General features: G+C 71.2%; 55 protein-coding genes (1 of these 55 only partly in view). 12 read left to right on the top strand and 43 right to left on the bottom strand.

Annotated features, from left to right (window positions below; all coding sequences use genetic code 11):
• Positions 1–6: 6 nt before the first annotated feature.
• The 10 genes from ABZ386_RS04250 to hisI form a co-directional block, all read right to left on the bottom strand.
• Positions 7–783 (bottom strand): thioredoxin domain-containing protein, encoded by a 777-nt coding sequence (locus tag ABZ386_RS04250; RefSeq protein WP_355719624.1) that lies wholly within the window; start codon positions 781–783, stop codon positions 7–9.
• 86 nt (positions 784–869) lie between these two features.
• Complete coding sequence (gene trpA, locus ABZ386_RS04245) at positions 870–1,688, bottom strand: tryptophan synthase subunit alpha (RefSeq protein WP_351331812.1); 819 nt, start codon at positions 1,686–1,688, stop codon at positions 870–872.
• Positions 1,685–2,971 (bottom strand): tryptophan synthase subunit beta, encoded by a 1,287-nt coding sequence (trpB, locus tag ABZ386_RS04240; RefSeq protein ID WP_358963525.1) that lies wholly within the window; start codon positions 2,969–2,971, stop codon positions 1,685–1,687. The genes trpA and trpB overlap by 4 nt, the downstream gene beginning before the upstream one ends.
• A gap of 108 nt (positions 2,972–3,079) precedes the next feature.
• The gene (locus tag ABZ386_RS04235) at positions 3,080–3,244 is read right to left on the bottom strand and encodes a hypothetical protein (RefSeq protein ID WP_020271442.1); all 165 of its coding nucleotides are present in this window, start codon (positions 3,242–3,244) and stop codon (positions 3,080–3,082) included.
• Positions 3,245–3,265: 21 nt separating this feature from the next.
• The gene (trpC, locus tag ABZ386_RS04230; protein WP_351331817.1) at positions 3,266–4,075 is read right to left on the bottom strand and encodes an indole-3-glycerol phosphate synthase TrpC; all 810 of its coding nucleotides are present in this window, start codon (positions 4,073–4,075) and stop codon (positions 3,266–3,268) included.
• A gap of 140 nt (positions 4,076–4,215) precedes the next feature.
• Complete coding sequence (locus ABZ386_RS04225) at positions 4,216–4,650, bottom strand: DUF2752 domain-containing protein (RefSeq protein ID WP_351331819.1); 435 nt, start codon at positions 4,648–4,650, stop codon at positions 4,216–4,218.
• 82 nt (positions 4,651–4,732) lie between these two features.
• On the bottom strand, positions 4,733–4,984 hold the full coding sequence (locus ABZ386_RS04220; protein WP_351331821.1) for an HGxxPAAW family protein: 252 nt from the start codon (positions 4,982–4,984) through the stop codon (positions 4,733–4,735).
• Between the two features lie 119 nt (positions 4,985–5,103).
• Positions 5,104–5,745 carry a TIGR02234 family membrane protein gene (locus ABZ386_RS04215; RefSeq protein ID WP_351331823.1) on the bottom strand — a complete coding sequence of 214 codons (642 nt, stop codon included), beginning with the start codon at positions 5,743–5,745 and terminating at the stop codon, positions 5,104–5,106.
• A gap of 41 nt (positions 5,746–5,786) precedes the next feature.
• Complete coding sequence (locus tag ABZ386_RS04210) at positions 5,787–7,268, bottom strand: anthranilate synthase component I (RefSeq protein WP_358963523.1); 1,482 nt, start codon at positions 7,266–7,268, stop codon at positions 5,787–5,789.
• Positions 7,269–7,279: 11 nt separating this feature from the next.
• Positions 7,280–7,678, bottom strand: coding sequence for a phosphoribosyl-AMP cyclohydrolase (gene hisI / locus ABZ386_RS04205; RefSeq protein ID WP_351331827.1), 399 nt, complete (start codon positions 7,676–7,678; stop codon positions 7,280–7,282).
• A gap of 120 nt (positions 7,679–7,798) precedes the next feature.
• Here hisI and ABZ386_RS04200 point away from each other — a divergent pair, with 120 nt between their 5' ends.
• Positions 7,799–8,434, top strand: coding sequence for a TIGR03085 family metal-binding protein (locus ABZ386_RS04200; RefSeq protein WP_114251512.1), 636 nt, complete (start codon positions 7,799–7,801; stop codon positions 8,432–8,434).
• 55 nt (positions 8,435–8,489) lie between these two features.
• Here ABZ386_RS04200 and hisF read toward each other — a convergent pair whose 3' ends face one another.
• From hisF to hisD, 8 genes are read right to left on the bottom strand one after another with little or no spacing between them, the layout of a single operon-like run.
• A complete protein-coding gene (hisF, locus tag ABZ386_RS04195; RefSeq protein ID WP_351331830.1) occupies positions 8,490–9,245 on the bottom strand; it encodes an imidazole glycerol phosphate synthase subunit HisF in 756 nt (251 codons plus the stop codon).
• The gene (locus tag ABZ386_RS04190) at positions 9,242–9,646 is read right to left on the bottom strand and encodes a RidA family protein (RefSeq protein WP_114251514.1); all 405 of its coding nucleotides are present in this window, start codon (positions 9,644–9,646) and stop codon (positions 9,242–9,244) included. The genes hisF and ABZ386_RS04190 overlap by 4 nt, the downstream gene beginning before the upstream one ends.
• Complete coding sequence (gene priA, locus ABZ386_RS04185) at positions 9,643–10,368, bottom strand: bifunctional 1-(5-phosphoribosyl)-5-((5-phosphoribosylamino)methylideneamino)imidazole-4-carboxamide isomerase/phosphoribosylanthranilate isomerase PriA (RefSeq protein ID WP_358963521.1); 726 nt, start codon at positions 10,366–10,368, stop codon at positions 9,643–9,645. The genes ABZ386_RS04190 and priA overlap by 4 nt, the downstream gene beginning before the upstream one ends.
• Positions 10,365–11,015 (bottom strand): imidazole glycerol phosphate synthase subunit HisH, encoded by a 651-nt coding sequence (gene hisH, locus ABZ386_RS04180; RefSeq protein ID WP_351331835.1) that lies wholly within the window; start codon positions 11,013–11,015, stop codon positions 10,365–10,367. The genes priA and hisH overlap by 4 nt, the downstream gene beginning before the upstream one ends.
• On the bottom strand, positions 11,006–11,170 hold the full coding sequence (locus tag ABZ386_RS04175) for a hypothetical protein (protein ID WP_198678126.1): 165 nt from the start codon (positions 11,168–11,170) through the stop codon (positions 11,006–11,008). The genes hisH and ABZ386_RS04175 overlap by 10 nt, the downstream gene beginning before the upstream one ends.
• Complete coding sequence (gene hisB / locus ABZ386_RS04170; protein ID WP_003989586.1) at positions 11,167–11,760, bottom strand: imidazoleglycerol-phosphate dehydratase HisB; 594 nt, start codon at positions 11,758–11,760, stop codon at positions 11,167–11,169. The genes ABZ386_RS04175 and hisB overlap by 4 nt, the downstream gene beginning before the upstream one ends.
• Positions 11,757–12,869 carry a histidinol-phosphate transaminase gene (locus tag ABZ386_RS04165; RefSeq protein WP_358963518.1) on the bottom strand — a complete coding sequence of 371 codons (1,113 nt, stop codon included), beginning with the start codon at positions 12,867–12,869 and terminating at the stop codon, positions 11,757–11,759. The genes hisB and ABZ386_RS04165 overlap by 4 nt, the downstream gene beginning before the upstream one ends.
• Positions 12,866–14,191 (bottom strand): histidinol dehydrogenase, encoded by a 1,326-nt coding sequence (gene hisD / locus ABZ386_RS04160; protein WP_358963515.1) that lies wholly within the window; start codon positions 14,189–14,191, stop codon positions 12,866–12,868. Before hisD ends, ABZ386_RS04165 begins: the two co-directional genes overlap by 4 nt.
• Positions 14,192–14,369: 178 nt before the next feature.
• Here hisD and ABZ386_RS04155 point away from each other — a divergent pair, with 178 nt between their 5' ends.
• From ABZ386_RS04155 to ybaK, 4 genes are all read left to right on the top strand, one after another.
• On the top strand, positions 14,370–15,947 hold the full coding sequence (locus ABZ386_RS04155) for an oxidoreductase (protein ID WP_351331842.1): 1,578 nt from the start codon (positions 14,370–14,372) through the stop codon (positions 15,945–15,947).
• A gap of 121 nt (positions 15,948–16,068) precedes the next feature.
• Entirely contained in the window at positions 16,069–17,100 is a 1,032-nt protein-coding gene (locus ABZ386_RS04150) for a hypothetical protein (RefSeq protein WP_358963513.1), read from the top strand.
• Positions 17,101–17,111: 11 nt separating this feature from the next.
• The gene (locus ABZ386_RS04145) at positions 17,112–17,852 is read left to right on the top strand and encodes an LON peptidase substrate-binding domain-containing protein (RefSeq protein WP_351331846.1); all 741 of its coding nucleotides are present in this window, start codon (positions 17,112–17,114) and stop codon (positions 17,850–17,852) included.
• Positions 17,853–17,863: 11 nt separating this feature from the next.
• A complete protein-coding gene (gene ybaK / locus ABZ386_RS04140; protein ID WP_356616121.1) occupies positions 17,864–18,364 on the top strand; it encodes a Cys-tRNA(Pro) deacylase in 501 nt (166 codons plus the stop codon).
• Between the two features lie 35 nt (positions 18,365–18,399).
• Here the strand turns inward: ybaK and ABZ386_RS04135 are convergent, their stop codons facing one another.
• The 4 genes from ABZ386_RS04135 to ABZ386_RS04120 all read right to left on the bottom strand — a co-directional run bounded on the left by ABZ386_RS04135 (position 18,400) and on the right by ABZ386_RS04120 (position 22,389).
• A complete protein-coding gene (locus tag ABZ386_RS04135) occupies positions 18,400–19,101 on the bottom strand; it encodes an AAA family ATPase (RefSeq protein ID WP_351331850.1) in 702 nt (233 codons plus the stop codon).
• Positions 19,102–19,157: 56 nt separating this feature from the next.
• Positions 19,158–19,979, bottom strand: a complete 822-nt coding sequence (locus ABZ386_RS04130; protein WP_351331852.1) for an ABC transporter permease — start codon at positions 19,977–19,979, stop codon at positions 19,158–19,160.
• A gap of 100 nt (positions 19,980–20,079) precedes the next feature.
• Complete coding sequence (locus ABZ386_RS04125; RefSeq protein ID WP_351332979.1) at positions 20,080–21,054, bottom strand: ABC transporter ATP-binding protein; 975 nt, start codon at positions 21,052–21,054, stop codon at positions 20,080–20,082.
• 123 nt (positions 21,055–21,177) lie between these two features.
• Positions 21,178–22,389, bottom strand: a complete 1,212-nt coding sequence (locus ABZ386_RS04120) for an NYN domain-containing protein (RefSeq protein WP_351331854.1) — start codon at positions 22,387–22,389, stop codon at positions 21,178–21,180.
• 222 nt (positions 22,390–22,611) lie between these two features.
• Here ABZ386_RS04120 and ABZ386_RS04115 point away from each other — a divergent pair, with 222 nt between their 5' ends.
• On the top strand, positions 22,612–22,776 hold the full coding sequence (locus ABZ386_RS04115; protein WP_232840439.1) for a hypothetical protein: 165 nt from the start codon (positions 22,612–22,614) through the stop codon (positions 22,774–22,776).
• A gap of 87 nt (positions 22,777–22,863) precedes the next feature.
• Here the strand turns inward: ABZ386_RS04115 and dnaE are convergent, their stop codons facing one another.
• Positions 22,864–26,403, bottom strand: a complete 3,540-nt coding sequence (dnaE, locus tag ABZ386_RS04110) for a DNA polymerase III subunit alpha (protein ID WP_351331857.1) — start codon at positions 26,401–26,403, stop codon at positions 22,864–22,866.
• Between the two features lie 218 nt (positions 26,404–26,621).
• Between dnaE and ABZ386_RS04105 the strand changes: the two genes are divergently transcribed.
• The 4 genes from ABZ386_RS04105 to ABZ386_RS04090 all read left to right on the top strand — a co-directional run bounded on the left by ABZ386_RS04105 (position 26,622) and on the right by ABZ386_RS04090 (position 31,411).
• Positions 26,622–27,950, top strand: a complete 1,329-nt coding sequence (locus ABZ386_RS04105; RefSeq protein WP_351331859.1) for a DUF2252 domain-containing protein — start codon at positions 26,622–26,624, stop codon at positions 27,948–27,950.
• A gap of 69 nt (positions 27,951–28,019) precedes the next feature.
• Entirely contained in the window at positions 28,020–28,715 is a 696-nt protein-coding gene (locus ABZ386_RS04100; protein ID WP_358963509.1) for a hypothetical protein, read from the top strand.
• Positions 28,716–28,829: 114 nt separating this feature from the next.
• Positions 28,830–29,648: a thioredoxin domain-containing protein gene (locus ABZ386_RS04095; protein WP_351331863.1), complete on the top strand. Its 819-nt coding sequence runs from the start codon at positions 28,830–28,832 to the stop codon at positions 29,646–29,648.
• A 92-nt stretch (positions 29,649–29,740) separates the two neighbouring features.
• The gene (locus ABZ386_RS04090) at positions 29,741–31,411 is read left to right on the top strand and encodes an alkaline phosphatase D family protein (RefSeq protein WP_358963506.1); all 1,671 of its coding nucleotides are present in this window, start codon (positions 29,741–29,743) and stop codon (positions 31,409–31,411) included.
• A gap of 6 nt (positions 31,412–31,417) precedes the next feature.
• Here the strand turns inward: ABZ386_RS04090 and ABZ386_RS04085 are convergent, their stop codons facing one another.
• Complete coding sequence (locus tag ABZ386_RS04085; protein WP_351331867.1) at positions 31,418–31,987, bottom strand: dienelactone hydrolase family protein; 570 nt, start codon at positions 31,985–31,987, stop codon at positions 31,418–31,420.
• A 107-nt stretch (positions 31,988–32,094) separates the two neighbouring features.
• On the opposite strand from ABZ386_RS04085, the gene ABZ386_RS04080 reads away from it, so the two are divergent.
• Positions 32,095–33,219 carry a mechanosensitive ion channel domain-containing protein gene (locus ABZ386_RS04080; RefSeq protein ID WP_351331869.1) on the top strand — a complete coding sequence of 375 codons (1,125 nt, stop codon included), beginning with the start codon at positions 32,095–32,097 and terminating at the stop codon, positions 33,217–33,219.
• Positions 33,220–33,272: 53 nt separating this feature from the next.
• Here the strand turns inward: ABZ386_RS04080 and ABZ386_RS04075 are convergent, their stop codons facing one another.
• The 6 genes from ABZ386_RS04075 to ABZ386_RS04050 form a co-directional block, all read right to left on the bottom strand.
• Complete coding sequence (locus ABZ386_RS04075) at positions 33,273–34,013, bottom strand: SDR family oxidoreductase (RefSeq protein WP_358963504.1); 741 nt, start codon at positions 34,011–34,013, stop codon at positions 33,273–33,275.
• Positions 34,014–34,060: 47 nt separating this feature from the next.
• Positions 34,061–35,647 carry a Na+/H+ antiporter gene (locus ABZ386_RS04070; RefSeq protein WP_358963502.1) on the bottom strand — a complete coding sequence of 529 codons (1,587 nt, stop codon included), beginning with the start codon at positions 35,645–35,647 and terminating at the stop codon, positions 34,061–34,063.
• 95 nt (positions 35,648–35,742) lie between these two features.
• Positions 35,743–36,213, bottom strand: coding sequence for a GNAT family N-acetyltransferase (locus ABZ386_RS04065; protein ID WP_351331875.1), 471 nt, complete (start codon positions 36,211–36,213; stop codon positions 35,743–35,745).
• Positions 36,210–37,154, bottom strand: a complete 945-nt coding sequence (locus ABZ386_RS04060) for an RluA family pseudouridine synthase (RefSeq protein WP_190048964.1) — start codon at positions 37,152–37,154, stop codon at positions 36,210–36,212. The genes ABZ386_RS04065 and ABZ386_RS04060 overlap by 4 nt, the downstream gene beginning before the upstream one ends.
• 54 nt (positions 37,155–37,208) lie before the next feature.
• Positions 37,209–37,850, bottom strand: a complete 642-nt coding sequence (gene lspA / locus ABZ386_RS04055) for a signal peptidase II (protein ID WP_351331878.1) — start codon at positions 37,848–37,850, stop codon at positions 37,209–37,211.
• 89 nt (positions 37,851–37,939) lie between these two features.
• Positions 37,940–39,184, bottom strand: a complete 1,245-nt coding sequence (locus ABZ386_RS04050) for a TraR/DksA C4-type zinc finger protein (RefSeq protein ID WP_358963500.1) — start codon at positions 39,182–39,184, stop codon at positions 37,940–37,942.
• A 614-nt stretch (positions 39,185–39,798) separates the two neighbouring features.
• Between ABZ386_RS04050 and ileS the strand changes: the two genes are divergently transcribed.
• Entirely contained in the window at positions 39,799–42,942 is a 3,144-nt protein-coding gene (ileS, locus tag ABZ386_RS04045) for an isoleucine--tRNA ligase (protein WP_358963497.1), read from the top strand.
• A 209-nt stretch (positions 42,943–43,151) separates the two neighbouring features.
• On the opposite strand, the gene ABZ386_RS04040 is transcribed toward ileS, so the two are convergent.
• From ABZ386_RS04040 to ABZ386_RS03980, 13 genes are all read right to left on the bottom strand, one after another.
• On the bottom strand, positions 43,152–44,276 hold the full coding sequence (locus tag ABZ386_RS04040; RefSeq protein WP_351331887.1) for a DivIVA domain-containing protein: 1,125 nt from the start codon (positions 44,274–44,276) through the stop codon (positions 43,152–43,154).
• Between the two features lie 55 nt (positions 44,277–44,331).
• On the bottom strand, positions 44,332–44,619 hold the full coding sequence (locus ABZ386_RS04035) for a YggT family protein (RefSeq protein ID WP_114251539.1): 288 nt from the start codon (positions 44,617–44,619) through the stop codon (positions 44,332–44,334).
• A 51-nt stretch (positions 44,620–44,670) separates the two neighbouring features.
• The gene (gene sepF / locus ABZ386_RS04030; protein ID WP_094052512.1) at positions 44,671–45,312 is read right to left on the bottom strand and encodes a cell division protein SepF; all 642 of its coding nucleotides are present in this window, start codon (positions 45,310–45,312) and stop codon (positions 44,671–44,673) included.
• A 129-nt stretch (positions 45,313–45,441) separates the two neighbouring features.
• Entirely contained in the window at positions 45,442–46,161 is a 720-nt protein-coding gene (locus ABZ386_RS04025; protein WP_358963495.1) for a YggS family pyridoxal phosphate-dependent enzyme, read from the bottom strand.
• A gap of 6 nt (positions 46,162–46,167) precedes the next feature.
• Positions 46,168–46,899, bottom strand: a complete 732-nt coding sequence (gene pgeF, locus ABZ386_RS04020; protein WP_358963492.1) for a peptidoglycan editing factor PgeF — start codon at positions 46,897–46,899, stop codon at positions 46,168–46,170.
• A 10-nt stretch (positions 46,900–46,909) separates the two neighbouring features.
• The gene (gene ftsZ / locus ABZ386_RS04015; protein ID WP_020277551.1) at positions 46,910–48,103 is read right to left on the bottom strand and encodes a cell division protein FtsZ; all 1,194 of its coding nucleotides are present in this window, start codon (positions 48,101–48,103) and stop codon (positions 46,910–46,912) included.
• A 289-nt stretch (positions 48,104–48,392) separates the two neighbouring features.
• Positions 48,393–49,187: an FtsQ-type POTRA domain-containing protein gene (locus tag ABZ386_RS04010; protein WP_351331895.1), complete on the bottom strand. Its 795-nt coding sequence runs from the start codon at positions 49,185–49,187 to the stop codon at positions 48,393–48,395.
• A gap of 26 nt (positions 49,188–49,213) precedes the next feature.
• Positions 49,214–50,311 (bottom strand): undecaprenyldiphospho-muramoylpentapeptide beta-N-acetylglucosaminyltransferase, encoded by a 1,098-nt coding sequence (gene murG / locus ABZ386_RS04005; protein WP_010039354.1) that lies wholly within the window; start codon positions 50,309–50,311, stop codon positions 49,214–49,216.
• A 6-nt stretch (positions 50,312–50,317) separates the two neighbouring features.
• Positions 50,318–51,682, bottom strand: a complete 1,365-nt coding sequence (gene ftsW, locus ABZ386_RS04000) for a putative lipid II flippase FtsW (RefSeq protein WP_351331898.1) — start codon at positions 51,680–51,682, stop codon at positions 50,318–50,320.
• A 138-nt stretch (positions 51,683–51,820) separates the two neighbouring features.
• Positions 51,821–53,263, bottom strand: a complete 1,443-nt coding sequence (murD, locus tag ABZ386_RS03995) for a UDP-N-acetylmuramoyl-L-alanine--D-glutamate ligase (protein WP_351331900.1) — start codon at positions 53,261–53,263, stop codon at positions 51,821–51,823.
• On the bottom strand, positions 53,245–54,336 hold the full coding sequence (mraY, locus tag ABZ386_RS03990; protein WP_114257358.1) for a phospho-N-acetylmuramoyl-pentapeptide-transferase: 1,092 nt from the start codon (positions 54,334–54,336) through the stop codon (positions 53,245–53,247). Before mraY ends, murD begins: the two co-directional genes overlap by 19 nt.
• Positions 54,336–55,751 carry a UDP-N-acetylmuramoyl-tripeptide--D-alanyl-D-alanine ligase gene (murF, locus tag ABZ386_RS03985; RefSeq protein ID WP_114251546.1) on the bottom strand — a complete coding sequence of 472 codons (1,416 nt, stop codon included), beginning with the start codon at positions 55,749–55,751 and terminating at the stop codon, positions 54,336–54,338. The genes mraY and murF overlap by 1 nt, the downstream gene beginning before the upstream one ends.
• A 28-nt stretch (positions 55,752–55,779) precedes the next feature.
• On the bottom strand, positions 55,780–56,996 hold the 3' portion of the coding sequence (locus ABZ386_RS03980) for a UDP-N-acetylmuramoyl-L-alanyl-D-glutamate--2,6-diaminopimelate ligase (protein WP_351331903.1). Its footprint extends 304 nt past the window's final position; the window shows 1,217 of its 1,521 coding nt (coding positions 305–1,521); the start codon falls outside the window, past its right edge; its stop codon occupies positions 55,780–55,782.

Genomic DNA, 56,996 nt, shown 5'->3' with positions numbered 1-56,996 from the left:
AACGCCTTACGCCTTGTTCGCCTCTTGCACCATCTGCTTCAGCTTGGCCGGGGTCATCGTCCGGTCCTGGTAGATGTTCTTGCCGTCGAACAGGACGGTCGGCGTGCCCGAGAAGCCGCCCTTGTCGAAGGCCTGGTGGGATTTGGCGACCCAGGCGTTGTGCGTGCCGTCCTCGACGCAGCGGCGGAAGGCCGGGGTGTCGAGGCCGTCGACCTTGCCGGCCAGCTCGATCAGCTTGCGGGTGCTCGCGTAGGCGTCGTCGATCTCGGGTGGCTGGTTGTCGAAGAGCACGTCGTGGTACGCGGGGAACTTCCCGGCGTCCTGGGCGCAGGCCGCGGCGTTGGCCGCGTTGCGGGAGCCGCTGCCGCGCATGTTGCCGTCGATGAGGGTGACCAGGTGGTACTCGACCTTCAGCTGGCCGGCGTCGGTCAGCTCGTGGATCACCGGCCGGTACGCCGTCTCGAAGGACTTGCAGGCCGGGCAGCGGAAGTCCTCCCACACCGTGAGCGTGGACTTGGCGCTGTCCTTGCCGACCGGGATCGCGAGGCCGTCCTTGCCCTGGGCTCCCGAGGGGGCCACGACCGGGCCCGAGGCCTCGCCGCCGTCGTCCTTGCCGGCGTTGGCCGCGACGACGCCGATCACCGCCGCGAGTCCCAGGACGGCGACGACGGCGCCGCCGACGATCAGCGCGCGCCGGCGCTTCTCCGCGGACTTCTGCTTCTCGCGCTCGGCCGCCATCTTCTCCCGGGCGGTGCGCTTTCCCTCACGGTTCTTCTCGCTCACACCCCGGAAACGAACCGGGGAGGCGCACCGCGCCTCCCCGGCCTCAGGTCCACCCGTACGAGGGACCTGTATGACTTCCGGCTTTCTTACGCCTGCCCGCGCACGCCCTTGGCGAGGTCGCCGGCGAGCGCGCGCACGGCCTCGACACCGGCCGCGTCGTCGGGGGCGTCGAGCATCGCCTTGACGAAGGCCGAGCCGACGATCACGCCGTCGGCGAAGCCGGCGACCTCGGCGGCCTGGGTGGCGTTGGAGACGCCGAGCCCGACGCAGACCGGCAGGTCGGTGCCGGTGGCCCGGGTGCGTTCCACCAGGTCCTGGGCCTGGGAGCTGACGGTGGCGCGGGTGCCGGTGACGCCCATGAGGGAGGCGGCGTAGACGAAGCCGCTGCCCGCCGCGGTGATCCGCGCGAGCCGCTCGTCCTTGCTGCTGGGCGCGACGACGAAGACGGTGGCGAGACCGTGCTTCTCGGCGTGCTCCCGCCACAGCACCGACTCCTGCACGGGCAGGTCCGGCAGGATGCAGCCCGCGCCGCCCGCCTCGGCCAGCTCGGCGGTGAACCGCTCGACGCCGTAGCGGTCGATGGGGTTCCAGTACGTCATGACGAGGACGGGCTTGCCGGTGGCCCGGTGGGCCTCGCGGACCGTGCGCATCACGTCGGCGATCTTCACGCCGCCGCGCAGGGCGATGTCGTCGGCGGTCTGGATGACGGGGCCGTCGAGGACGGGGTCGCTGTGCGGCAGGCCCACCTCGACGACGTCGGCGCCGCCGTCCAGGGCGGCCTTGATCGCCTCGATGCCGCCGTCGACGGTCGGGAAGCCGGCCGGGAGGTAGGCGATGAGGGCGGAGCGCCCCTCGGACCTGGCCGCGGCGAGGGTGTCGCTCAACAGCTGGATGTTGCCGCTCACTTGACGTCCCCCTCGATCTCGGCGGTGTCGGTGTCCGCGTCGGCGGCGACCTCGGCGTCGGTGTCGTAGAGGCCGAAGTAGCGGGCGGCGGTGTCCATGTCCTTGTCGCCGCGGCCGGACAGGTTGACCACGATCAGCCCGTCCTTGCCCAGCTCCTTGCCGACCTCCAGGGCGCCGGCCAGGGCGTGGGCGCTCTCGATGGCCGGGATGATGCCCTCGGTGCGGGACAGCAGGCGCAGGGCCTGCATGGCCGCGTCGTCGGTGACCGCGCGGTACTCGCCGCGGCCGGAGTCCTTGAGGTAGGAGTGCTCGGGGCCGATGCCCGGGTAGTCCAGACCGGCCGAGATCGAGTAGGGCTCGGTGATCTGGCCCTCGTCGTCCTGGAGGACGTAGGAGCGGGAGCCGTGCAGGATGCCGGGCTCGCCGGCGGTCAGGGTCGCGGCGTGCTCGCCGGTGTCGACGCCGTGGCCGGCCGGCTCGCAGCCGATGAGGCGGACGGACTCGTCCGGGATGAAGGCGTGGAAGAGGCCGATGGCGTTGGAGCCGCCGCCGACACAGGCGACGGCCGCGTCGGGGAGGCGGCCGGCGCGCTCCAGGAGCTGGCGGCGGGTCTCGACGCCGATGACGCGGTGGAAGTCGCGGACCATGGCCGGGAAGGGGTGCGGTCCGGCGACGGTGCCGAAGAGGTAGTGGGTGTGGTCGACGTTGGCGACCCAGTCGCGGAAGGCCTCGTTGATGGCGTCCTTCAGCGTGCGGCTGCCGGACTTCACGGCGATGACCTCGGCGCCGAGCATGCGCATGCGGGCCACGTTGAGGGCCTGGCGCTGGGTGTCGATCTCGCCCATGTAGATCGTGCAGTCGAGGCCGAAGAGGGCGCAGGCCGTGGCCGTGGCCACGCCGTGCTGGCCGGCGCCGGTCTCGGCGATGACCCGGGTCTTGCCCATGCGCTTGGTGAGCAGCGCCTGGCCGAGGACGTTGTTGATCTTGTGGGAGCCGGTGTGGTTGAGGTCTTCCCGCTTCAGGAAGACGCGGGCGCCGCCGGCGTGCTCGGCGAACCGGGGCACCTCGGTGAGCGCCGAGGGGCGGCCGGTGTAGTTGACCAGGAGGTCGTCGAGTTCCCTGGCGAACTCGGGGTCGTGCTTGGCCTTGTCGTACTCGACGGCCACCTCGTCGACCGCCGCGACGAGGGCCTCGGGGATGAACTTGCCGCCGAAGGCCCCGAAGTAGCCTTCGGGGTTGGGGGTTTGACCCTCGGGGTCGGGGATGAAGAACTGGCTGGGCATGCGTGTACCTCACGGTGAGTGTGTGTGGAATGCACTAGTCGCCGTGGGGGGCAGGGTTCGCTGTTGACCGCGGGCCGTAGGTGGCTGGTCGCGCAGTTCCCCGCGCCCCTAAAAGCCCTGCCATCGCATGCCGTTCACCTGGCCCGGCTCGTCACCGATGACGTAGCGGACGCGGCGGCCGTGGACGCGGCGCGCGGGCGCACGGCAGCCGCGGGGGCGGCAGCCGCGCGCGAGGCGGGCGTACCGGTCCACGGTCGTCATGGTGAGAGTCATCGGGGCAAGCCTAGCGGGTGATCAGCTCCGGCCGTGCCGGAGTGCGGGGTGCTCGCCCGCCGCCACCAGGTCGGAGACCGCCGTCTTGGGGTCCTTGCCGGTGACGAGGGACTCGCCCACCAGGACCGCGTCGGCGCCGGCGTTGGCGTAGGCGATGAGGTCGTGCGGGCCGCGGACGCCGGACTCGGCGATCTTGATGATGTGGCCGGGGATCTCCGGGGCCACCCGCTCGAAGGTGCCGCGGTCGACCTCGAGGGTCTTGAGGTTGCGCGCGTTGACGCCGATCACGCGGGCCCCGGCGTCGACCGCGCGCTCGACCTCGTCCTCGTCGTGGACCTCGACGAGCGGCGTGAGCCCGATGGACTCGGCACGCTCGATGAGGGACTCCAGGGCGGGCTGGTCGAGGGCGGCCACGATCAGCAGCACGACGTCGGCGCCGTAGGCGCGGGCCTCCCACAGCTGGTAGGACGTGACGATGAAGTCCTTGCGCAGGACGGGGATGTCCACGCGGGCGCGGACCGCCTCCAGGTCGGCGAGCGAGCCGCCGAAACGGCGCTGTTCGGTGAGGACGGAGATGACGGCAGCGCCGCCCGCCTCGTAGTCGGCGGCGAGCCCGGCCGGGTCGGCGATCGCGGCCAGCGCGCCCTTGGACGGGCTGGAGCGCTTGACCTCGCAGATGACCTTGACGCCGTCGCCGCGCAGGGCGGCCGCGCCGTCCTTGGCCGCGGGAGCCTTCGCCGCGCGCTCCTTGAGCTCGTCGAGGCTGACGCGCGCCTGCCGCTCCGCGAGGTCGGCACGGACTCCGTCGATGATCTCGTCGAGCACACTCACGCGAGCGGCCCCCTTCCAGACTCTTGACAGTTCCAGCGACCGATCGGCAAACCGATGGTCACTGCGATGGTATCCGCAGCGGGGCGAAGGCTTCGCATCCGGTTGACGCCGGTCCCAGTACCTGGACATCCGCCAGTTGATCAAGGGTGGAGCCAGCCACCGAAGGGCAGGTTCCGGACAACCGTGAAGACCAGCAGCAACGCGCCGAAGCCCCACACCAGCCCCGGGTGGGGGTCGATCCGCAGCGGGCGCCCGCGTACCGCGTGGACCACCCATACGGCCCACAGCGCGAAGAAGGCCAGATAGCCGACGACGGCGAGCGCGTTGGCGTGCAGGGCCGCGGGGAGGTCGCCGTGGACGAAGGCGTGGGCGCTGCGCAGTCCGCCGCAGCCGGGGCAGTACAGGCCGGTGTGGTGCAGCAGCGGGCAGACGGGGTAGTGGCCGGGTTCGTTGGGGTCCACCGCGCCCACGTAGGCGAAGGCGGCGGCGACGGCCGCGAGGATCCCGGCGGGGGCGGCCAGGCGGCCCGGGAGGCTGTGCGTCGCTCTTCGGCTGTCGGCGTTCACGCCAGGCATTGTGCCCCGCACACGCCTGAGGGGCGGTCCCGGCACCCGAATGCCGGCCGCCCCTCGGCGACAACCCGGTGTTCCGCCGGGATCAGCCCTGGGCGCGGACCGGCTCGCGGTCGCCCGTCATCTTGTGCGGCGCGTGCAGTTCCTTGGGCTGGCCCAGGCCCATCATCCGCATGATGCCGCCGACGACACCGCCGAGCAGCACGACGACCATGCCCGCCCAGAAGCCCACCGGCTGGTCCATCACCATGAAGGCGCCCGCGACGCAGAAACCGATGAAGGCGATGATGACACCGGTCCAGGCGGCCGGGGTGTGACCGTGGCTGCTGCCCGCCATTGCTTGCTCCTCGTTGCTGTGTGCGTGTCTGAGCAGGACGCTCGTGCCCATTGTCCCGCACGCGCGCGTGGCCGGTGAGCGGGGGTGCTCCTGGGATGCTCCCCGCTGCTCCGTGTGGCTCAGGCCCCGGTCGGGTCCTCGCCCCGGTCGAGTGCCTTCCACAGGTCCTCGGGCCGGTCGGGGTCGACGGCGGGGGCCTTGCGGCGCTGCTGGGGCGCGCCGCCGCGCTCGTAGCGGCCGGACATCGCGGGCCACAGCCGGCCGTAGCGCAGGGCGAGCAGCCCGGCCAGCAGGATCAGGACGCCGCCGGCGGCCGCGACGTACGGCCAGGCGGTGTGGCTGAGGGCGGCCACGGAGGCGGAGGTGTCGCCGGAGGCCTGGGCGGCCTTCTCGTCGAGCGCGGAGCTGTCGGAGGCGCCGAGCAGGGCGGCGGCGACGGTGCCCGCGCCGGAGAGCGCCAGCAGCACGGCCACGACGACCCGGCCGGCCCGGCGGACGGCGAAGACGGCGACGAGCGCGGCGAGGCCGACTATGGCGAGCGCCGCGGGGACGCCCGTGACGTCGCTGCCGCTGGCGGTCAGCGGGAAGGCGCCGCCGGCCACCGTCGCGGTGCCCTCCGACCACTGCTGCCGGGTGGCGAGGAGCGCCACGGCCGCGCCGAGCGCGCCGCACAGCAGCGCGACGGCGAGGCTCAGGCGGCCGGCCCGGGCGGATCCGGCGGCTTGGGAACGGGGGTGAGGTACAGCAGTCACGTACCCCACTATCGCCTGAACCCCGGGCGAACCGTCACCCGGGGGCCGTCTCAGGCCTTTCCCAGCCGGTTCGCCGTGTGCACGGCCCGCAGGACGGCGGCCGCCTTGTTGCGGCACTCGGTGTCCTCGGCGACCGGGTCGGAGTCGGCGACGATGCCCGCCCCGGCCTGCACGTAGGCGGTGCCGTCGCGCAGCAGGGCGGTGCGGATGGCGATGGCCGTGTCGGAGTCGCCGGCGAAGTCGAGGTAGCCGACGCAGCCGCCGTACAGGCCGCGCCGGGACGGCTCCAGTTCGTCGATGATCTGCATGGCGCGGGGCTTGGGGGCGCCGGAGAGGGTGCCGGCCGGGAAGCAGGCGGTGAGGACGTCGAAGGCCGTGCGCCCGGCGGCCACGCGGCCGGTCACCGTGGAGACGATGTGCATCACGTGCGAGTACCGCTCGACGGACATGAAGTCGACGACCTCGACGGAGCCCGGCTCGCAGACCCGCCCCAGGTCGTTGCGCCCCAGGTCGACGAGCATGAGGTGCTCGGCGCGCTCCTTGGGGTCGGCGAGCAGCTCGTCGGCGAGGGCCTGGTCCTCCTGCGGGGTGGCGCCGCGCCAGCGGGTGCCGGCGATGGGGTGGACCATGGCCCGGCCGTCCTCGACCTTGACCAGGGCCTCCGGGGAGGAGCCGACGACGTCGAAGCCGTCGAAGCGGAACAGGTACATGTACGGCGAGGGGTTGGTGGCCCGCAGCACCCGGTAGACGTCCAGCGCGCTCGCCGTGCACGGCGTCTCGAAGCGCTGGGAGGGGACCACCTGGAAGGCCTCGCCGGCCCGGATGCGCTCCTTGATGTCCTCGACGGCCTCCTGGAAGTCGGGGCCGCCCCACAGCGCGGTGTACTCGGGCAGCTCGGAGGGCGGGAGGACGGCCGGGGGCTGGGCGACCGGGCGGGAGAGGTCGGCCTCCATGGCGTCGAGCCGGGCGACGGCGTCGGCGTGGGCCTCGTCGACGCCGGTCTCCAGGTCGTTGTGGTTGATCGCGTTGGCGATCAGCAGGACCGAGCCCTCCCAGTGGTCCATGACGGCCAGGTCGCTGGTGAGGAGCATGGTCAGCTCGGGCAGCTTCAGGTCGTCGCGGTCGCCGGGGCCGATCTTCTCCAGGCGGCGGACGATGTCGTAGCCGAGGTAGCCGACCATGCCGCCGGTGAAGGGCGGCATGCCCTCCTGGTGCGGGGTGTGCAGCGCCTCGATGGTGGCGCGCAGGGCGGCGAGGGGGTCGCCTTCGGTGGGGACGCCGACGGGCGGGGCGCCGAGCCAGTGGGCCTGCCCGTCGCGCTCGGTGAGCGTGGCGGCGCTGCGGACTCCCACGAACGAGTAGCGGGACCACGAGCGGCCGTTCTCAGCGGACTCCAGCAGGAAGGTGCCGGGGCGCTCGGCGGCGAGCTTGCGGTAGAGCGCCACCGGCGTGTCGCCGTCGGCGAGGAGCTTGCGGGTGACCGGGATGACCCGCCGGTCGGTGGCGAGCTTGCGGAACGTCTCGAGGTCCATGGCGGCTGACCTTACTGATCCGGGGCGGAGACGTCGGAGCCGCCGTCGTCCTTGACGAGGACGTCCTCGTCGAAGCAGGTGCGGGCGCCGGTGTGGCAGGCGGCGCCGACCTGGTCGACCTTGACCAGGACGGTGTCGGCGTCGCAGTCGAGGGCGACGGACTTCACCCACTGGACGTGGCCGGAGGTGTCGCCCTTGACCCAGTACTCCCGGCGGCTGCGCGACCAGTACGTGCACCGGCCGGTGGTGAGCGTGCGGTGCAGGGCCTCGTCGTCCATCCAGCCGAGCATGAGCACCTCTCCGGTGTCGTACTGCTGGGCGATGGCGGGCAGAAGGCCGTCGGCGCTGCGCTTGAGGCGGGCGGCGATCTCGGGGTCGAGACGGCTGGGCCGGGGGGACGAGCTGGTCATGCCGACCATTGTGCCGCGCGCCACTGACAGCGCAGGTGCCGTGTCCACTGGGCGGACCGGCCCGGGCCGGGAACGGCAGGTCCGCTGGGCGGAGTCGGGGGCCGGTCGTAGGCTGGCTCCATGTCGACCCATGCCAAGCGTGAACGACTTCTCCTCGCCGACCTGTTGGAGACCGCGGGCCCGGACGCGCCCACCCTGTGCGAGGGCTGGACGACCCGGGACCTCGCCGCGCACGTGGTGGTGCGCGAGCGCCGCCCGGACGCCGCCGGCGGAATACTGATCAAGCAGCTCGCGCCGCGCCTGGACCGGGTGATGGCGGAGTACACGGACAAGCCGTACGAGGAGCTGATCCAGCTGATCCGTACGGGCCCGCCGCGTTTCTCCCCCTTCTCGCTCAAGCCGGTCGACGAGATGTCGAACATCATCGAGTTCTACGTCCACACGGAGGACGTCCGGCGCGCCCAGCCCGACTGGTCCCCGCGCGAGCTCGACCCGGTCTTCCAGGACGCCCTGTGGTCCCGTCTGGAGAAGACCGCCCGCCTGATGGGCCGCGGCGTCCCGACGGGCCTGGTGCTGCGCCGCCCGGACGGCCAGACGGCGGTCGCCCAGCGCGGTACCCCGGTGGTCACGGTCACCGGCGAGCCGTCGGAGCTGGTCCTGTTCTCCTACGGCCGCCAGAGCGCCGCCAAGGTGGACCTGGACGGCGACGAGAACGCGATCGCGAAGCTGCACGAGACGAAGCAGCTCGGGATCTGAGCACGACGTGCGGCAGCCCCGGCCGCGAGCGCGGCCGGGGCTGCCGGCGGGGGCGTCACCGCACCGGGTGACCCGCTTCCCGCAGGGTGTCCTTCACCTGGCCGATCCGCAGGTCCCCGAAGTGGAACACCGACGCGGCCAGCACCGCGTCCGCGCCCGCCTCGATGGCCGGCGGGAAGTCCGTCAGCCTGCCCGCGCCGCCCGAGGCGATGACCGGGACGGTGACGTGCTTGCGTACGGCCCTGATCATCTCCAGGTCGTAGCCGTCCTTGGTGCCGTCGGCGTCCATCGAGTTGAGCAGGATCTCGCCGGCGCCCAGCTCGGCCGCCCGGTGCGCCCACTCGACGGCGTCGATGCCGGTGCCGCGGCGGCCGCCGTGGGTGGTCACCTCGAAGGAGCCCGACTCCGTGCGGCGGGCGTCGACCGAGAGGACCAGGACCTGGCGGCCGAAGCGCTCGGCGATCTCACGGATCAGGTCGGGGCGGGCGATGGCGGCGGTGTTGACGCCGACCTTGTCCGCGCCGGCCCGCAGCAGCTTGTCGACGTCCTCGGCGGTGCGGACGCCGCCGCCGACGGTGAGCGGGATGAACACCTGCTCGGCCGTGCGGCGCACCACGTCGTAGGTCGTCTCGCGGTTGCCCGACGAGGCGGTGATGTCCAGGAACGTCAGCTCGTCGGCGCCCTCGGTGTCGTACACCTTGGCCATCTCGACGGGGTCGCCCGCGTCGCGCAGGTTCTGGAAGTTGACGCCCTTGACGACCCGGCCGTTGTCCACGTCCAGGCAGGGGATGACTCGGACCGCCAGGGTCATGAATCCACCGTTCCTCTGAATGCCTCTAGTTCCACCGACACCAGGACGCGCGGGTCGACGAAGCCGTCCACCACGAGGAAGGACGCGACCGGGCGCACCGAGTCGAACAGCTCCTTGTGGGCCCGGCCCACCTCGTCGAGGTCGCGCGTGTGTGCCAGATACATTCGCGTCCGGACCACGGACCCGATACCGAGCCCGAACTCGCCGATCGCTTCGAGGGCACTGGTGAAGGCCGCCTTGGCCTGCTCGTACGGGTCGCCCTCCCCGTACAGCACATCCCCCTTGAAGGGGGTCGTGCCCGCCACCAGCACCCGATCGCCCGCCGCCACGGCGCGTGCGAAACCGAAACTCTCTTCCCAGGGACTTCCGCTCTGCACCCGCCGCACGGCTTCGGACGTCATGACGACACAGCCTCCAAGGCTTCTTCCAGGGTGAACGCCTTCGCGTACAGCGCCTTCCCTACGATCGCGCCCTCGACACCGAGCGGGACGAGCGCGGCGATCGCACGGAGGTCGTCGAGCGACGAGACACCGCCGGAGGCCACCACCGGGCGGTCCGTCGCCGCGCAGACGTTCTTCAGCAGCTCCAGGTTGGGGCCCTGGAGCGTGCCGTCCTTGGCGATGTCGGTGACGACGTAGCGGGCGCAGCCCTCCTTGTTGAGGCGCTCCAGCGTCTCGTAGAGGTCGCCGCCGTCGCGGGTCCAGCCGCGGCCGCGCAGGGTGGTGCCCCGGACGTCCAGGCCGACGGCGATCTTGTCGCCGTGCTCGGCGATGACCTTGGCGACCCACTCCGGGGTCTCCAGGGCGGCCGTGCCCAGGTTCACGCGGGTGCAGCCGGTGGCGAGGGCGGCGGCGAGGGTGTCGTCGTCGCGGATGCCGCCGGACAGCTCGACCTTGATGTCCATCGCCTGGGCGACCTCGGCGATCAGCTCGCGGTTGTTCCCGGTGCCGAAGGCGGCGTCCAGGTCGACCAGGTGCAGCCACTCGGCGCCGGAGCGCTGCCAGGCGAGGGCGGCCTCCAGCGGGGAGCCGTAGGAGGTCTCGGTGCCGGACTCGCCGTGGACCAGGCGGACGGCCTGGCCGTCGCGGACGTCGACGGCGGGGAGGAGTTCGAGCTTGCTCACAGGGTTCCGATCCAGTTGGTGAGGAGCTGGGCTCCGGCGTCGCCGGACTTCTCGGGGTGGAACTGGGTGGCCCACAGGGCGCCGTTCTCGACGGCCGCGACGAACGGCTTGCCGTGGGTGGACCAGGTGACCTTGGGGGCCTCGATGGCCGGGTTGTGCGTCTCCAGCGACCAGTCGTGGACGGCGTAGGAGTGCACGAAGTAGAAGCGGGCGTCGGCGTCCAGGCCGGCGAAGAGCCGCGAGCCGGGCGCCGCCTCGACGGTGTTCCAGCCCATGTGGGGCACGATCTCGGCCTGGAGCGGCTCGACGGAGCCGGGCCACTCGTCGAGGCCCTCGCTCTCCACGCCGTGCTCGATGCCGCGGGCGAAGAGGATCTGCATGCCGACGCAGATGCCCATGACCGGGCGGCCGCCGGAGAGCCGGCGGTCGACGATCCAGTCGCCGCGTGCCTCGCGCAGGCCCTTCATGCAGGAGGCGAAGGCGCCGACGCCCGGCACGAGCAGCCCGTCGGCGTTCAGGGCCTTGTCGTAGTCACGGGTTATCTCGACGTCGGCTCCGGCGCGGGCGAGGGCGCGCTCGGCGGAGCGGACGTTGCCGAAGCCGTAGTCGAAGACGACGACCTTCTTGCGAGGGGCGCTCAATTCCACACCTCCAGCCTCACGATGCCGGCCAGCAGGCACATCGCGGCGCCGATGGACAGCAGCACGATCAGGCCCTTGGGCATCTTCTGCTTGACGAAGGAGTAGATCCCGCCGACGAGGAACAGGCCGACGACGATCAGCAGGGTCGAGATGCCGTTCACAGGGCGCCCTTCGTGGAGGGGAGGATGCCGGCGGCGCGCGGGTCGCGCTCGGAGGCGTACCGCAGGGCCCGGGCGAGCGCCTTGAACTGGCACTCCACGATGTGGTGCGCGTTGCGCCCGTAGGGCACGTGCACGTGCAGCGCGATCTGCGCCTGTGCCACGAAGGACTCCAGGATGTGCCGGGTCATGGTGGTGTCGTACTCGCCGATCATCGGCGCCATCTTCTCGGGCTCGGTGTGCACGAGGTAGGGGCGGCCGGACAGGTCGACGGTGACCTGGGCGAGGGACTCGTCCAGCGGGACCGTGCAGTTGCCGAAGCGGTAGATGCCGACCTTGTCGCCGAGGGCCTGCTTGAACGCGGCGCCGAGGGCGAGGGCGGTGTCCTCGATGGTGTGGTGCGAGTCGATGTGCAGGTCGCCCTCGGTCTTCACGGTCAGGTCGAACAGACCGTGGCGGCCGAGCTGGTCGAGCATGTGGTCGTAGAAGCCGACGCCGGTGGAGATCTCCGTCTTGCCCGTGCCGTCGAGGTCTATCTCGACGAGGACCGAGGTCTCCTTGGTCGTCCGCTCCACGCGTCCGGTGCGGCTCATGAACTCTGCTCCTTCTTCAGTGCACGGACCGCGTCGAGGAACGCGTCGTTCTCTTCAGGGGTTCCGGCCGACACGCGCAGCCACCCGGGGATGCCGTTGTCCCGGACCAGGACGCCCCGGTCGAGGATCTTCTGCCAGGCCGTGTGCGCGTCCTCGAACCGGCCGAACTGCACGAAGTTGGCGTCGGACTCGACGACCTCGTAGCCGGTCGCGCGCAGTTCGGTGACCAGGCGGTCGCGCTCGGCCTTGAGCTGCTCGACGTAGCCCAGCAGGGTGTCGGTGTGCTCCAGGGCGGCCAGGGCGGTCGCCTGGGTGACGGCCGACAGGTGGTAGGGCAGCCGGACCAGCTGGACGGCGTCGACGACGGCCGGGTGCGCGGCGAGGTAGCCGAGGCGCAGGCCCGCCGCGCCGAACGCCTTCGACATCGTGCGGGAGATGACGAGGTTCGGTCGCCCGTCGAGCAGCGGCAGCAGCGAGTCGCCGTGGCTGAACTCGATGTACGCCTCGTCCACCACCACCATCGACGGCTTCGCCGCCTGCGCGGCCTCGTACAGCGCGAGGACCGTCTCGGGCGGGACCGCGTTGCCGGTGGGGTTGTTGGGGGTGGTGATGAAGACGACGTCCGGCTGGTTCTCGGCGATGGCCGTCCGGGCGGCGGCGAGGTCGATCGTGAAGTCGTCGCCCCGGGGCCCGGAGATCCAGCCCGTGCCGGTGCCGCGCGCGATCAGGGCGTGCATCGAGTACGACGGCTCGAAGCCGATCGCGGTGCGGCCCGGCCCGCCGAAGGTCTGCAGCAGCTGCTGGATGACCTCGTTGGAGCCGTTGGCGGCCCAGACGTGGGGCAGCCCGACCTCGTACCCGGAGGTCTTCGTCAGGTACTCGGCGAGCCTGGTGCGCAGCTCGACGGCGTCCCGGTCCGGGTAGCGGTTGAGGTTCCGGGCCGCCTCGCGGACCCGCTCGGCGATGCGCTCGACCAGCGGCTCGGGCAGCGGGTAGGGGTTCTCGTTGGTGTTCAGCCGTACGGGGACGTCCAGCTGCGGGGCGCCGTAGGGGGACTTGCCGCGCAGTTCGTCCCGTACGGGGAGATCGTCGATGCGTACGTCGCTCACTTGCCCTGCGGAACCTTCCAGTCGAACCTCGCCTTGATCGCCGCGCCGTGGGCCGGCAGGTCCTCCGCCTCGGCCAGCGTGACCACGTGGTGCGCGACCTCGGCCAGCGCGTCCTTCGTGTAGTCGACGATGTGGATGCCGCGCAGGAAGGACTGGACGGACAGGCCGGAGGAGTGGCAGGCGCAGCCGCCGGTGGGCAGGACGTGGTTGGAGCCGGCCGCGTAGTCGCCCAGCGAGACGGGCGCCCAGGGGCCGACGAAGATCGCGCCGGCGTTCTTCACCCGGTCGGCCACGGCGGCGGCGTCGGCCGTCTGGATCTCCAGGTGCTCGGCGCCGTACGCGTCGACCACCCGCAGGCCCTCTTCGATGCCGTCGACCAGGACGATCGCGGACTGCTTGCCGGACAGGGCCGGGACGATCCGGTCGTCGACGTGCCGGGTGGCGGCGACCTGCGGCTCCAGTTCCTTCTCCACCGCGTCCGCGAGCGCCACGGAGTCGGTGACCAGGACGGCGGCGGCCAGCGGGTCGTGCTCGGCCTGGCTGATCAGGTCGGAGGCGACGTGGACCGGGTCGGCCGTGTCGTCGGCGAGGACCGCGATCTCGGTCGGGCCGGCCTCGGCGTCGATGCCGATCTTGCCGGTGAAGTAGCGCTTGGCGGCGGCGACCCAGATGTTGCCGGGGCCGGTCACCATGTTGGCGGGCGGGCAGGACTCGGTGCCGTGGGCGAACATCGCGACGGCCGTGGCGCCGCCGGCCGCGTACACCTCGTCGACACCGAGCAGGGCGCAGGCGGCGAGGATCGTGGGGTGCGGCAGGCCGCCGAAGTCGGCCTGGGCGGGCGAGGCGAGCGCGATGGACTCGACGCCGGCCTCCTGCGCGGGCACCACGTTCATGATCACGGACGACGGATACACCGACCGGCCGCCGGGCGCGTACAGCCCGACCCGCTCGACCGGAACCCACTTCTCGGTCACGCTGCCGCCGGGCACGACCTGGGTGGTGTGCGGGGAGCGGCGCTGCTCGCGGTGGACGATCCGGGCGCGGCGGATGGACTCCTCCAGGGCCGCGCGCACGGCCGGGTCGAGCTCCTCCAGCGCGCGCGTGAGCGCGGCGGCCGGCACCCGCACCTGGTCGAGCCTGACCCCGTCGAACCGCTCGGCGTACTCGATCAGCGCCGCGTCGCCCCGATGATGCACGTCCTCGCAGATCGGACGCACCTTCTCCAGGGCGGCCGATACGTCGAACTCGGCTCGGGGCAGCAGGTCACGCAGGGCGGGTCCCTCAGGAAGGGCGTCGCCGCGCAGATCGATTCGGGAGATCACGTGCTCAATTCTCTCAGACCCGGGTGAGGCGCCGTCCGCGCGTATCAATGGCTGATACAGCGCGTCGCGCGCAGCCGGAAGATCCCCTTCACTCCCTGCTTTCGAGTCGTCACCCAGCGGGCATGAACAGTTGTACGAAGGAACCAACCGGCGAGTACCCGGGGAGGAAGGAAGAGCTGTGACCGAGGGGGCCGGCGTGCGCGCCGGAGAGCTGCCCGACGACCTGACCGCGGCCGAGGCCGGCATGTGGCAGGCGTTCCGCAACGGCACCGTGTACGACCTGAGCAGCGGCGACGCCCTGGTGGACGATCCGCACGGCGGCCACCCGTGGGGCGAGGAGCGGACCGTGCGGGCCCGGATCGTGTGCTGGCTGCTGCTCGACGGCCCGCCCGCCCTGGCCGGCCGGGTGTCCTCGCTGAAGCTGGCCGGTGTGCGGGTCAGCGGCTCGCTGGACCTCGCGGGCGGCCAGGTGGTGCCGTACGTCGAGCTGCGCCGGTGCCGGTTCGAGCAGGACGTGCTACTGCCGGAGGCCCGCTTCACGACCGTACGGATGGTGGACTGCTCGGTGCCGCGCCTGGAGGCGGCCCGGGTGCACACCGAGGGCGATCTGCATCTGCCCCGCTGCCGCTTCCACCGCGGCATCCGGCTCACGGACGCGCAGATCGGCACGGACCTGATGCTCAACCAGGCGGTCGTGCACCGGGACCGCAGCGGCCGGTCGATCGCCGGGGACGGCATGACCGTGGGGCAGGACTTACAGGCGGAGCTGCTGGAGTCGCACGGCGAGCTGAGCCTGCGCGCCGCGACCATCGGCGTGTCGCTGAGCCTGCGCGGGGCGCGTCTGGTCAACCCGTACGAGCGACTGGCGCTGAACGCGCCGCAGCTGACCGTCGAGCGCAGCCTGTATCTGACCCCGGCGGGCGTCGGCGCCCAGGCGATGAGCGGGATGACCCCGGCGCGCGGGACCCGGATCCAGCGCTTCGAGTGCGAGGGCGGGATCCGGCTGGACGACGGGCGGTTCGGTGACGCCGTCGACTTCGAGCAGGCCCGGTTCACCCTCACGGACGACCAGGAGCTGTCGCTGCGCCGGGTGCAGACGCCGGAGCTGCGGTTCCTCGGGGAGCCTCCGGCGCGCGGGCGTGTGGTGCTGTCGGGCGCGAAGGTCATCAACCTGATGGACCGGGCGGACGCCTGGCCCGGCCCGGGGCGGCTGCACATGGGCGGTTTCGCGTACGAGAACCTGGTGCCGCGCGGGCCGTTCCCGCTGGCCGAGCGGCTGGACTGGGTGGCGGCGGCGACCGCCGAGTACAACCCGGAGCCGTACGAGCGGCTGGCGGCCGTGCTGCGGGCCGGCGGGGAGGACGAGGACGCCCGGTTGGTGCTGCTCGCCAAGCAGCGCCGGCACCGCGAGAGCCTGCCGCTCGCCGCCAAGCTGTGGGGCTACGCGCAGGACTGGACGGTCGCCTACGGGTACCGGCCGGGCCGGGCGGCCGTGTGGATGGCGGTGCTGTGGGCGGCGGGCTCGTTCGCCTTCGCGCAGGCCGGCCATCCACCGCTGAAGCGGGGCGAGCATCCGGAGTGGAACCCCACGCTGTTCACCCTCGATCTGCTGCTGCCGGTGATCGACCTGGGCCAGGTGGGTTTCTGGCAGTTGCGCGGGGGCTGGCAGTGGCTGGCGACGGCGATGATCCTGCTGGGCTGGATCCTGGCGACCACGGTCGCGGCGGGGGCGACCCGGCTGCTGCGGCGCAACTGATGGTGCTGGTGTGACCGGAGTTGTTGAACTGTCACATCTTTACGCTCTCTTGACCATCGGACGTACAACTTTCCGCAGGTTCCATGAACCCTCTGGCGCCGCCGTGACCAGCGGTCTTTCAATGGTCGGCACCATGGCGATGCAGCTGCCGTTCATCCGAGCGAGCCGGATGACAAGGACCGCTTCCCACCCCGCCGGCGAGCCGTGCGCCGACGACGAGGTGCTGCTCGACGCGCCCGACGCGCGACTGAGCCCGGCGCTGGTCGCCGCCGCCCGGGGCGACCACGGTCCGGCCACGGGGCTGCTGCTGGCCACCCGCGCGGCGGGCGAGTGGGAGCGGCGCGACCGCTACGTGACCCGGCTGGCCGCCTTCGCGCGCTCACGCCCCGAGTGGCTGGACGCCTGGCTCGCCACCTCCCCGAAGGACCCGGACGCGCTGCTGGTCGGGGCGCAGCTGGCGGTGGACCGCGCCTGGCGGTCACCGGCCCGGGCCGAGGCGCTGCGCGAGGTCAGCCCGCTGATCACGGCGGCGGCCCGGGGCGACCAGCGGGACCCGGTGCCGTGGCGGCTCGCGCTCGACCACGCCCGCGGCGCGCAGGCCGGGCACACGTACTTCGAGGAACTGTGGGCGGCGGCCGTGCGCCGGGCCCCGCACCACTACGGCTGCCACGTGGCGGCCCTGCGGTACCTGGCCACCTACTGGCACGGTTCGCACCACGAGTGCTTCGACTTCGCCGACCGGGCCGCGCAGGACGCGCCCGCCGACGCGCTCGTCCAGGCGCTCGGCGTGCGGGCGGCCTTCGGCTACCTCACCGACGGCTGCGGGCCCGAGGTGCCGCGCGAACGGCTGGACGCGGCCGCCGACCGGGCCATCGCGCTGTCCCCCCGGCTGCCGGCGGCCGACCCCTGGCCCGCCCGGATGCGGAACCTGCTCCTCTTCGTCCTGGTGCGCCTGGAGCGCTGGCCGGACGCCGCCGAGCAACTGCGGCTGAACGGCCCGTACGCCACCTCCTTCCCCTGGGACCAGGTGTCGGACGACCCGCTCGGCCACTTCCTCCGGGTGCGCGACGACGTCCGGGCCGCGGTCGCCGGCGAGCCGTCCGACCATCCACGGAGTGAACGGGGCGGACGAGTCCGCTCCGGCGACCATTAGGCTTTTGCGTCGTGACCACCGTCCGGCTCCCCCTCTTCCCCCTGAACTCGGTGCTGTTCCCGGGGCTCGTGCTCCCGCTCAACGTCTTCGAGGAGCGGTATCGCGCCATGATGCGCGAGCTGCTGAAGACGCCGGAGGACGAGCCGCGCCGGTTCGCCGTCGTGGCGATCCGCGACGGCCACGAGGTGGCCCCGAGCGCGCCCGGCATGCCCGACCCGACGGCCCTGCCCGAGCGGGGGCCGCTGGCCGGCTTCGGCCCGGACCCGGCCAAGGCCTTCCACAAGGTGGGCTGCATCGCGGACGCCGCGACGATCCGGGAGCGCACCGACGGCTCCTTCGAGGTGCTGGCGACGGGCACGACCCGGGTGAAGCTGCTGTCGGTCGAGGCGTCCGGCCCCTTCCTGACGGCCGAGCTGGAGCCGCTGGCGGAGGAACCCGGGGACGAGGCGGCGCCGCTGGCCGAGGGGGTGCTGCGGTCGTTCCGCCAGTACCAGAAGCGGCTGGCGGGCGCGCGGGAACGGTCCCTGACGACCGGCGCCGATCTGCCCGACGAGCCGGGTGTGGTGTCGTACCTCGTGGCGGCGGCGATGATGCTGGACACCCCGACCAAGCAGCGCCTGCTCCAGGCGCCCGACACGGCGTCCCGCCTGCGCGACGAGCTGAAAGTCCTTCGCTCCGAGACGGCGATCATCCGTAGTCTGCCGTCGTTGCCCGCGTCGGAGCTGACGCGGAGCCCGACGAGTCTCAACTGAAGCGGACCGGGATGGCGAAGAAGACGAAGAAGCAGCAGTCCGGCGGCACCCCGGCGACGGTGGCCCTCACGGCGGCGGGAGCGGAGTACACGGTCCACTCCTACGACCACGACCCCGCGCACCCCTCCTACGGCGAGGAGGCGGCCGAGGCGATGGGCGTCTCCCCCGACCGCGTCTTCAAGACCCTGGTGGCGGACGTCGACGGCACGCTGACGGTGGCGGTGGTGCCGGTGGCGGGCCAACTGGACCTGAAGGCCCTCGCGGCGGCGGTGGGCGGCAAGCGCGCGACCATGGCCGACCCGGCCCTGGCGGAACGCACGACGGGATACGTCCGGGGCGGCATCTCACCCCTGGGCCAGCGCAAGAAACTCCCGACGGTGCTCGACGCGTCGGCGTCACAGCACGCGACGATCTGCGTGTCGGCGGGGAGGAGGGGCCTGGAGGTGGAGCTGGCTCCGGGGGACCTGGCAAAACTGACGGAGGCGGTGTTGGCCCCGATCGGCCGTCCATAGCGGCCGGCTCCTGACCTCGGCACCCCGCCTGGGCTCTATGCGCCCGGCTGTGACGTATAAGCCCCGTGCTCGAACTCCGGCTCGGGATCCCGAGGCCCGAACAACGCCGTGAGCCCCAGATGCAGCACCAGCGCGGCAAGCGGCCAGGCCAGCAACGCCCCCTTCGCGCCCAGCTTCAGCGGCGCCGAGAACGTCACTCCCTTGCCCACCTCCCGCGCATGGGCGACCACGTCCTCCGCGGGCCCGAGCCACACCCCGAGCCGCCAGGCCAGCAACGACCCCAGCAGCCCGCCGACGGCCAGCCCCACCACCAGCGGCACACCCCCACGCCGCCGCAGCAGGAAGACGACGAGCGCGCTCACGACCCCGAACGCCAGCCCGAGCAGGGTGAACGTGCCGTCCACCCCCACGGCCTGCTCCCCCTCGGTGTCCTTGAGGTAGACGACCCAGTTCCCCTCCACCACGTCACCGACCAGCGGCACGTGCGGCGCGAGCCACCACCACAGCACACCCAGCAGCACCCCGCCGAGCGCCACGGCCAGGGCGACCACACCGGCCTCCCGTACTTCCGTCTTCATGCCGGGGCCGTCCTGTCCGTACCAGCCGTGCGCGTACTCGGCGTACTCGGCCTGCTGGGACCCGGGGGCCGCGGCCCCGGGCGCCGCGGCCGGCGGCTGCCACGAACCCTGTGCGGAACGTTCGTGCGGTGGCGGTGGCGGAGTCAGTGGTGCGGTCACCCTGCCATCGTGCCAGGCCCGCCTGTGCCCCGCGGCACCGGACGATCCCTGCCCGCTCATCGGACGGCCGCCCGGCGGTACGCCCAGGTCGCCACGGCCAGGGAGACCACGCCCACGACCCCGCACACGGCGAGGTCGCCGAGGACGAACGCCCAGTCGGGATCCGGCCCGAACGTGCGCGCGAACGCCTCCACGCCGTAGGTCGACGGCAGCAGGTCCCGCGTGAAGCGGACCACCTCCGGCATCCGGTCCGCCGGCAGCACGCCCAGCAGCAGCGCCGCCGACATGCCCAGCTGCCCGAGCAGCGTGGCCAGCTCCGGCCGGGGCGCGAGCAGCCCCAGCGCCGCCCCCAGCCCGGCGAGCGCGGCGCCCGCCAGCGGGATCACGGCCACCAGGATCCACAGATGCGCCAGCGGCAGCCCGAACAGCACACAGCCGAACACGGCCGTCACGACCGTCCCGGGCACGGTGAACGAGGCGTACGCGCCCGCCGCGCCGAGGACCACCGCCGCGGGCGGCACCGGCAGGGTCGCGTAGTGGTCGAGGCCGCCACTGGCCCGCAGCTGCCCGAAGTACTGCGCGAGCAGGTTCAGCGCGACGAACGCCACCACCAGGACCGACGACCCGGCGACGACGGCCTGCGCCTCGGCCCCGTCGTCCACGACCCCGCGCATCAGGATCATGATCCCGACCGACTGGAAGGTCGCCACGAACAGCAGCGGGATCCGCGCGACCCGCGCCCGGGACAGCTGCGCCCGGTACACGGCCGCCAGCGACGGCCACAGCCGCGCCCGAGGTCCGAGCTCGGCCGCGCACGCGGCGGGCTCCTCCACGGCCAGGGCACCGCCCGGCAGGACATCGGCGGGTACGACACTCACGTCGCGCTGCTCCCCTTCGTCGGGTCCACTGCGGCAGTCGCCCTGTTCGGTACGTACGCGGCGGCCCACGTACTCAAGGCCTCGGTGTTCCGCACGTTCCTCACGCCTTCACCAGCCCTTGCTGCGCGGCACCGCCCAGGGCCAGATACACGTCCTCCAGGCTCGGCGTGGCCAGCGTGAAGTCGTCCAGGGCGGCGAAGGCGGCCCCTCCGGTGACGGTGGCGACGACCGCCCGGGCCTCCTCGGGCCCGAGCCGGAGCGTCCAGCGGCGGCCCGACTCCACGGCACGGTCCCGCAGCGCGGCCACCTCCGGCACGTGCAGCGGCGCCGCGTCCCGCCACACCAGGTCGACGCGCACCTCACCGGCGACCTGCTCCTTCAGCCCGGCCGGGGTGTCGCAGGCGATCACCCGACCCCGGTCCAGGACGGCCACCCGGTCCAGCACCGTCTCGGCCTCGATGACGTTGTGGGTGACGAGCAGCACGGTCGTCCCGCGCTCGGCCCGCCGCCGGTCCACCGCGGACCACACGGCCCGCCGCGCCACCGGGTCCATGCCGGTGGTGGGCTCGTCGAGCACGAGCAGCGGCCGCTCCCCCACCAGCGCGGCGGCGAAGCACGCCAGCCGCCGCTGGCCCCCGGAGAGCTTCTTCAGCGGGCGTCCGGCCAGCGGGGTGAGGCCCAGCTCGGCGAGGACGTCGTCCCGCTCGGCCCGCGCCCGCCGGACGTCCAGACCGCGCAGCCGCCCGGTGGTCTCGGCGGCGAGCGACACGGTCAGTTCGTCCAGGGCGGTCGACTCCTGCCCGAGGTAGGCGAGGATCCGCGCGGCCCGCTCCGGGTGGCGCACGATGTCGTGCCCGAGGATCTCCACGCTGCCGGTGTCGGGCCGCATCAGCCCGGTGAGCTGCCGGACGAGGGTGGACTTGCCGGCGCCGTTCGGCCCGAGCAGGCCGAAGATCTCGCCGCGGCGGATCTCCAGCCGTACGTCGTCCGTGGCCCGGACCTCGGGTGTGCCGGGCGCGCCGCGCCGGCCCCGGACCGCCGGGTAGGTCTTGGTCAGCCCGCGCACCGCGCACACGATGTCGCCATCGTGCCGAAATGCCTGTGCCGCGCGCGTACTCACAAGGGACGAGACTACGGGGTCGGCGACGCCGGTCCGCTCTCGGGTCGGTCGACAACGGGAAATCCGTCGGCAAAGTCCTCAGTCGCCGACCGGGGCGTGCTCCACGCCCGTGCGCACGCCGATCTCCTTCCAGAAACCGGCCCGGATGGCGTAGCGGTCGCGTTCGTCGATCTGGTCGTCCTTGTGGGCGAGGAGGCCGAAGCGGGCGGCGTAGCGCAGCAGCTCGCCGTCGACGCGGTGCGGGATGCGGGGGTACATCCCGGACAGTTTCTGCAGGTGGCTCTGGTCGCCGAGGCGTTCCACCCAGCGCCGGGCGAAGACCTGCCCGACCTCGTAGGGGTCGCCGCCGACGGTGGTGATGTCCTCCTCGCGGTCGGCCCACCGCTGCTCGGCGGTGGTCAGCTGGGCGAGCGTAGGCATCGAGGCGGCCTCGGGGGGCTCGACCGTGGGCCGGTCGACCCAGCCTTTGTCGGAGGACCAGCGGAGGGTGGCGGAGGCGGGGGGCTGGGCGGGCTGGGTGCCGGGAGCGCGCAGGGCGGCCAGGTCTTTGGGCGTGGGGACCCCTTTGGCGGCGGGCATCCGTTCCTCGCTGCCGTTCTGACCGGGGCCGGCCGCCGGGTGCTGGGGCTGCGGGGCGGGCCGCTCGGCCGGGGCGGAGAGGGCGGAGTCGGGCAGCGGCGCGGAGAGGATCGCGGCGATCTCGGGCCGGGGCGCGGGCTGCGGGGCGCACGCCCCGGTGTACTCCTTGGCGCGGACGGCCTTGGTGATCCAGGTGCGGTCCAGCACGCGCCGCTCGTCGGCCTCGGCGACCAGGTCCTCGGACTGGTTGTAGTCGCCGTCGGCGGCCTGCACGGCCCACAGGTGGACGGCGACGCCGTGCTCCTTGGCGGCCATCATGCCCGGCAGCAGGTCGCCGTCGCCGGTGACGAGGACGACGTCGGAGCAGGCGCGGTTGCGGGCCAGTTCGGTGAGCTCGGCGTGCATGGCGGCGTCCACGCCCTTCTGCGCCCAGCGGCCGTCGCTGCGGGTCAGGGCGCCGAGCCGGACGGTGACCCGGGGCATCACGCGCAGCCGGCGGTGCTCGGGCTGCGGGACGCGGTCGGGGGCGCCGTCGAACCAGTAGATGCGCAGCAATGGCTGCTGCGTGTCGGACTCGGCGCGCTCACGCAGCCCCTGGATCAGGGCCGTGTGGTCGACGGTGATGCGGGACCGCGAGGGCTCCCCGGCGAGGAGGCTCGCCGCGGCTCCCAGTAGATACCCGGCGTCCACCAGGACGATGCAGCGGTCCACGCGACTCACCCTCTTCCCAGGAGGTTTGCTTCGGGCTTGCTTCGAGTCTGCCCGACGGCGCGGAGGTTAACGGCCGGAACTCGATCTTCGGCGTGGCGTTTCGCGCCACCCTGCTCCGACTCCCCCTGTCACGCAGGGTAATTGTCCGACATGCGATCGTTGTCGGCCTGTGTGAATCTGGTCCCGGCCCTGGCCCCTAGATCCCCCACAGGAGGCATCACCATGGCCAAGAACAAGAACCGTGACCGTAAGCAGCAGCGTCCGACCGAGCGCGGTCAGCGGGCGGACCGCAGCCCCGCGGCGGAGGCGGAGCCCCAGACCGAGGTCGAGCTGACCCCCGGTGACGTGGCGTCCCGCAAGCGGAAGCGCAGCTTCGGCCACAACTGACGTTTCGCGGGAAGGGCTTTGACCCACGCGCATACGTGAGGGGCGTACCAGGTACCGGGTACGCCCCTCACGCGCGTCGAGAGCCGGTCAGCCCGCCAGGCAGGACGGCCCGAGCAGCACCTTCAGGTCGCCGAAGAGCGCCGGGTCGGGCTTGACCCGGTGCCGGTCCAGGCGGAGCACGGTCGTCTTGGTCGGCCCCTGGAGCTTGATCCGGACCTCGCTGTCGCCCTTGTGGTGGCTGAGGACCTCGCCGAGCCGGCTCACGAGCGGCGGGGTGACCCGGGTGGCCGGAATGGTGAGGACCACGGGCGCGTTGGTGCCCGCGTTCGACAGGTCCGGCACCATCAGCTCCATCGCGACGAGCCGCGGCACGTCCTCGCGCTTGTCGAGGCGGCCCTTGACGAACACCACGGCGTCCTCGACGAGTTGGGTCGAGACGAGCTGGTAGGTCGCCGGGAAGAACATGCACTCGATCGAGCCGGCGAGGTCCTCGACGGTGGCGATGGCCCAGGCGTTGCCCTGCTTGGTCATCTTGCGCTGCAGGCCGGAGATGATGCCGCCGATGGTCACCACGGATCCGTCGGAGTAGTCACCCCCGGTCAGCTGGGAGATGCCCGCGTCGGCCTTGTCGGACAGGATGTGCTCCAGGCCGAACAGCGGGTGGTCGGAGACGTACAGACCGAGCATCTCCCGCTCCTGGGCGAGGAGATACGTCTTGTCCCACTCCTCGTCGGTGAACTGCACGTCCAGGCCGAAGCCGGGCTCGTTGCTCTCCTCCTCGCCCATGCCGCCGAAGAGGTCGAACTGCCCCTCGGCCTCCTTGCGCTTGACCGCGACCACGTTGTCGATCATCGGCTCGTACTGCGCGGTGAGGCCCTTGCGGGTGTGGCCCATGGCGTCGAAGGCGCCGGCCTTGATCAGCGATTCGGTGGTGCGCTTGTTGCAGACGACCGCCTCGACCTTGTCGAGGTAGTCCGGGAAGGAGGTGTACTTCCCCTTGGCCTTGCGGCACCTGATGATCGACTCGACGACGTTCGTGCCGACGTTGCGGACGGCGGAGAGGCCGAAGAGGATCACGTCGTCGCCCTGGGCCGCGAAGTTGGACATCGACTCGTTGACGTCCGGCGGGAGCACCTTGATGCCCATGCGGCGGCACTCGTTGAGGTAGACGGCCGACTTGTCCTTGTCGTCCTTCACGGACGTCAGGAGCGCGGCCATGTACTCGGCGGGGTGGTTCGCCTTGAGGTACGCCGTCCAGTACGAGACGAGTCCGTACGCGGCGGAGTGCGCCTTGTTGAACGCGTAGCCGGCGAAGGGGACCAGCACGTCCCAGAGCGCCTGGATGGCCTCGTCGCTGTAGCCCTTCTTGCGGGCGCCCTCCTGGAAGAGGACGAAGTTCTTCGCCAGCTCCTCGGGCTTCTTCTTGCCCATCACACGGCGGAGGATGTCGGCCTCGCCGAGCGAGTAGCCGGCGATGATCTGGGCGGCCTTCTGCACCTGCTCCTGATAGACGATCAGGCCGTAGGTGACGTCCAGGACCTCCTTGAGCGGCTCCTCCAGCTCGGGGTGGATGGGCGTGATCTCCTGCTGGCCGTTCTTGCGCAGCGCGTAGTTCGTGTGGGAGTTCATGCCCATGGGGCCCGGGCGGTACAGGGCCGACACGGCGGAGATGTCTTCGAAGTTGTCCGGCTTCATCAACCGGAGCAGGGAGCGCATGGGGCCGCCGTCGAACTGGAAGACGCCGAGGGTATCGCCGCGCTGGAGCAGTTCGAAGGTCGTGGGGTCGTCCAGCGGCAGCGACAGCAGGTCGATGTCGATGCCCTTGTTGGACTTCACCATCTTGACGGCGTCGTCCATGATCGTGAGGTTGCGCAGGCCCAGGAAGTCCATCTTCAGCAGGCCGAGCGACTCACAGCTCGGGTAGTCCCACTGCGTGATGGTCACGCCGTCGGTGTGCCTGACCCAGACCGGGACGTGGTCGGTGATGGTCTCGCTGGACATGATCACGCCGGCGGCGTGCACGCCCATCTGCCGCACCAGGCCCTCGACGCCCTTGGCGGTGTCGATGACCTTCTTCACGTCCGGCTCGTTCTCGTACATCGCCCGGACCTCGCCCGCCTCCGAGTAGCGGGGGTGGTTGGGGTCGGTGATGCCGTCCAGGTTGATGCCCTTGCCGAGGACGTCGGCGGGCATGGCCTTGGTGATGCGGTCGCCCATCGCGTACGGGTAGCCCAGCACGCGCGCGGAGTCCTTGATCGCGTTCTTGGCCTTGATGGTGCCGTACGTGCCGATCATGGCGACCTTGTCGGCGCCGTACTTCTCCGTCACGTAGCGGATCACCTCGACGCGCCGGCGCTCGTCGAAGTCGATGTCGACATCGGGCATGGAGATGCGCTCGGGGTTGAGGAACCGCTCGAAGATCAGGCCGTGCGGGATGGGGTCGAGGTCGGTGATGCCGAGGGCGTAGGCGACGATCGAGCCGGCCGCGGAGCCTCGGCCGGGGCCGACCGCGATGCCCTGCTTCTTGGCCCACATGATGAAGTCGGCGACCACGAGGAAGTAGCCCGGGAAGCCCATCGAGATGATGGTGTCCATCTCGTACTCGACCTGCTTCATGCGGTCGTCGGGGATGCCGTCCGGGAAGCGGCGGTGCATGCCGCGGATGACTTCCTCGCGGAACCAGCTGACCTCCGTGTACCCCTCGGGGATGTCGAACTTGGGCATGAGGTCGCGCTTCTCGAACATGCCCGTGGTGTCGACCATCTCGGCGATCAGCCGGGTGTTGGCGCAGCCCTCCTGCCAGGCGTCCGAGGAGTCGATGGCGTACATCTCGTCCGTGGACTTCAGGTAGTAGCCGGTGCCGTCGAACTTGAAGCGGTCCGGATCGGAGAGGTTCTTGCCGGTCTGGATGCACAGCAGCGCGTCGTGGGCGCCCGCCTCGTGGGCGTACGTGTAGTGCGAGTCGTTGGTGACCAGCGGGGGGATGCCGAGCTTCTTGGCGATCTCCAGGAGGCCGTCGCGGACCCGGTGCTCGATCTCGATGCCGTGGTCCATCAGCTCCAGGAAGTAGCGGTCCTTGCCGAAGATGTCCTGGTAGTCGGCGGCGGCCTTCAGGGCCTCGTCGAAGTGGCCGAGGCGCAGCCGGGTCTGCACCTCCCCCGAGGGGCAGCCGGTGGAGGCGACGATCCCCTCGGACCACTGCGCGATGGTCTCCTTGTCCATCCGGGGCCACTTCTGCAGCCAACCCTCGGCGTACGCGTCGGAGGACAGCCGGAAGAGGTTGTGCAGGCCGGTCTTGTTCACCGCCCACATCGTCTTGTGGGTGTAACCACCGGAACCGGAGACGTCGTCCCGCTTCTGGTGCGGCTGGCCCCACTGGATCTTGCGCTTGTTGCGGCGGGACTCGGGCGCGACATACGCCTCGATCCCGATGATCGGCGTGATCCCGGCCTTCTGCGCGGAGTGGAAGAAGTCGTACGCCCCGTGGAGGTTGCCGTGGTCGGACATGGCGATGTGGGTCATGCCCATCTCGTTGCACGCGTTGAACATGTCCTTCAGCCGCGCGGCACCGTCCAGCAGCGAGTACTGGGTGTGGACGTGCAGGTGCGTGAACGGCGGCTTCGACACGGCTGCGGCCTCCAGGGAGAACGTGGGTCTGATGGGGCCCGACAGGCTGCGGACAGTCTGGGGGACAGCGACGAAGTCTATGCCTCGACAGTGACACGCGGAGGGCTGACCCGCGTACCTTCGTGCGAGGCTCGCGGGCACTCCCGCGGGCCGCCGCACGTTACGCAGGGGACGGACCAGCCGTCCCCGAGACGTCCTGCACCAGGAGGCACCCAGCGATGTCGTTCCCCCAGCTCAACGACGAGCAGCGCGGCGACGAGATCCTCGCCGTCTTCGACACCGCCTTCGGCGAGCTGCTGGCCGCCGACCCGGCCGCGTTCCGCGTGAAGTTCCGGAAGATGGCGGCCTCGGCCTTCGCCTTCTACCGGGGTACGGCCTGCCTCTTCTACCGCGATCTCGACCAGGAGGGGATACTCGGCGGCCCCTACCTGGACGAGCGCACCTCGCGCGTGTGGATCCACGGCGACCTCCACGCGGAGAACTTCGGCACGTACATGGACGCGAACGGCCGCCTGATCTTCAACGTCAACGACTTCGACGAGGCCTACGTCGGCCCCTTCACCTGGGACCTGCAGCGCTTCGCCGCGTCCATCGCGCTGATCGGGTACGCCAAGGCGCTCAGCGACGAGCAGATCACCGAGCTGGTGCAGGTCTACGCGGGCGCCTACCGGGAGCGGATCCACGCCCTGGCCACGGGCGCGAAGAGCGACGAGGTCCCGCCGTTCACGCTGGACACCGCGCAGGGTCCGCTGCTGGACGCGCTGCGTGACGCCCGCTCGCTGACCCGCTTCGGCCTGCTGGAGTCGATGACGGAGATCCGCGACTTCGAGCGCCGCTTCGCGCCGGGCGGCGGCTCGGTCGAGCTGGACGCGGCCACGCGCTACAAGGTCCTCGCCGCCTTCGACGGCTATCTGGAGACGCTCCCGGACAGCTCCCTGGCCCGCCCGGACTCCTACCGCGTGAAGGACGTCGTCGGCCGGCGCGGTATCGGCATCGGCTCGGCGGGGCTGCCGTCGTACAACATCCTCCTGGAGGGCCACAGCGACGCCCTGGAGAACGACGTCGTGATCTACATCAAGCAGGCCCAGACCCCGGCGGTCTCCCGGCACATCACGGACCAGGCGATCCGCGACTACTTCCAGCACGAGGGGCACCGCACGGTCATCTCCCAGCGCGCCCTCCAGGCGCACGCCGACCCGTGGCTGGGCTGGACGGAGCTGGACGGCGCGGGCCAGCTGGTCGCCGAGATCTCGCCGTACGCGGTGGACCTCGACTGGGGCGACATCGACGATCCGGAGGAGATCGCCCAGGTGGTGGCCGACCTCGGCCGGGCGACGGCCACGATGCACTCGGCGGCGGACGACCAGTCCGGCGAGTCCCTGGTGCCGTTCTCCACGGAGCGGGCCATCGACGCGGCGATCGCGGCCGACGAGGACGGCTTCGCGCCGCTGCTGGTCGACTTCGCGCACAGCTACGGGGCACGCGCGCGTGCCGACCACCAGATCTTCGTCGACCTGTTCCGCAACGGCCGGATTCCGGGTCTGTGACGGAAAGACCCTTCACAGGCATCCTTTAGGGGTCCCTTACAGGCCCCCGTGACAGACTCTCCTCTCGCTATGGACATATCCGGGATCCAGCTCAGAGCCGTACGCGCGGCGCTGTTCACGGCCGTGGTCGTGACGCTCAGCACCGCGTCGCACGTGCTGCTGTCCCGGGTCCCGCTCCCGCTGGGCACGGTGGCCGGGGTCGCCGCCGCCGTGTTCCTGATCGCGTACGCCCTGGCGGGCCGCGAGCGCTCCTTCGGGAGGATCGCGGCCCTGCTGATCCCGCTGGAACTGGCCGCCGACACGGTGTTCACCACGGGCCAGCACGCCTGCTACGGCCGCGCGGGCGGCCCCGTCGCGGGCCCGCTGCGCTCGGTCGGCCTGGACGTGCTGTGCGGCGGCGGCGAGGTCGGCACCCCGCTGGCCCGCATGGCCGGGGCCACGGGCACGGAGCGCCTCGCGGCCGCGGTCGCCCACGCCGACCCGGCCACCGCCTGGCTGCTGCTCGCCGCGCACCTCGGCGTCGGCCTCCTGGCCGCCGTGTGGCTGCGCCGGGGCGAGCGGGCCCTGGCCGAGCTGCTGCGGGCCGTTGCGGCGACGTCGTTCCGGCCGCTGCTGCTGGCGGTCGCCGCGGTGACGGCGCGGCGGCGACCGCCAGAGCGCCGGCTGCCGTCGCGCGCCGCCGACCGCACGCCCACCGCCCGCGAGCTGGTCCTCGCGTACTCCCTGGGACGGCGCGGACCGCCGTGCTCACCCGCCTTCGCGTAAGGCACACGCCTCCTCGTGAAGCACACGCCTTCGCGCAGGGCGTTTTCGAGCACCCGCAGTCCCCCTTACGTATCCCGCACACGAGTGTGCGCGTCCCCGACGGAGAACATCACCATGAGCAAGAGGAACAGCCAGGCGGCGAAGACGGCGGCCCGTGAGCGGCTGCGCGTCGAGCGCGAGCGCGAGGCCAAGCGGGCCAAGGCCAAGCGGCAGATCATCGTCGCCGGCTCCATCGTCGGCGTCCTGGCGATAGCCGGCGGCATCGGCTACGCGGTCGTCCAGACCAACAAGCCGACCCACTGGGAGGCGGCGAAGGACGACAAGGTCGTCGCCCCCGCCCACACCACGGGCACCGACGGCACCACGGTCGTCATCGGCAAGGCCTCGGCCAAGAAGACCCTGAAGGTCTACGAGGACCCGCGCTGCCCCGTGTGCGCCCAGTTCGAGCAGACCGTCGGCCCGACCCTGAAGAAGGACGTCGACGACGGCAAGTACAAGATGCAGTTCATCGGCGCCACGTTCATCGACAACAAGGACAACGGCGAGGGCTCGAAGAACGCGCTGAGCGCCCTGGGCGCCGCGCTCGACGTGAGCGACAAGGCGTTCCTCGACTACAAGGCCGCGCTGTACTCCGCGAAGTGGCACCCGGACGAGACGACCGACAAGTTCAAGGACGACAGCTACCTCATCAAGGTCGCGAACACCGTCCCGGAGCTGAAGGACAACAAGAAGTTCCAGGACGCGGTCGAGAAGGGCACCTACGACGCCTGGGCGATGGCCATGTCGAAGACCTTCGACGACAACAAGGACGGCGTGCAGGGCACCCCTTCCTTCGTCATGGACGGCAAGCAGCTCACCGCCGACAGCCAGGGCACGCCCCTGATGACGGTGGCCGACTTCAACCGGGTCGTGGGCGAGGCCCTCAAGAAGTGACGGCTGGTCGGGGACCGGCCGGCATGTGAAGAGCGGGCGAACTTCCGGAGTTCGCCCGCTCTGGTGCATACCGATCAGTAACCTGATCGGTCGTGACCAGTCGATACAGATCATCGAAGCCGTCCGAGGGTCTCAACTCCCTCACCCCGCGCCGCCGTACGGTCGTCAAGGCCGCGGCGGCGACCGCTGTCCTGGCCGGGCCGCTGGCGGCGACCCTGCCCGCGCGCGCCGTCGACCAGGCCCCCGCCTTCCTGCACGGCGTGGCCTCCGGCGACCCGTTGCCGGACGGCGTCCTGCTGTGGACCCGTGTGACGCCCGTTCCGGAGGCGATACCCGGCTCCGGGCTCGGCCCGGACACGGAGGTGAGCTGGGTGGTCGCCAGGGACAAGGCGTTCACCACCGTCGTCGCCAAGGGATCCACCACCGCGACCGCCGCCTCCGACCACACGGTGAAGGCCGACATCCGCGGCCTGGAGCCGGCCACCGACTACTGGTTCCGCTTCTCCGCCGGCGGCACCGACTCCCCCGCCGCCCGCACCCGCACCGCCCCGGCGCCCGACGCGGCCGTCGCGAACCTCCGCTTCGGCGTGGTCTCCTGCGCCAACTGGGAGGCCGGCTACTTCTCCGCGTACCGCCATCTCGCGGCCCGCGGCGACCTGGACGCCTGGCTGCACCTCGGCGACTACATCTACGAGTACGGCACCGGCGAGTACGGCACCCGCGGTACGGTCGTCCGCCCGCACGCCCCGGCCCACGAGATCGTCACGCTCGCCGACTACCGCGTCCGGCACGCCCGTTACAAGACCGACCCGGACCTCCAGGCCCTGCACGCGGCGGCCCCGGTCGTGGCGATCTGGGACGACCACGAGTTCGCCAACGACGCCTGGTCGGGCGGCGCCGAGAACCACACGGAGGGCGCCGAGGGCACCTGGCCCGCCCGCCGGGCCGCCGCCAAGCAGGCCTACTTCGAGTGGATGCCGGTCCGCCCGGCGATCGCCGGCACGACCTACCGCCGGCTGCGCTTCGGCAAGCTGGCCGACCTCTCGCTGCTGGACCTGCGCTCCTTCCGCTCGCAGCAGGTCAAGGTCGGCGACGGCGAGGTCGACGACCCGGACCGCACGCTCACCGGCCGCGCCCAGCTCGACTGGCTCAAGGCGGGCCTGAAGGCGTCCGACACCACCTGGCGGCTGGTCGGCAACTCCGTGATGATCTCGCCGTTCGCGATCGGCTCGCTCTCCGCCGACCTGCTGAAGCCGCTGGCCAAGCTGCTGGGCCTGCCGCAGGAGGGCCTCGCCCTCAACCCCGACCAGTGGGACGGCTACACCGACGACCGCCGCGAGATCCTGGCCCACCTGCGCGCCCACGCGATCCGCAACACCGTCTTCCTCACCGGCGACATCCACATGGCCTGGGCCAACGACGTGCCGGTGGACGCCGGCACCTATCCGCTGTCCCCGTCGGCCGCCACGGAGTTCGTCGTCACCTCGGTCACCTCGGACAACCTCGACGACCTCGTCAAAGTCCCGCAGGGCACGGTCTCCGCGGTCGCCGCGCCGGTCATCCGCGCGGCCAACCGGCACGTCCACTGGGTCGACACCGACCGCCACGGCTTCGGCGTCCTGGACATCACCGCCGAGCGCGCGCAGATGGACTACTACGTCCTGTCCGACCGCACGAAGCGCGACGCGACCGCCGCCTGGTCCCGCTCGTACCGCGCCCGCAGCGGCACGCAGAAGGTCGAGCGCGCCTACGACCCGGTGTAACCGGCGCTACAGGGTTTCGAGAAAGCCGAGCGCCACCCGCCAGGTGGCCTCGGCCGCCTCCTCGTCGTAGTCCGGCAGATCGGGGTCGGTGTACAGGTGGCCGGCCCCGGCGTACCGGTACACCTCGACGTCCGCGCCCGTACGGCCCATCTGGAGGTACCAGGCGCTCAGCCAGTCGTCCGTCTCGAAGGGGTCCGGCTCCGCCACGTGCAGCTGGACCGGCAGCTCGTCCACCGTGACGCCCGGCGCGATGTCCGACGTGCCGTGCAGGAGCAGCAGGCCGCGCGCCTTGTCGTCGCCGAGGGCGAGGGTCTGGGCGATGGAGGCGCCGAGCGAGAAGCCGGCGTACACCAGCCCGCGCTCCGAGTAGGGCGCGGCGGCGAGCACGGCCCGCTTCAGCAGCTCGTCCTTGCCGATCTTCTCCTTGTGCTCCATGCCCTCCTCGACCGTCTCGAACGTGCGCCCCTCGAAGAGGTCGGGCGTCCACACCTCGTGTCCGGCCGTGCGCAGCCGGTCAGCGGCCTGGCGCACCGCGGGCCGCAGACCGAAGGCCGAGTGAAAGAGCATGATGTTCATGAGGCCATGGTGCCAGCCGGGTGTGACGAGGCCACTTCGCGGCACTACCCACGCCGCCGCCGAAGTCACATGTTCATGCCCCCCGTGAGCCGGTTAGGTTCGGTGGCATGGAGAACCTGCTACGACCGCTGATCGTGGTCGGTGGCTCGGTCGTGCTCACGCTGGTGATCGGCTGGGCCACCGACTTCCTGCTGCGCAAGGCCGACGAACGGCACCACGACACCCCGCTGTGGGGGCTGCTGCGCCGTGGCCGCATCCCGTACCAGCTCGTCCTCCTCGCGGCCCTGCTGAGAGGGTCCTACGACGAGGCGCAGCTGCTGGAGAGCCGCCGCGAGGGCATCGGCCAGACACTGACCCTGGTGCTGATCGGGTCGACCGCCTGGCTGGTGATCCGTATCGCCGCGGCGATCGTCGAGACGTCGTACAGCCGCTACGCCAATGCCCGTGCCCACCGCGACCCGGCCCGGGTCCGCCGGGTGCGCACCCAGGTGACGCTGATCATGCGGGTGGTGTCGGCGATCGTCGGCGTGGTGGCCGCGGCGAGCATGCTGCTGACGTTCCCGGCGTTCCGCGCCGCGGGTGCCTCGCTGCTGGCCTCGGCCGGCATCCTCGGCATCGTCGCCGGTGTCGCCGCGCAGTCCACGCTGAGCAACATGTTCGCCGGGTTCCAGATCGCCTTCGGCGACATGGTCCGCATCGGGGACACCGTGGTCGTGGACGGCGAGTGGGGCACGGTCGAGGAGATCACGCTGACGTTCCTGACGGTGCGTACCTGGGACGAGCGCCGGATCACCATGCCGGTGTCGTACTTCACGTCCAAGCCGTTCGAGAACTGGTCGCGCGGCACGCCCCAGATGACCGGCACCGTCTTCTGGCACGTCGACCACACGGCGCCCGTGGAGGCGATGCGCGAGAAGCTCCGCGACATCCTGCGCGACTGCCCCGCCTGGGACGGCCGTGCCTACGACCTGTCCGTCACGGACACCACGCCGAGCACCATGCAGGTGCGGGCCCTGGTGACGGCGAAGGACGCGGACGACATCTGGACCGTGCGGGTCGCCGTCCGCGAGCGGATGCTCCGATGGCTGTCCGAGGAGCACCCGTACGCGCTGCCCCGGGTCAACACGGCGGACGCGGTCCTGCCGCCGTCCCGCAACGGCCACCGCCCGTCTTCGGACGGCGTCCCGAACCAGCAGCGCCGCTTCCACGGCTCGGCCCGCCCGGAACGCTGACGGACACAGGAGGGCTGCCCCTGGAAGGGGCAGCCCTCCTGTTGCTGCTTCGGTCAGTGACCGCGCTCGGCGCCGCCGTTGACCTGGATGATCTGGGAAGTGATGTGCCCCGCCTCCGGGGAGGCGAGCCAGTGCAGGGTCTCGGCGACGTCGGCGGGGGTGCCGGCCCGGCCGGTCGAGGTCTCCCCGACGAGCCGCGCCCGCCGCTCCTCGGCCATCGAGTCCCCGAAGAACTCGGTGTCCTCGATGTAGCCGGGCGCGACGACGTTCGCGGTGATGCCGCGCGGCCCCAGCTCCCGCGCCAGATCGTGGGCGTACGGGTGCAGCCCCGCCTTGGCCGCCGCGTAGGCCCCGCTCCCGGATCCCCGGTAGGCGGCGATCGAACTCAGGAACAGCACTCGGCCACCGGGCTCGGCGAGGCGCGGCTTCAGCGCCTCGGTGAGCAGGACGGCGGTCAGGGTGTTGAGCCGGAAGTTCACGTTCCAGGTGTGCGCGACGGCCTCCAGCGGGTCGTCGCCCGGGGCGTCCGGCTCCAGCAGTCCGTTGCCTCCGGCGCTGTGCACGAGCACGTCCACGGAGCCGAACTCCCGCTCCACGAAGGCGGCGACGCCCCGCACCTCGTCCGGCTCGGCGAGATCGGCCGCGTACGTCAGCGCGCCGGGCACCCCGGCCTTCTCCAGCACCGCGGCCCGCCGCCCGAGCAGCAGCACCCGATCCCCGCTCGCGGCGAATGTCCGGGCCGCCGCGAGCCCAATTCCCGTACCTCCACCACTGATTACAACATTACGTGCCATACCGACGACCCTACGACGCCCCAACCCCCCACCGTCAAACGGCCGACTCACCGCAGACTACGGACGTCGAGATGCCGCAGCACCCGGTCCACCACCTCGGGATCCGCCCCGGCCTCACTCCGCGCCGCCAGCACCTCGTGCCGCGCCGCGCTCAGCATCTCCTGCTGGATCCGCCGCACCCGCTTCACGCGCCGCGCCCGCTCCCGGTACGCCTCCCGCCGCTCGTCCTCCGCCAGTTCGGGACTGATCCGCACCCCGATGTCGAAGGCCCGCCGCAGCATCTGCTCGGAGAGGTCCTCCGGCAGCTCCTCGTCCTGCTCGATCTCCCGAAGCCTCCACTTCGCCGCCTTCGCCGCCCGGACGGCCAGGGCCTTCGCGAACTCCTTCTCCTGGTCCGTGTCGGCCTTCACCCCGAGCCGCCGCACCAGCCACGGCAACGTCAGCCCCTGCACCACCAGCGTCGCCATGATCACGCCGAACGCGATGAAGATGATCTCGTCCCGGCTCGGGAACGGCGCCCCCGAATCCGTCTCCAGCGGAATGGCCAGCACCAGCGCCACCGACGCCACCCCGCGCATCCCGGACCACCACATCACCACGGTCTCGCGCCAGCTCACCGGGATGTCCTCGTCGTAGTCCCGCCGCGCGTGCAGCCGCTTGGTCAGCCACGTCGCCGGCAACAGCCACAGCAGCCGTACGAGGACGACCACGCACACCACCAGCGCCGCCCACCCGAGCAACTGGCCCCACCGGCCGGCCGCGGTGTGGATGGCGTTGTGCAGTTCGAGCCCGACCAGCCCGAACGCCACACCGGTGACGAGGGTGTCGACGATGTTCCAGAACGTGTGCCCGGCCAGCCGCGTCATGACGTCGTCGGCGTCGGAGCCGTACTCCGCGAGGAACAGCGCGGTGGTGAGCACGGCGAGCACCCCGGAACCGTGCAGTTCCTCGGCCATGACGTAGGAGGCGTACGGCACCAGCAGGGTCAGTCCGATCTGCAGGGTCGCGTCCCCGAGCAGCTCCATCAGCTTGTTCGCGCCCCAGCCCAGCGCCAGGCCCACGGCCACCGCCACCACGGCCGACAGCACCAGGTCGAGCCCGGCCTTCCAGGGCGAGAACGTCCCGCTGACGGCGGCGGCGATCGCCACGTGGTAGAGGACGATGGCCGTCACGTCGTTGAAGAGCCCCTCGCCCTCCAGGATCGACACCAGCCGGCGCGGCAGCCCCAACTGCCCGGCTACGGCCGTCGCCGCGACCGGGTCGGGCGGCGCGACCAGCGCGCCGAGGGCGAACGCCGCGGCGAGCGGCAGCCCGGGCACGATCGCGTTGGCCGCGGCGGCCACGCAGGCCATCGTGACGAACACCAGGGCCACGGCCAGCAGGAAGATCGGTCTCTTGTTCGCCGCGAACTGCCGCCACGAGGTGCGCCGTACGGCGGCGTACAGCAGGGGCGGCAGCAGCAGCGGCAGGATCAGGTCCGGCGGGATGTCGACGTTCGGCACGAAGTCGAGCAGGGCGAGGACTATGCCCAGCAGCGTCATCAGCACCGGCGCGGGCATCCCGAGCCGGTCCCCGACCGGGACGCTGATCACGGCCCCGAGCAGCAGCACGAACAACAGGGCCAACTGATCCACGGTCAGCGCTCCGGGAGGTCAGACGTTCACACGACTGACCTCAAGCCTGCCACGCAACTCCGAGGACAAACCGTTTCGGCACCCACCGCGAAGGGCTAGAGCGCACGCCGCATCCCCCGGTGCGGAATGCCCGCCTCCAGGTACTCCGGCCCGTACGGCTCGTAACCGAGCCGCGCGTAGAACCCCAGGGCATGCGTCTGCGCGTGGAGGTCGACGGCCGTGAGGCCCCGCGCGCGTGCCGCGTCCTCGATGGCCCGCACCAAGGCGGCGCCGACGCCGAGCCCGCGCGCACCGCTCGTCACGGCGAGCCGGCCGAGACAGCCCACGGACGGATCGGCTCCGGTCTGCGCCACGGCGGCCTCCCCGGACAGCAGCCGCCCGGTGCCGAGCGGCACGCCGTCCTCCCGGACCGCCAGCACATGGACGGCCCCGGCGTCGTGGGCGTCGTACTCCAGGTCCTCCGGCACGCCCTGCTCGCCGACGAAGACCTCCTTGCGCACCGCGAAGCACGCCTCACGGTCGGCCGGGCCCTCGGCGACCCGCACCACGTACCCCGGCGTGCTCACGCGTAGGTCTCCTCCCGGACCTGGTCGAGGGCCTTCTGCAGGTCCTCCGGGTAGTCGCAGGAGAACTCGGCCCACTGCCCGTCCCCGGGGTGCTCGAAGCCGAGCCGCACCGCGTGCAGCCACTGGCGGGTCAGACCGAGGCGTTTGGCGAGCGTCGGGTCGGCGCCGTAGGTCAGGTCACCGACGCAGGGGTGCCGGTGGGCGGCCATGTGGACGCGGATCTGGTGCGTGCGGCCCGTCTCCAGCTTCACGTCGAGCAGGGAGGCGGCGCGGAAGGCCTCGATGAGGTCGTAGTGCGTGACGGACGGCTTGCCCTCGGCGGTGACCGCCCACTTGTAGTCGTGCTGGGGGTGCCGGCCGATGGGGGCGTCGATGGTGCCGCTGGTCGGGTCGGGGTGGCCCTGGACGAGCGTGTGGTACCGCTTGTCGACCGTGCGCTCCTTGAACTGGCGCTTCAGCGACGTGTACGCGTACTCGGACTTGGCGACGACCATCAGCCCGGACGTGCCGACGTCGAGGCGGTGGACGATGCCCTGGCGCTCGGCGGCACCGGAGGTGGAGATCCGGTACCCGGCGGCGGCCAGGCCGCCGATGACGGTCGGCCCGCTCCAGCCCGGCGACGGGTGCGCCGCGACGCCGACCGGCTTGACGATCACGACCACGTCGTCGTCGTCGTGCACGATCTCCATGCCCTCGACCGGCTCGGCCACCACCTGCACCGGCGCGGGCGCCTGCGGCATCTCGACCTCCAGCCAGGCGCCGCCGTGCACGCGCTCCGACTTGCCGACCACCGACCCGTCGACCGTGACCTTCCCCGCGGCGGCGAGCTCGGCCGCCTTGGTACGGGAGAAGCCGAACATGCGGGAGATGGCGGCGTCGACGCGCTCGCCCTCCAGGCCGTCGGGCACGGGCAGGGTACGGATCTCGGGAATCGTGCTCACCCGTCGAGTATGCCGGACGGGTCCGACAGTCCCGTACGAGAGTCCGACGGTCCCTCAGTCCTTGTGGACGGTGCCGTCCGGGTCGAGCCCCTTGAACGACAGCAGCACGATCAGGATGCCGCCGCACACGATCGCCGAGTCGGCCAGGTTGAACACGGCGAAGTGCTTGGGCGCGATGAAGTCCACGACCGCGCCCTCGAAGACGCCCGGCGCCCGGAAGATCCGGTCGGTGAGGTTGCCCAGCGCACCGCCGAGCAGCAGGCCCAGCGCGATCGCCCAGGGCAGGCTGTAGAGCTTGCGGGCGAGCCGGGCGATCACCACGATCACCGCCGCCGCGATCATGGTGAAGATCACCGTGAAGGCCTCGCCGAAGCCGAAGGCGGCGCCCGCGTTGCGGATCGCCTCGAACTTCAGCCAGTCCCCGATGATCTCGATGGGCGGGTGGTGCTCCAGCTTGGCCACCACGATCATCTTGCTGATCAGGTCGAGGGCGTACGCGAACGAGGCGACGGCGAACAGCACCGCGATGCGGCGCCTGCCCCGGGGCCGCCCGGCCGTGGCCTCCGGCCGGCCCGCGCCCGCCGCGCCGGCGGCCGCCGCCGTGTCGTCGGTGCCGGACCCGCCGGGCCGGTCCTGCCCGTTCCCGGCCGCGTCCGGTGTGTCCGGCGTACCGATGATGCGCTCCGCCTCTGCCACGTGAGTCCCTCAACCTAGGTGCCTGACTGAGGACGAGGGTACGGCACACCCCGCGCCGCCCACGTGCTCAGGAGGCATTCGGCGGCCGGTCAGTACCGGCGCTCCTGCTTCTGCTTGCACTCCACGCACAGCGTGGCCCGCGGGAAGGCCTGCATCCGGGCCTTGCCGATGGGGTTGCCGCAGTGCTCGCACAGGCCGTAGGTGCCGGCGTGGAGGCGTTCCAGCGCGCGCTCGGTCTGGACGAGCATCTCGCGCGCGTTGGCGGCCAGGGCCAGCTCGTGCTCGCGCGTGATGTTCTTGGTGCCGGTGTCCGCCTGGTCGTCGCCCGCGCCGTCCCCGGAGTCCCGCATCAGACCGGCGAGCGACCGCTCCGACGAGGTGATCTCCTCGCGCAGCCGCGCCTCCTCCGACATCAGCTCGGAGCGCGCCTCCTCGACCTCCTCCGTCGTCCAGGGGTCCTCGCCCGGGCGTACCGCCAGCTCACCGGGGTCCGCCGCGCCCGCCCGCGCCTTCGGAACGGCGGTCTTCGCCGCCGTGGCCGTGCCAGGAGTCTTCTTCGCACCCACCGTCGTCGCTCCCGTCTGCGGCGCGGCCTCGGCCGCACCCGCCTTCTTGGCCGTGCTGCTCCCGGCCGTGTCCTGTGTGGCCGTACCGGTCCGGGCAGCGCCCTTCCCGGCCGGGCCCTTCGTGGTGGTGCTCCCGCCTCCGGCGCCCTGCCCGGCGACACCCTCGGCGCCCTTCTTCGCGGCGCCGGCCTTGGCGGCCTTCGCCCTGCTGACAGCGGCCTTCTTCGCCGCCGCCCCTTTGGCAGCCTTCTCGGCCACCGCATCCCTACCCACCGCTTCCACGGCGACCGCCTCCCCGGCCACCGCCTCCTTGGCGACCGGCTTCTTGGCGACCGCCTCCCTGGCCGCCGTCCTCTTGGCTGCCGTCCTCTTGGCTGCCGTCTTCTCGGCGACCGCTTTCTTGGCCGTTGCCTTGGGTGCTGTCTTCCCGGCCGCCGTCTCCTTCGCCGCCGTCTTCCCGACAGCCGCCGCCTTCTTGGCCGAAGCCTTCCTTGCAGCCGCCTTCTTGGCCGGAGCCTTTTCGCCCGCAGCCTTCACACCCTGCTCGGCCGCGCCCATCTTGGCCGTCACCTTCTTGACGGCCGCCTTGGTCTTCTTGACAGCTGCCTTCGTCCCCTCGGTCGCCTTCCCCGCCGCCCCCTTCGCCGCCCGCCCCGCCGAACCCCCCTGGGTGGACTTCTTCCCACCCACGTCCTTGGCCGCACCGCCGGAGGCCTCCCCGGACCTGCCGGACGCCGGCTGCTGTACGGCGGTCTTCTTCGCCACCATGGCCGCGGCCCCTTCACATATTGTGATCTTGCTCGCGAATCGTGCTGGGACGATAAATCGACTCGAGTCCCGCGGCAACGGGGCACACCGCCCGATTCGCCCGCCTCGCGCACGCCGCGCGGCGAACCTGCATCCGTTGTGCCCAGCTCCCCGCCCGGTAATCCGTCGAGCCGGACGTCCCAGGATCCGAACACCCATACCACCCCATTAGGGTCATCAAACCCATAAGCCGCCGCCCCCGGCGCCGCCCGGCCCCCGCACCCCGGAAAAGCGGTCGGCCGCTGTCCGCCCGGCGCCGTACACTGGGCGGAGCGAAAAGCGTGGATGGGGACGAGTAGCGGCGTACGCAGCCCAGAGCGACCCGGGGACGGTGGAAGCCCGGGGGCGAGCGCGACGTGAAGATCACCCCGGAGCCGCCGGAAGAAAGCCGCAGCCGAGGGCCGTGGCCAGTAGAACCGGCATCGCGACCCCAATGAGGGGGCTCCTCGGCGCACACCCCGCGCCGGAGGGCCAAGGAGGGTGGTACCGCGGGAGCGCGCCGAAGGCGGCGCAGGCAGACGTAGCTCTCGTCCCTCCGGACGGAAGGCAGCAAGTCCGCCGGAGGAAGCCCGCTGATGACATCGCCGACGTATCGCCAGGTACCCGCCCAGATCGACCTGCCCGCCCTCGAGCACGCGGTGCTCGACTTCTGGCGCGAGCAGAAGATCTTCGCCAAGAGCCTGGAGCAGTCCGAGGGCCGCCCCGAATGGGTGTTCTACGAGGGCCCGCCCACCGCCAACGGCATGCCCGGCGCCCACCACATCGAGGCGCGCGTCTTCAAGGACGTCTTCCCCCGCTTCCGCACCATGCGCGGCTACCACGTGGCCCGCAAGGCCGGCTGGGACTGCCACGGCCTCCCGGTGGAGCTCGCCGTCGAGAAGGAGCTCGGCTTCTCCGGCAAGCAGGACATCGAGGCGTACGGCATCGCCGCGTTCAACGCCAAGTGCCGCGAGTCGGTGACCCGCCACACGGACGCCTTCGAGGCGCTCACGACCCGCATGGGCTACTGGACCGACCTCCAGGACCCGTACCGCACGATGGACCCCGAGTACATCGAGTCGGTCTGGTGGTCGCTGAAGGAGATCTTCAACAAGGGCCTGCTGGTCCAGGACCACCGCGTCGCCCCCTGGTGCCCCCGCTGCGGAACGGGCCTGTCCGACCACGAGCTGGCGCAGGGATACGAGACGGTCGTCGACCCGTCCGTCTACGTCCGCTTCCCGCTCACCTCCGGCCCGCTCGCCGGCGAGGCCGCGCTCCTGGTGTGGACGACGACCCCGTGGACCCTGGTGTCCAACACCGCCGTCGCCGCCCACCCCGAGGTCACCTACGTCGTCGCGACCGACGGCGAGGAGAAGCTCGTCGTCGCCGAGCCGCTCGTCGCCAAGGCCCTCGGCGAGGGCTGGGAGCCCACCGGCGAGACCTTCACGGGCGCCGAGATGGAGCGCTGGACGTACCAGCGCCCCTTCGAGCTGGTGGAGTTCCCCGAGGCGGCCCACTTCGTGGTCAACGCCGAGTACGTCACCACCGAGGACGGTACGGGTCTGGTCCACCAGTCCCCCGCCTTCGGTGAGGACGACCTCAAGGTCTGCCGCGCGTACGGCCTCCCGGTCGTGAACCCGGTCCGCCCGGACGGCACCTTCGAGGAGGGCGTCCCGCTGGTCGGCGGCGTCTTCTTCAAGAAGGCCGACGAGAAGCTCACCGAGGACCTCCAGCAGCGCGGCCTGCTCTTCAAGCACATCCCGTACGAGCACAGCTACCCGCACTGCTGGCGCTGCCACACCGCGCTGCTCTACTACGCGCAGCCGTCCTGGTACATCCGCACCACGGCGCTCAAGGACCGCCTCCTCGCGGAGAACGAGAACACCAACTGGTTCCCGGACACGGTCAAGCACGGCCGCTACGGCGACTGGCTGAACAACAACATCGACTGGGCGCTGTCCCGCAACCGCTACTGGGGCACGCCGCTGCCGATCTGGCGCTGCGAGGACGACCACCTCACCTGCGCCGGCTCCCTCGCGGAGCTGACCGAGCTGACCGGCACCGACCAGTCGGGCCTGGACCCGCACCGCCCGTTCATCGACGAGGTCACCTTCGCCTGCCCGCAGGACGGCTGCGGCAAGACGGCCACGCGCGTGCCCGAGGTGATCGACGCCTGGTACGACTCGGGCTCGATGCCGTTCGCGCAGTGGGGCTACCCGTACAAGAACAAGGAGCTGTTCGAGGCCCGCTACCCGGCGCAGTTCATCTGCGAGGCCATCGACCAGACCCGCGGCTGGTTCTACACGCTGATGGCGGTCGGCACGCTCGTCTTCGACAAGTCGTCCTACGAGAACGTGGTCTGCCTCGGCCACATCCTCGCCGAGGACGGCCGCAAGATGTCCAAGCACCTGGGCAACACCCTGGACCCGATCCCGCTCATGGACCGGCACGGCGCCGACGCGGTCCGCTGGTTCATGGCGGCCGGCGGCTCCCCGTGGGCGGCCCGCCGCGTGGGCCACGGCACCATCCAGGAGGTCGTCCGCAAGACCCTCCTGACGTACTGGAACACGGTCGCCTTCCAGGCCCTGTACGCCCGTACGTCCGGCTGGGCCCCGTCCGAGGCCGACCCGGCCCCGGCCGACCGCCCGGTCCTGGACCGCTGGCTGCTGTCCGAACTGCACGCTCTCACCGACCAGGTCACCCAGGCCCTCGACGCCTACGACACCCAGCGCGCCGGCAAGCTGCTGTCCGCGTTCGTCGACGACCTGTCGAACTGGTACGTGCGCCGCTCGCGTCGCCGCTTCTGGCAGGGCGACAAGGCCGCGCTGCGCACGCTGCACGAGGTCGTCGAGACCGTGACGCAGCTCATGGCCCCGCTGACCCCGTTCATCACCGAGCGGGTCTGGCAGGACCTGATCGTTCCGGTCACCCCGGGCGCCCCGGAGTCGGTCCACCTGTCGACCTGGCCGGAGGCGGACCTCACCGCCATCGACCCGGGGCTGTCGAAGCAGATGGTGCTGGTGCGCCGGCTGGTGGAGCTGGGCCGGGCCACGCGCGCGGAGTCGGGCGTCAAGACCCGTCAGCCGCTGTCCCGCGCCCTGATCGCGGCCACCGGCTTCGAGACGCTGGACTCCGAACTGCGCACGCAGATCACGGAGGAGCTGAACGTCGAGTCCCTGGCGACGCTCAGCGAGGTCGGCGGCTCCCTGGTCGACACCACGGCCAAGGCCAACTTCCGCGCGCTCGGCAAGCGGTTCGGCAAGCGCGTCCAGGACGTGGCGAAGGCCGTCGCGAACGCGGACGCGGCCGCGCTGTCCCTGGCCCTGCGCGAGGGCACGGCGTCGGTGGAGGTCGACGGCGAGACCATCACGCTGGCTCCCGACGAGGTCATCATCACGGAGACCCCGCGCGAGGGCTGGTCGGTGGCATCGGACTCCGGCGCGACGGTCGCCCTGGACCTGGAGATCACGGAGGAGCTGCGCCGAGCGGGCCTCGCCCGTGACGCGATCCGGCTGATCCAGGAGGCCCGCAAGAACAGCGGCCTCGACGTGGCCGACCGCATCGCACTGCGCTGGACGGCGACGGACGCGGCGACGGTCGCGGCCCTCACCGACCACGCCGGCCTGATCGCCGACGAGGTCCTCGCCACGGACTTCGCCCAGGGTGAGGCGGACGACACCTACGGCGAGCCCTTCATCGACGAGGGCCTGTCCCTGACGTTCCGCCTGCGCAAGGCGTAACCCGCAGGACCTCTCAGACCGAAGGCCGTCGCACCGAAGGCCCGGCCCCGCCAAAGATCTTGGTGGGGCCGGGCCTTCGGCGTTGCGTGCGCAGAACGCCGGTGCGCGGGTGCGAACACGCGTGGCAAAAGGGCGAGGCCCCGGGGTGAACCCGGGGCCTCGCCCTGAACGCTGCCGACGTCTACGCCGTACTACTGGCCATCAGGCCGTCAGTTGTCATCCTCGTCGATCAGGAAGCCTCGCATGGGCGAGGGCGCCTGACCCATCGGGGACGGACCCTGCGGACGCACCGGCGCCATCGGCTGGGTCATCGCCGGAGACATCTGCTGCTGGCCACCGTAGGACGGAGCGGACGGCGAAGGCGCACCGCCCATCGTCTGGTTACCGCCGTACGACGGGGCACTCGCGCCGGCCGGAGCCATGGAAGGCGCCGGGGACGGCGGGAGGGACGCGGTCGCCGGAGTGCGCGGCGGGGCCAGCGAGTCGTCGGCCTGGGTCTCCAGCTGACGCAGCTGCGACTCCAGGTACGACTTCAGACGCGTGCGGTACTCGCGCTCGAAGCCGCGCAGGTCCTCGACCTTGCGCTCCAGCGTGGCGCGGGCGGACTCCAGGGAGCCCATCGCGACGCGGTGCTTCTCCTGCGCGTCCCGCTCCAGGGCATCGGCCTTGGCACGGGCGTCACGCTCCAGACCCTCGGCACGCGAACGCGCCTCGCCGACGATCTTGTTGGCTTCGGAACGGGCCTCGGCGATCGCCTGGTCGGCGGTCTGCTGGGCCAGCGAGAGGACACGCGCGGCGCTGTCGCCACCGGGGCCTCCCTGACCGGGGCCGCCCATCGGACCGCCCATGGGGCCGCCCATCGGACCACCCATCTGCTGCTGCATGGGGGGCTGACCCATCGGACCCGGACCCTGGCCCATCGGACCGGGACCACCAGGACCCTGGGGACCACCCTGACCGCCGGGGCCGGCGGGCAGCTGCGGGGCACCGCTCGGCAGCTGGGGCGGGCCACCCATGGGGCCGCCCATCTGCTGCTGCGGCGGGCCCGATATGCCGGCGGGAACGGGACCGCCGGGACCGCGCATGCCCTGCTGCTGCTGTTGCTGCTGATCCTGCTGCTGTTCCGGAGGCTTGCGCATGTTCTGCTGGTTCTGCGCAGCAGCGCGCGTGGCCGCGGCCAGTTTGGCGCGCAGGTCCTCGTTCTCACGGAGCAGGCGGGTCAGTTCGGCTTCGACCTCGTCGAGGAAGGCATCGACCTCGTCCTCGTCATAGCCTTCTCGGAGGCGGACGGTCGTGAACTGCTTGTTCCGCACGTCCTCGGGGGTCAACGGCATCTCTTCACCTCAACGTAGTCGTCGGCAGTCGGCAAGACCGTATCTGTCACATCGCTCACATCGCGCTCCGCACGAGTGTGATCAGGATGTAGACGATGATCATCAATACGAAGAAGGACAGGTCGAGCGCCACGCCCCCGAGACGCAGCGGCGGGATGACCCGCCGCAGAAGCTTGAGCGGTGGATCAGTGGCAGTGTAGGTGGCCTCCAGGACGACCACCATCGCCTTGCCGGGTTGCCATGAGCGGGCGAACTGGAAGACGTAGTCCATGACCAACCGGAAGATGAGCACGATGAGGAAGACCATCAGCGCGATGTAGAGAACCTGCAGAACCACGCTCATGACTGGCGCTTCCCTCTCCCCTGTTCCGTGCGATCTTTCCGGTGGTGCGTCTCAGCTCTGGTTGAAGAACCCGCCCTCTGCGATGCGGGCCTTGTCCTCCGCCGTGACATCGACGTTAGCAGGCGACAACAGGAACACCTTCTGCGTCACCCGCTCGATACTGCCGTGAAGACCAAACACCAAACCGGCCGCAAAGTCGACAAGTCGCTTCGCATCTGTGTCGTCCATCTCAGTCAGATTCATGATCACCGGGGTGCCCTCACGGAAGTGTTCCCCGATGGTACGGGCCTCGTTGTAGGTCCGTGGGTGGAGCGTGGTGATCCGGTAAGGCTCTCGTTCGGACACGACCTTGGGCATGATCACCGGTGCGTTCTTCTCCAGACTTGCGCGTTCTTGTGTGATGGATGCCACGGGCGCGATGCGCGCCGGGCGGCTGGATTCCGCGGGGAGCGAAGCAGAGCGGGGGGCAGGCTCGCGAGGTGCGGGCGGTTGTACGACTCGTACCTCTTCGTCCCTTTGGGGCTGATGTGAGACGTGCGGCTGGTGGGACGGCTCGTGCCGACGGTGGTCCCGCTCGGGTTCCGGGTCCAGTTCGGGTTCGAAGTCGTCGTCGGGGTCGAATCCGCGGCCGTCGTACCCATCGTCCTCCACGAGGCCGAGGTAGACCGCCATCTTGCGCATCGCGCCGGCCATGCTCTGAGTCCTCCGCTCTGTGGTGGATCGGCTGACGACTGCCAAGTGCCCGCGATCCACGGGGTCCTTGAATCCGCCTTTCGGCGGCAATGACCATATTTTCTGCTGTGGTCCGACTTCTTGGCGACGTTACCCGAGCCTGGGGCGGACTCCGAGTACCGCGCTGCCGACGCGCACATGTGTCGCTCCGGCCGCCACGGCGTGTTCGAGGTCCGCACTCATCCCTGCCGAGACCATGGTGGCAGCCGGATGACTCCGGCGCAGGTCAGTCGACAAATCCATCAACCGCTCGAAGGCCGCCTGTTCGCGTCCCGCGTACTCCCCGGTGAGCGGTGCGACGGTCATCAGTCCGTCGAGCCGCAGCCCCCGGGCCCCGGCCACGAGGTCGGCCAACTCCTCGATCCCGCCGGGGGCCACGCCTCCGCGCTCGCCCCGCTCGCTCTCCCCCGCGTCCAGTGCGACCTGGAGGAGACAGCCCAGCTCACGACCCGCCCGGACGGCCTCCTTCGACAGAGCTGTGACGAGCTTGGAACGATCGACGGACTGCACGAAATCCGCGTAACCGGCCACCGAGCGCACCTTGTTGGTCTGAAGTTGACCGACAAAATGCCATGTAAGGGGCAGATCCGTACAGGCCGCGGCCTTGGGCGCCGCGTCCTGGTCGCGGTTCTCGGCGACGTGGCGCACGCCGAGTTCCGCGAGGATCCGCACATCGCTCGCGGGGTAGGTCTTGGTGACCACGATCAGGGTCACGTCCTCGCGCAGGCGCCCCGCCGCCGCGCACGCGTCGGCGATGCGCCGCTCCACTTTCGCCAGATTCGCGGCGAGTTCGTCCTTACGGTCCGTCATGTCCTGTCAGTCCAGCCACACATAACCCGCGAGCCGCCCGGTGGTGCGGTCGCGTCGGTACGAGAAGTGATCGCGCGATTCCAGCGTGCACACCGGCGACTGCTCCCGGTCGCGCACCCCGAGCCGCTCCAGCTGGGCGTGCACTCCGGCGCTCACATCGACCGCCGGTGTGCCCCAACTCGTCTCGGCGTACGCCTCCGGCTCGACGGCGGACACCTCGGCGCGCATCGCCTCGGGCACTTCGTAACACCGGCCGCAGACGGTGGGTCCGGTGCGGGCGATGATCCGGGAGGGCTCGGCGCCCAGATCCGTCATCGCGCGTAGCGCGGCCGGGACGACTCCGGCGATCATGCCCGGCCGGCCCGCGTGGGCCGCGGCGGCGATCCCGGCGACCGGGTCGGCGAGCAGCACCGGCACGCAGTCGGCGGTGAGCACGGCGAGGGCGAGCCCGCGCCGCCTCGTGACGATCGCGTCGACCGACGGGATGTCGGACGACGATTCCCACGGTCCGTCCACCACCGACACGTCCGCCCCGTGCACCTGGTTCATCCAGACCACCCGGTCCGGCTCGACGCCCAGGGACTTGGCGGCCAGTTCCCGGTTGGTGCGTACGGCGTCCGGGTCGTCTCCGACCGCTCCGCCGAGATTGAGCTCCTCATACGGAGCGGCGCTCACCCCGCCCCACCGGTCGGTGAAGGCGAAGTGCGCGCCGCTCGCGCTCTCGCGCTGTCCTATCACGTCAGAAGGATCACTTGAGGAAGTCCGGTACGTCCAGTTCCTCGGCCGCGCTGTCCGAGTAGGTCCGCGGCGCCGGCGGGACCGGCGGGGCGACCGGGATGTCGTTGACCGGCTCCGGAGCGGGCTCCGGGTCCTCCTTCGGGGTCACGCTGCCGAGCGATCCGAAGGACGGGCGGCTCTCGGTCTGCCGCGCCGGGGCCGGCTCCTCGCGCTTGGCCGAGGTGGAGCCGATCACGTTCTCCCGGCGGGCCGGGGGCTGTCCCCCGTCGAAGCCGGCGGCGATGACCGTGACCCGGACCTCGTCGCCGAGGGCGTCGTCGATGACCGCGCCGAAGATGATGTTGGCCTCGGGGTGGGCGGCCTCGCTGACCAGCTGGGCGGCCTCGTTGATCTCGAACAGGCCGAGGTCGGAGCCGCCGGAGATGGAGAGCAGCACACCGCGGGCGCCGTCGATGGACGCCTCCAGCAGCGGCGAGGAGATCGCCATCTCGGCAGCGGCCACCGCGCGGTCGTCGCCGCGGGCCGAGCCGATGCCCATCAGGGCCGAGCCCGCCTCGGACATGACCGACTTGACGTCGGCGAAGTCGAGGTTGATGAGGCCGGGGGTGGTGATGAGGTCGGTGATGCCCTGGACACCGGAGAGCAGGACCTGGTCGGCCGACTTGAAGGCGTCGAGCACCGAGACCTGGCGGTCCGAGATGGACAGCAGCCGGTCGTTCGGGATGACGATGAGGGTGTCGACCTCTTCGCGGAGCTCGGCGATGCCGTCCTCGGCCTGGTTCGCGCGGCGCCGTCCCTCGAAGGTGAACGGCCGCGTGACCACGCCGATGGTGAGGGCACCCAGCGAGCGGGCGATGTTGGCCACGACGGGCGCGCCGCCGGTGCCGGTGCCGCCGCCTTCACCGGCTGTCACGAAGACCATGTCGGCCCCCTTGAGGACCTCCTCGATCTCCTCGCGGTGGTCCTCGGCGGCCTTGCGGCCCACGGCCGGGTTGGCTCCGGCGCCGAGTCCGCGGGTGAGTTCACGGCCGACGTCCAGCTTGACGTCGGCGTCGCTCATCAACAGGGCTTGCGCGTCGGTGTTGATGGCGATGAACTCGACGCCCTTGAGACCGACCTCGATCATCCGGTTGATGGCATTGACACCACCGCCGCCGACACCGATGACTTTGATGACTGCGAGGTAGTTCTGCGGTGCTGCCACGTCGAAGGCCTCTCGCCTCGAGTTACGTGTCGCCGAATCACCGTGACGCGCCTGCGCCCCGCGACCCGACGACTGATGCCGAATGGGACGGTCCGTATCGCCGACCCGAACCCTAACCCTGAAGTTTAGGGTTACCAGTGTGTCTGTTCCTTGGAGTCTTCTGAACAGGACACTAAGTCGACAAGTGGCGCACGTTCAACGAACACGCCGAACCTCCCGTTTTTCTTTTCACCCTATGTGATCAGCCGTAGCACTGCCCAACCAGGGTGCTGGCCTGCGCGGATGTGCGTCAACTCGCTGATGACGCGGGAGCGGTGGGGACGCTGACGTCGAAGTGCCGCGCGTCCGGCGAGGCTTTCATCAGAGCGGTGAGCGTACGGGCCTTCGCGGCGCCCTTCTCACTGCTCCCCCAGACGACCGTGCGGCCGTCCCGCAACTCCAGCGAGATGTCGTCGTAGGAACGGACCTTGACGGTCCGTGTGTCCCGGGCGACGGCGGCCGGAACGGCGCGGGCGACACCCACCGCCTCGCGCACCAGCCGGGACTCGCCGAAGCGGCGCAGGCTGGCCGCGGCGGAGCTGGACCGCGACAGCGTCAATTCCAGGGCGGGCACGCCTTTCGGCGCATCAGAAACCGTAGCGAAACGGACACCTTCATCGTCCACTTCGACGAACTTTCCGCCCTTTTGGACAATCAGAACCGGAGTCCGCTCAACCACTTTCAGGTCGATTCCATGGGGCCAGGAACGGACCACGTCAACCGCGTCAATTCGGGGCAATTTCCGGCGCAGTCGCGTCTCGATCGCATCGGTGTCCACGGAAATCAGCGGCTTCCCGAGGGGAACCTCGGCGGCCGCCTCGACCTGAGCCGGTGTCAGGACCCGGGTGCCCGACACGGAGACCCGCTCGGCGCGCAGCCAGTCGGACCCGTAGAACAGCCACAGGGTCGGGATGCCGAGGAAGACCAGGGCGAGCACCAGGATGACGATCACACGAACGTGGCGCCGCCGCAGACGCCTGCCGGGCGGCGGGCCGGACGACTCCTGCTGGCGTTCACCGCGCTCGGCGGTGGTCGATCCGGCCACGCTCCCCTGCCTTCCGTCATACGGGCCTAGCGGTGTGCACGAGCGGCGGCGATCGCCTCGTACACCATGCCGACGAGCAGGTCGTCGGCGTCCCGGCGGCCGAACTCGGCGGCGGCGCGGGACATCTGGTACAGCCGGTGCGGGTCGGCGAGCACGGGCAGGACGTTCTGCTGGACCCACTCGGGGGTCAGCTCCGCGTCGTCGACCAGCAGGCCGCCGCCGGCCTTCACCACCGGCTGGGCGTTGAGCCGCTGTTCGCCGTTGCCGATGGGCAGCGGGACGTAGGCGGCCGGGAGCCCGACGGCGGAGAGTTCGGCGACGGTCATCGCGCCCGCGCGGCAGAGCATCATGTCGGCCGCGGCGTACGCGAGGTCCATCCGGTCCAGGTAACTTACCGGGATGTACGGGGGCATCCCCGGCATCTGCTGGACCTGCGGCAGTTCGTTCTTCGGGCCGACCGCGTGCAGGATCTGGATGCCGGCCTGCTGGAGCCAGGGCGCGACCGTCTGCACGACTTCGTTGAGGCGGCGGGCGCCCTGGGAGCCGCCGGAGACCAGCAGCGTGGGCAGGTTCGGGTCGAGCCCGAAGGCGGCCCGGGCCTCGGGGCGTACGGCGGCGCGGTCCAGGGTGGCGATGGAGCGGCGCAGCGGGATGCCGATGTAGCGGGCGCCGCGCAGCTTGCTGTCCGGGGTGGAGACGGCGACCTGGCTGGCGTACCGCGAGCCGATCTTGTTGGCCAGGCCCGGGCGGGCGTTGGCCTCGTGGATGACGATCGGCACGCCGAGGCGCTTGGCCGCGAGGTAGCCGGGCAGGGCGACGTAGCCGCCGAAGCCCACCACGGCGTCCGCCTTGGTGCGCTCCAGGATCTGCTCGGTCGCCTTGATGGTGCCGCGCAGCCGGCCCGGGACGGTGATCAGCTCGGGGGTGGGCTTGCGTGGCAGCGGTACGGCGGGGATCAGCGCGAGTTCGTAGCCGCGCTCGGGTACGAGACGTGTCTCGAGGCCGCGCTCCGTGCCCAGGGCCGTGATGCCCACGGTCGGATCCTGCCTGCGCAGGGCGTCCGCGAGGGCGAGCGCGGGCTCGATGTGGCCCGCGGTTCCTCCGCCGGCGAGTACGACATGCACCGAAATTCACCGCTCTCCGGACGAGCGCGCCGCCGAGGCACGCCGTCGCATCGTGTTCCATCTCCGGGGAGTCCGACCGGAACCGGTTCCCCCAGCCCCCCGCTTTCTACCAAAGCGGGGTTGCCGCATCGCAAGCGCCGCCCGCGCAGCGGGCTCGTCGCGCGCGAAGGCGATCAGCAGCCCGATGGCGAACATGGTCGGCAGCAGGGCGGATCCTCCGTAGGAGAACAGCGGGAGGGGGACGCCGGCGATCGGCAGCAGACCGAGCACCGCACCGATGTTGATCACGGCCTGGGCCGTGATCCAGGTGGTCACGCCTCCCGCGGCATACCTGACGAAGGGGTCCTCCGTGCGTCCGGCCACGCGGATACCCGCATAGCCTAGAGCCGCGAAGAGGGCGAGGACCGACAGCGTCCCCGCCAGGCCCAGTTCCTCACCGGTGACGGCGAAGATGAAGTCGGTGTGGGCTTCGGGGAGTTGGCCCCATTTCTCCACACTCGCACCCAGCCCGGAGCCGAAGATTCCGCCGGAGGCGAGGGCGTAGATGCCGTGCACGGCCTGCCAGCAGTCGACCGGTCCGGACTGGGGTTCGGTGGCGCCGAGGCACTGCAGGCGGGCCATGCGGTTGGGGCTGGTCTTGATGAGGATCAGGCCGAGCACGGCCGCGATCGACAGCACACCGGCGAACAGCCGCGTGGGCGCTCCGGCCAGCCAGAGCAGGCCGAACAGGATGGCCGTGAGGATGATCGCCGTGCCCATGTCGCCGCCGATCATGATCAGACCGAGCAGCATGAAGGCGGCCGGCACCAGCGGGACGAGCATGTGCTTCCACTGGGTCAGCAGCCGCTTGTCCTGCTTGCGGGCGAGCAGGTCGGCGCCCCACAGCACCAGGGCGAGCTTGCCGAACTCGCTGGGCTGGATCTGGAAGGAGCCGCCGAGGGCGATCCAGTTCTGGTTGCCGTTGACCGACACTCCTATCCCGGGGATCTGCACCAGGGCCATGAGGAAGACGGCGCCCGCGAGGATCGGGTAGGCCAGCGCCCGGTGGAGTTTCACCGGCATGCGTGAGGCAGCGAACAGCAGACCGGCGCCGATCAGCGCCGCGAGCAGCTGCTTGCGGAAGAAGTACGAGCCCGGCAGGGACATCTGCAGCGCGGTGATCTGGGAGGCCGAGTAGACCATCACCAGGCCGAGCACGGTGATCAGCAGGCTGCCGCCGAGGATCAGGTAGTAGGCGGTCAGCGGCCGGTCCCAGCCCCGGCGGGCACGGGTGTAGAAGTTCAGGACGGGGTTGTCGCGCAGGGACCGGGGAGGGACGGGGCGCTTGGGGGCGCGCTGGACCGGGGGCCGTCCGGTGCGGCTGGTGGGCATCGCCGATCACCCGGCCAGGCCGGGGGGAAACGCTCCACCGCGCAGGCCCCCAGGCCGCCGCTCGGGCACCAGCCGCATCCGTGTCACGCGTCCCTCCCAGGTACGCCCGGCACTCCCGCCGGGCGAGGCGGACCCGGGTCAGCCTTCGGCGGAGCCGAGCTCACGAACGGCGTCCGCGAAAGCGTCCCCGCGCTTGTTGTAGTTGACGAACATGTCCATGGAGGCGCACGCCGGAGCCAGCAGCACCGTGTCACCGGGGCGGGCGAGCCGCCGTGCCTCCTGAACCGCCGCGCGCATCGCCCCAGTGTCGGTCCGGTCGAGGTCGACGACGGGTACTTCCGGGGCGTGTCGCGCCAGGGCTTCGCGGATGAGCGCGCGGTCCGCGCCGATCAGCACGGCACCGCGCAGCCGTTTCGCCGCCTTGGCGACCAGCTCGTCGAAGACAGCGCCCTTGGCGAGCCCGCCCGCGATCCACACGATCGACTCGTACGCCGCCAACGAGGCTTCGGCCGCATGCGTGTTGGTCGCCTTGGAGTCGTCGACGTACGCGACCCCGTCCACGTCGGCGACGTGCGCGATGCGGTGGGCGTCCGGGGTGAAGGCCCGCAGGCCGTCCCGTACGGCCTTGGCGGGGACGCCGTAGGCGCGGGCGAGGGCCGCCGCCGCGAGGGCGTTGGCGATGTTGTGCGGGGCCGGCGGGTTGACGTCCGCGACCTCGGCGAGCTCCTGGGCGTTCTTCTGCCGGTTCTCGACGAAGGCGCGGTCGACCAGGATGCCCTCGACGACGCCGAGTTGGGAGGGCGCGGGCGTGCCGAGCGTGAAGCCGATGGCCCGGCAGCCCTCCTCCACGTCGGCCTCGCGGACCAGGTCCTCGGTGGCCTTGTCGGCCACGTTGTAGACGCAGGCGACGCGATTGCCCTCGTAGATGCGGCCCTTGTCGGCGGCGTAGGCCTCCATGGAGCCGTGCCAGTCGAGGTGGTCGGGGGCGAGGTTCAGCACCGCGGCCGAGTGGGCGCGCAGGGAGGGCGCCCAGTGCAGCTGGTAGCTGGACAGCTCCACGGCGAGGACGTCGTACTTCTCCTCGCCGAGCACCGCGTCCAGCAGGGAGACGCCGATGTTGCCGACGGCGGCGGTGCGCAGCCCGGCCGCCTTCAGGATCGAGGCGAGCATCTGGACGGTGGTGGTCTTGCCGTTGGTGCCCGTGACGGCCAGCCAGTCGGCGGCGTCGGGGCCGCGCAGGCGCCAGGCCAGTTCGACGTCGCCCCAGATCTCCACTCCCGCGTCACGAGCAGCCGTGAACAGCGGCTTGTCCGGCTTCCAGCCGGGCGCGGTGACGATCAGCTCGGTGCCCTCCGGCAAGGTGTCGCCGTCGCCCAGGCGCACGGTGATCCCGAGCGCCTCCAGCTCGGCCGCCTGCGCCCGGGCGCGCTCGTCGGCGCCGTCGTTGACGACCGTGACGACCGCGCCGAGGCCGTGCAGCACCTTGGCCGCCGGGACGCCGGAGACGCCGAGTCCGGCGACGGTGACGTGCTTGCCCTGGAAGTCGAAGGGCTCCGAGGAGGTCACTTGTCCGCTGCCCATCCTGCGTAGAAGAGGCCAAGTCCGACAATCACACAGATGCCCTGAATGATCCAGAAGCGGACCACGACGAGCACTTCGGACCAGCCCTTGAGTTCGAAGTGGTGCTGGAGTGGCGCCATCCGGAAGACGCGCTTGCCGGTGAGGCGGAACGAACCGACCTGGATCACCACGGACATGGTGATCAGGACGAACAGGCCGCCGAGGATGGCGAGCAGCAGCTCGGTGCGGGAGCAGATCGCGAGGCCCGCGAGCACACCGCCGAGCGCGAGCGAACCGGTGTCACCCATGAAGATCTTGGCCGGCGAGGTGTTCCACCACAGGAAGCCCAGGCAGGCGCCCATCAGCGCGGAGGCGACCACCGCCAGGTCGAGCGGGTCGCGCACCTCGTAGCACGCGCCCGGGTTGGTCAGGGTCTGCGCGTTGGCGCAGGACTCCTGGAACTGCCAGACACCGATGAAGGTGTAGGCGCCGAAGACGAGCACCGAGGCACCGGTGGCCAGACCGTCCAGGCCGTCGGTCAGGTTCACGCCGTTCGACATCGCGAGGATCATGAACAGCGCCCAGACCACGAACAGCACCGGGCCGATCGTCCAGCCGAAGTCCGTGATGAACGACAGCTTCGTGGAGGCCGGGGTGTTGCCGCGGTTGTCCGCGAACTGCAGCGACAGCACCGCGAAGCCGATGCCGACGATCAGCTGGCCGGCCATCTTCGCCTTGGCCCGCAGACCCAGCGAACGCCGCTTGACGATCTTGATGTAGTCGTCCAGGAAGCCGACCAGGCCCATGCCGACCATCAGGCCGAGCACCAGCAGACCCGAGAAGGTCGGCGCCGCGTCGGCCTCCGGGTCCAGATAGCCCGTGATCACCTTCGCCAGGAAGTACGCGGCGACCGTCGCCAGGATGAAGGCGATACCGCCCATGGTCGGCGTACCGCGCTTGCTGGCGTGCTCGCGCGGGCCGTCGTCGCGGATGTACTGGCCGTAGCCCTTGCGCGCGAGGAGCTTGATCAGCAGCGGGGTGCCGATCAGCGTGAGAAAGAGACCAATGACTCCTGCGAACAGGATCTGCTTCATCATCGGGCGGAAACCTCACCCTCGGCACCGGTCTCGAGCAGCGCCTGGGCAACGCTCTCGAGCCCGACCGAACGGGACGCCTTCACGAGCACGACGTCCCCCGGGCGCAACTCGCTGCGCAACAGGTCGACCGCCGCCTGTGCGTCGGACACGTGCACCGACTCCTCACCCCACGAACCCTCGTTATATGCGCCCAGTTGCAGCCAGGCGGCTTCCCTGCCACCGACCGCGACGAGCTTGCTGACGTTGAGCCGGACGGCGAGCCGTCCGACCGCGTCGTGCTCGGCGAGAGCCTCGTCCCCGAGCTCGGCCATCTTGCCGAGCACCGCCCACGTGCGACGCCCCTTGCCGATGGCCGCCAGCGCGCGCAGAGCGGCCTTCATGGACTCGGGGTTCGCGTTGTAGGCGTCGTTGACGACCGTCACGCCGTCCGGGCGCTCGGTGACCTCCATCCGCCAGCGGGAGAGGGAGCCCGCCTCGGAGAGCGCGACGGCGATCTCGTCTGCGGACATGCCCAACTCGTGGGCGACGGCGGCCGCGGCGAGCGCGTTCGACACGTGGTGCTCACCGTACAGGCGCATGGTCACATCGCTTGCACCGGAGGGTGTGTGAAGCCTGAACGCGGGCTGTCCGGTGTCCGTGAGTCGCACGTTCTCGGCGCGAACGTCCGCTTCGCCGGACTCTCCGAAAAAGAGCACCTTCGCCTTCGTACGGGAGGCCATGGCCCGGACGTAGGGGTCGTCGGCGTTGAGGATCGCGGTGCCGCCGTCGGCCTCGGAGGGCAGCGCCTCGACCAGTTCGCCCTTGGCCTGGGCGATCTGCTCGCGGCCGCCGAACTCGCCGATGTGAGCGGATCCGACGTTGAGCACCAGGCCGATCTTCGGCGGGGTCAGTTCCGTGAGGTAGCGGATGTGCCCGATGCCGCGGGCGCCCATCTCCAGGACGAGGAACCTCGTCTCCTCCGTGGCGCTGAGCGCGGTCAGCGGCAGCCCGATCTCGTTGTTGAGCGAGCCGGGCGTGAACACCGTCGGCGCCTTGCGCTGGAGCACCTGCGCGATGAGGTCCTTGGTGCTGGTCTTGCCCGCCGAACCGGTGAGGGCGACGAGGGTGGCGCCGAGGCGTCGTACGACGTGCCGCGCGAGGGCGCCGAGGGCGGTCTGGACGTCGTCCACGACGATCGCGGGCACGCCGACGGGGCGGGTGCCGAGCACGGCCACCGCTCCCGCCTCGACGACCGCCGCCGCGAAGTCGTGGCCGTCCACGCGCTCCCCGGCGAAGGCCACGAACAGGCTGCCCGGCACCGCCTCGCGGGAGTCCCGGACGACCGGGCCGGTGACCTGGACGGACGGATCCGGTATGTCGTGCGTCTGCCCGCCGACGACTTCTGCGATCTCGGCGAGGGAGAGGGCGATCACAAGTTCATCCCCTGGGTCTTCTGGATTTTCATCCCTGGGTCTTCTGGATGGCTTCGCGGAGCACCTGGCGGTCGTCGAAGGGACGGACCACCCCGGCGATGTCCTGGCCCTGCTCGTGGCCCTTGCCCGCGACCAGCACGGTGTCGCCGGGCTCGGCGCGGGCGACGGCGGCGGCGATCGCGGCGGCCCGGTCCTCGAAGACCTGCACCTCGCCGCGCTCGTGCGCGGGCACGGAGGCCGCGCCCTGGAGCATCGTGGCGAGGATCGCGAGCGGGTCCTCGCCGCGGGGGTTGTCGGAGGTCAGCACGGCGGTGTCGGCGAGCCGCGCCGCGGCGGCGCCCATGGGCGCGCGCTTGGTCCTGTCCCGGTCGCCGCCGCAGCCGAGGACGATGTGCAGCCGGCCCTCGGTGACCTTGCGGAGCGCTTTGAGAACCGACTCGACCGCATCCGTCTTGTGGGCGTAGTCGACGACCGCGAGGTACGGCTGCCCGGCGTCCACGCGCTCGAGGCGGCCCGGCACGCCCGGTACGGCGGCCACACCGTCGGCGGCGGCCTGCGGGTCGAGGCCGGCCACGGCGAGGGCGACGATCGCGGCGAGGGTGTTGGCCACGTTGAAGGGGCCCGGCAGCGGCGACTTGGCGCTGATCCGCTCGCCCTTGGGCCCGATGACGGTGAACGTCGAGTCCAGCCGGCCGATCTCGACGTCCTCGGCGCGCCAGTCGGCGTCGGGGTGGCCCTCGGCGGAGTAGGTGACGACCGGGACGGTGGCCTCCTTGGCCAGCCTGCGGCCGTACTCGTCGTCGACGTTGACCACGCCGAGTTTGCCCCGTTTCGGGGTGAACAGCTGCGCCTTCGCCTGGAAGTAGTCCTCCATGTCGGAGTGGAACTCCATGTGCTCCGGGCTGAGGTTGGTGAAGACGCCGATGTCGAAGACGCAGCCGTCGACGCGGCCGAGCACCAGGGCGTGGCTGGAGACCTCCATGGCGACCGCGTCGACGCCGCGCTCGCGCATGACGGCGAACAGGGCCTGCAGGTCGGTCGCTTCCGGCGTGGTGCGCTCGGACTTGATGCGCTCGTCGCCGATGCGCATCTCGACGGTGCCGATCAGGCCGGTGGACCTGACGGTCTTCAGGCCGCCCTCGACGAGGTAGGCGGTGGTGGTCTTGCCGGACGTGCCGGTGATGCCGATCTGGAGCAGGTCCCGGCCGGGGTGGCCGTAGATCGTGGCGGCCAGCTCGCCCATCC

Origin of the sequence: Streptomyces sp. NPDC006140, from assembly GCF_040628815.1 — a bacterium.
GTDB lineage: Bacteria > Actinomycetota > Actinomycetes > Streptomycetales > Streptomycetaceae > Streptomyces.
Note: the sequence above shows the minus strand (reverse complement) of the source record. Positions and strands in the feature narration are given on the sequence as shown.

What these genes read in the sequence shown, in the direction of transcription:
- trpB (WP_358963525.1), bottom strand. Translation starts at nt 2,971, where the DNA reads ATGCCCAGCCAGTTCTTCATCCCCGACCCCGAGGGTCAAACCCCCAAC.
- ABZ386_RS04235 (WP_020271442.1), bottom strand. Translation starts at nt 3,244, where the DNA reads ATGACTCTCACCATGACGACCGTGGACCGGTACGCCCGCCTCGCGCGC.
- ABZ386_RS04225 (WP_351331819.1), bottom strand. Translation starts at nt 4,650, where the DNA reads ATGCCTGGCGTGAACGCCGACAGCCGAAGAGCGACGCACAGCCTCCCG.
- ABZ386_RS04220 (WP_351331821.1), bottom strand. Translation starts at nt 4,984, where the DNA reads ATGGCGGGCAGCAGCCACGGTCACACCCCGGCCGCCTGGACCGGTGTC.
- ABZ386_RS04210 (WP_358963523.1), bottom strand. Translation starts at nt 7,268, where the DNA reads ATGGACCTCGAGACGTTCCGCAAGCTCGCCACCGACCGGCGGGTCATC.
- hisI (WP_351331827.1), bottom strand. Translation starts at nt 7,678, where the DNA reads ATGACCAGCTCGTCCCCCCGGCCCAGCCGTCTCGACCCCGAGATCGCC.
- ABZ386_RS04200 (WP_114251512.1), top strand. Translation starts at nt 7,799, where the DNA reads ATGTCGACCCATGCCAAGCGTGAACGACTTCTCCTCGCCGACCTGTTG.
- hisF (WP_351331830.1), bottom strand. Translation starts at nt 9,245, where the DNA reads ATGACCCTGGCGGTCCGAGTCATCCCCTGCCTGGACGTGGACAACGGC.
- ABZ386_RS04190 (WP_114251514.1), bottom strand. Translation starts at nt 9,646, where the DNA reads ATGACGTCCGAAGCCGTGCGGCGGGTGCAGAGCGGAAGTCCCTGGGAA.
- hisB (WP_003989586.1), bottom strand. Translation starts at nt 11,760, where the DNA reads ATGAGCCGCACCGGACGCGTGGAGCGGACGACCAAGGAGACCTCGGTC.
- ABZ386_RS04150 (WP_358963513.1), top strand. Translation starts at nt 16,069, where the DNA reads ATGGTCGGCACCATGGCGATGCAGCTGCCGTTCATCCGAGCGAGCCGG.
- ybaK (WP_356616121.1), top strand. Translation starts at nt 17,864, where the DNA reads ATGGCGAAGAAGACGAAGAAGCAGCAGTCCGGCGGCACCCCGGCGACG.
- ABZ386_RS04115 (WP_232840439.1), top strand. Translation starts at nt 22,612, where the DNA reads ATGGCCAAGAACAAGAACCGTGACCGTAAGCAGCAGCGTCCGACCGAG.
- ABZ386_RS04105 (WP_351331859.1), top strand. Translation starts at nt 26,622, where the DNA reads ATGTCGTTCCCCCAGCTCAACGACGAGCAGCGCGGCGACGAGATCCTC.
- ABZ386_RS04100 (WP_358963509.1), top strand. Translation starts at nt 28,020, where the DNA reads ATGGACATATCCGGGATCCAGCTCAGAGCCGTACGCGCGGCGCTGTTC.
- ABZ386_RS04095 (WP_351331863.1), top strand. Translation starts at nt 28,830, where the DNA reads ATGAGCAAGAGGAACAGCCAGGCGGCGAAGACGGCGGCCCGTGAGCGG.
- ABZ386_RS04085 (WP_351331867.1), bottom strand. Translation starts at nt 31,987, where the DNA reads ATGAACATCATGCTCTTTCACTCGGCCTTCGGTCTGCGGCCCGCGGTG.
- ABZ386_RS04080 (WP_351331869.1), top strand. Translation starts at nt 32,095, where the DNA reads ATGGAGAACCTGCTACGACCGCTGATCGTGGTCGGTGGCTCGGTCGTG.
- ABZ386_RS04075 (WP_358963504.1), bottom strand. Translation starts at nt 34,013, where the DNA reads ATGGCACGTAATGTTGTAATCAGTGGTGGAGGTACGGGAATTGGGCTC.
- ABZ386_RS04050 (WP_358963500.1), bottom strand. Translation starts at nt 39,184, where the DNA reads ATGGTGGCGAAGAAGACCGCCGTACAGCAGCCGGCGTCCGGCAGGTCC.
- ileS (WP_358963497.1), top strand. Translation starts at nt 39,799, where the DNA reads ATGACATCGCCGACGTATCGCCAGGTACCCGCCCAGATCGACCTGCCC.
- ABZ386_RS04040 (WP_351331887.1), bottom strand. Translation starts at nt 44,276, where the DNA reads ATGCCGTTGACCCCCGAGGACGTGCGGAACAAGCAGTTCACGACCGTC.
- ABZ386_RS04035 (WP_114251539.1), bottom strand. Translation starts at nt 44,619, where the DNA reads ATGAGCGTGGTTCTGCAGGTTCTCTACATCGCGCTGATGGTCTTCCTC.
- sepF (WP_094052512.1), bottom strand. Translation starts at nt 45,312, where the DNA reads ATGGCCGGCGCGATGCGCAAGATGGCGGTCTACCTCGGCCTCGTGGAG.
- ABZ386_RS04025 (WP_358963495.1), bottom strand. Translation starts at nt 46,161, where the DNA reads ATGACGGACCGTAAGGACGAACTCGCCGCGAATCTGGCGAAAGTGGAG.
- ftsW (WP_351331898.1), bottom strand. Translation starts at nt 51,682, where the DNA reads ATGCCCACCAGCCGCACCGGACGGCCCCCGGTCCAGCGCGCCCCCAAG.
- murD (WP_351331900.1), bottom strand. Translation starts at nt 53,263, where the DNA reads ATGGGCAGCGGACAAGTGACCTCCTCGGAGCCCTTCGACTTCCAGGGC.
- mraY (WP_114257358.1), bottom strand. Translation starts at nt 54,336, where the DNA reads ATGAAGCAGATCCTGTTCGCAGGAGTCATTGGTCTCTTTCTCACGCTG.